Genomic DNA, 57,671 nt, shown 5'->3' on the forward strand with positions numbered 1-57,671 from the left:
AGTTTTTTAAACCTACCACGCGACCACGGCCTTTCAGCCTGTTTCCTGCCGAGCGCTATTTTGTGGGTAGCGACTCCAGAAATTCCTTCATGAGCGCGATGCGCTCGGGGTCGGTGAATTGCTTCCCGCCGTGGACGGCGCCGGGGATGATGACGAGCTTCACCGGAAGGCCGGCTTTCTCATAAGCGGCAGCGAGTTCCTTGGACTGCTCAGGCGGCATCTGGGGATCGGCATCGCCATGGAGAAGCAGTAACGGCGGATCGTGAGCGTCGATGTGATTGACCGGGCTGGCGAGCCTGGCGAGCTCGGGTTTTTCGGTGGGGAGCCCGCCGAGGAGTAATTGCAATGCGGGGATACGGACGCTGCGGCCATGGTCGGTGCTTTGCTCGAGGATGGTCATGAAATTCGAGGCACCGAAGAGGCTGATGATGCCTTGCACATCGCTCGATTGGTCGAGATTGCCGCCGACGGTTCCTTCGAGTTCCTTGTCGCCATTGGTGACTCCGACGAGCGCCGCGAGATGGCCACCGGCAGACGCGCCGGCGATGACGATGCGATGCGCGTCGATGCCGAGCTGGGATTGTTGCGCGCGCAGAAAGCGGATGGCCGCTTTGATATCGTGAGCCTGCGCGGGGAAGGGGGCTTGCGTGGAGAGACGGTAATCGATGCTGGCCAGCGCGAAGCCCTGATCAACGAGGGGGCGGAGCGGATTTTCCTTTTTCGATCCGCCGCGCCACGCTCCACCGTGCACATAGACAATCAGCGGCGGGTGGGCCTTTTCCGGAAGGTAAAGGTCGAGCTTCAGCGACAGATCGCCGACACGGGCGTACTCGATGTCGCGCTTGATATCGATGGCCGAGGCCAGTGACGGAAAGACCAGTGCGAGGAAGAGGACGAACGCGAGACGGCGCGCGGGGGACATGAAGAAAAGGATGAAGGCGGAAGGATGAAGGATGAAGAAAAAAGCGACGCGCTCTTTGGCGACCGAACGTCCGCACTCCCCATCCCGCGCAGCGCGCTTTACTTCATCCTTCCGCCTTCATCCCTCATCCTTTTCACACCCCGCTGACCAGGAACACGATCTCGCCCTTCACCGACTTGGCGGAATAGTGCGCGAGCAGTTCGGGGGCGAGGCCGATGCGGAACTCTTCGAATTGCTTGGTCAACTCGCGGGCGACACAGAGCCGGCGCTCGGGAAAACGCTGAGCGCAGACTTCGAGCGTCTTGAGCAGGCGATGCGGGGACTCGAAGAAGACGGTGGTCACTTCGCGCGCCGAGGCGGCGAGAAGATCGCGCTCACGTCCGCCGCTCTTCACCGGGAGAAAGCCGCCGTAGAAAAACGCCTCCGCGGGAAAACCGCTGCCGATGAGAGCGGTGAGCACCGCGCTGGGGCCGGGCAGAATGGTGTAAGGTAGTCCGCGCTCGATGCAGGCGCGCAGGAGACGATGGCCAGGATCGCTGATGCCCGGCAGCCCCGCGTCGGTGATGACGGCGATGTGTTTGCCGGCGGCCAGCTCCTCGATCAATTCCGCGGTGCGGCGCGCTTCGTTGTGCTCGTGGTAACTGACGAGCGGCTTGTGGATCTCGTAATGGCGCAGGAGATTGCCCGAGTGCCGCGTGTCTTCGCAGGCAATGAGATCGGCGCTTTTCAGCGTCTCCAGCGCACGCAGGGTGATGTCCCCGAGATTGCCGATGGGGGTGGCGACGAGCGAGAGCACGGGGCAGGGCTTCCCGCGCCTTACCAGCCTTCGGCGTACTGGCTCACGAGCTGCACCGCCATGTCGGCGGCGGCCAGCGGCACGGCCTGGCGTTCGTCCTGGTTCACGTCCTGAGAGACGGAATCCGAACCGGTGGCGTAGAAGCTGGTGGTGCCGGTGACGACGCGCTGGTCGACGATCACCCCGGTGCTCTTCTTGGTGAGCTTGAAGCGGCAGCGTACGTTGAGCGTGTATTCCTTGGTGAGGAGGACGTTGCCCCGGACCGAGCGCGCGGGATTGCGCTGAAGGACGTCGAGCGTGCCTTCGAGGATCGCGTCAGCATCCTTCTCGTCGACGATCTGGTAAGTGCCATCCTGCTGGAATTGATTGATGACGGTGGTGGCGAGGATTGTCTCGACGCGGGGTTCGAGCGTGTCATTCCGGAAGGTTGGAATGGCGATCTTGTGAATGCCTTCCATGAACTTCGGCTGGACCGGTCCGATGTGATATCCTGCACAACCGGTGAAAACGAACGCTGCCAGGGACAGCAAAAAGGCGAATCTCATTGGTTCAGCTTGGGCGGCTCGGACTCGGGCGGAGCAGGGGTGAGAGGCAGGGTGCCCGCGGGCTTCGTCTCTCCGCCGGGCAGCGGAGGCTCCACCGCCGGGACGGGGCCGAGGTTATCCGGTGAGGTGCGCAGCTTTGGCTTCGCCGGCGCGGTCTCGACTTTCTGCTTTAGCTCCGCCACGGGCGGGCCGACGTAGTCCGGTCGCGAGACGGTATCCACCTTGGCCTGCAGTTTCCGGCGCTCGAGCGCGCGGTTGCCGGTCTCGGTGCGTTCCGGTCCGGCGCGCAGGGCGTCCTCGCCGTATTCGTTCTTCAGCGCCTCGATGCGGCCTTTCGCATATTCGGCCTCGGGCGAACCGGGCTGCGCCTTGATCACATCATTGTAGTAAATGACCGCCGACTTGAACTTCCGCGTCTTGTCGTAAAATTTCGCGATATCGAGGATGTTCTTGTTGGTGCCACCTTCGAGGTTGCGGATGTTCTCGTTGGCCTGCGCCACTTTTTCGCTATTCGGATAACGGGCGGTGAAGTCTTCGAACGCTTCGCGGGCCTTGCGATTCGTCGCGGGATCGTAGGAGCCCTCACGAGCGTCCTTCGCCCGAACGTAACCGACTTGATAAAGCGCGTCTGCTGCCACCGGGTCATTCGGATATTTCGTGTAGACCGCCTGATACGCCTCGATGGCTTTCGGATAATCGTTCTGCTTCTCCAGCGCCTGGCCGACATTGAACTGCGAGAGCGGCGCCAGTTTGCTGAACGGCGCGTTCTTCACGATGCTCTCGAACATGGCCTGCGCGCGCTGCATCGAGGGCCCCACCGGCACGCCGAAAACCTTGCGCTTCTGGCCTTCGAGGAAAAGCTTGGCGATCTTGAACATCGAATCCACGACCGCATCGAAATCCTCACCCTGCGGATACTTCGTCAGGTAGGAATTGTATGCATCGAAAGCCTTGTCGTAGTCGTGGTGCTTTTCGAGCAACATGCCGACTTTGCGCTGCGCCTTGGGCGCGAGAAACGATTGGCCGAAGCGTTTGACCAGCGCCTTGTACGATTTGTAAGCCCCAGAGTCGTTGCCGCTTGCCTCGAGTTTCTCCGCCTTTTTCATTTGCTCGGCGGCGCTGCCGGCCACCGCGGTGTCGTCACCTTCCACGGTCCAACCCTCGTCGGAGCGATAGACGACGGCTGCGTTCACCTGGCTCAGAGGCATCAGGAGGGACAGCAGCGTCAGGGCAACAAGAGGCGCGGTTTTCGACATGAGGCGCGCACGCTAAGCAAGCAAGGCGGGTGCGTCAAGCGATCAGCCGAGGGGGAGGCGGGGCCTCCAGAGTAGCGGCGCTGAGCTATTTCTCCAGAGTGAAGCGGTCCCGGCGGCTTCCGTGGTTTCACCGGGCTGGCGATTCCCGGGCCGCGGCCGCGGTCAGAAATGAGACGGAGGTGCCGCTGACGTGTGACATGTTCGCCAGACTCCCCTTGCTTTCCCAATGCGACCGGTTCGCGTTCACACTGGGCCGGAGAAGAGCGCGGTGAGCCGGCCCAGGAACGGGCGCAGGGCCTGCGGGCTGTAATTCTGCCACTCGGTGAAATGCTGGCTGAGCGACTTGCCCGGCTGATGGGCGCCGATATTGAGATAAGCCATCGCCGCCCAGCCGGCCGGTTCGGCTTCGAAGAGCGGGAGCATCTGGCGCGCGATGATCACTTCCTTTTCGCGCAGTACGGGATTCTCCCGCAGGGAGGCTTCATTCTGTCGGAACCACGCGAGGAAGCTGGTATCGGCGGGCAGTTGGTGCTCCGGCTTGGCCAGACGATCGCTGGCGTATTTGGCCATCGCCGGCGCGTAGGAGCGCCACGTTTCATAAGGAGCATTCTGCGCCCACGTGACACCGAGTCGGCGCAGGACGAACAACGAACTGGTCTCGCACAGGCTTTCCTCGAACCAGAGATTCGAATGGCGGCCCGGGTGCCAGCCGTGCAGGGCGATGGCGCTGTGCTGGGCGAGCGCGTGGCAGAATTCGTGGCCAAATTGAAACGCCATCTGCGCCCAACGCGCGTCCTCGCTGTTCAGGCCGATGCGGATGCGCCCGCGCCAGTCGTGCCCGAAATCGGTCTGCGGAAAATCGGTGCGGTGATAGATGTGGACCGGCTTGATGCGCTGGCCCGGGCAATTCTGCCAGACCTCATTTGCCGCGGAGAGAGTCACCGCGCGCACATCGGCCGAAGAAGCGCTGCCCCAGCCGCGGTTGTCGATGATGATTTCGAGGGTGTCGCTGTCGGCCACGGCCTGGGCGAGGCGCGGCGTGCCAAGGCCCGCGGCAGCGAGCGCGGTGAGAAAACGGCGGCGATGCATGGATGAAAGGAGCGCGCCGCTTCTCGCACCGTTCGCGGGCAAAGACGAGCACGGAATCCGCGGAAAGAGGTTTGAAGGCGAGGCAGGTAATCGGGAAAGTGGCCGCCGCATCCCCGACTGGAACTATGATTCGCAAAGCTTTTGTTATGTCCGTCCATGCCAGCAGCGAGGAAGAATACGCGCGGCGGCACTCCCCGATCTGGCCTGAGCTGGAACAAGTCCTCAAAGACCATGGCGCGCACAATTACTCCATCTTCCTGCATCCCGGGACGCGGCAGCTTTTCGGCTATGTGGAGATCGAGGACGAGGCGCGGTGGAACGCGATTGCGCAAACGCCCATCTGCCAAAAGTGGTGGACGCGCATGGCCGATGTGATGCCGGCCAATCCGGACCACAGTCCGGTCGCGCAGGAGTTGAAGGAAGTCTTTCACCTCGTGTAGTGCCTGAGTTGATAGTGGAGAGTGGATATTTGAGGCTTGGCGAGAAGTCCATGGTGCCGTGGGGACAATTGATAGCCGCCTTTCGGCCTGCCACATCGCCGGCCGAATCGCTGTTGAGCGCGCCAGGAACGCTTGCGTTTTGGAGTGCGCGCGCTGCTGCGCCGCTTTGAGAACCAGTCCTCGAAAAGCAGCCGCGCATCGCATCATCGAAACGCCGCTCGCCCGTGCATCGCCAAATGCGGAGCGTAATCATCGCCAGCGTTTCCATCGGGGAATCCGCTGCCTGAAAGTAGCGCCCTCGGCTGCCGATTTGCCTTTACCCGAAACGTTTTCGAGACCTTCCTTTCCGGCCATGTCGATTACGGACCCGAATCTCTGGATTAGCCTGGTGACGCTGACCGCGCTCGAGATCGTCCTGGGGATTGATAACATCATCTTCATCACGATCCTCGCCGGGAAGTTGGCCGAGGCGTTGCAGGGACGGGCCCGGACGATCGGTCTGGCGCTGGCGCTGATCACACGCGTGCTCCTCCTGTGTTCGATCTTCTGGCTCACGCGGCTCACCGCACCGCTCTTCCATGTTTTCGGCCATGGCTTCTCCGGACGCGATCTCGTGATGATCGCGGGCGGCTTGTTCCTCCTGTGGAAAAGTGTGCACGAAATTCACGGCACCGTGGAAGGCGAGGAAAGCGGTCAGCCCGAAAAGAAGAGTACGGGCTTTTGGGGGGTGATCGCGCAGATCGTGGTCATCGATATCGTCTTCTCGCTCGATTCCGTCATCACCGCGGTCGGCCTCGCGCAGCATATTGAAGTGATGATTGCCGCGGTGGTGCTGGCCATGGGGGTGATGCTGCTCGCCGCCAAACCGATCGGAGACTTCGTCAATCGTCACCCGACAATCAAGATGCTCGCGCTTTCCTTCCTCCTACTTGTCGGCATGGTGCTCATCGCGGATGGTTGCGGGCAGCACGTCGACAAGGGCTACATCTATTTCGCCATGGCTTTCTCGTTCGCGGTCGAAATGCTGAACATCCGCATGCGCAAAAAGCAGGCGAAGGGGTGATCTTTTAAAACGCAGAGACGCGGCGCGGCAAAGCCGCAACCAAAAGGGGAGCCACGAACATGCGAAAAGACAGGGAAGGGAAAGTGACCCGCGAATCACCCGAATGACGCGAATGATCTGCCCTCATTCGTGTTATTTGCGTGATTCGCGGGCCAAAAATTCTACGCGTCGTGCGGACATTTTCATGGTTAGCACTGCAGAGACGCAGAGGCGTGGAAGAGACATTTGTGGCCGGCATTGGTCCACGACGTGGCAGGCCGAAAACCGGCTATCAACTATCAACTGTCAACTATCAACTCCCCTACAGTTTGATCGTCTCGCCCGGTTTCCCCTTGGAGCCAGGGCCGAGACGTTTGACCAATTCGTCGAGTCGTTTTTGCAAATCGGGTTGCTTGCGAAGTTGAGGGGAGGCCTGGATTTTTTTCACCAGTTCCGCCGCCTGGGTGGTCATGCCTACCTGGTTCATCAGCTCCGCGGCCGAAAGTTGAAGCTCGAGGTTGTAGAGATCGGAGGCCTTGATCTTGAGCAAGATCGCGACAGCTTCCGAATTCATACCCATCCGGTTGATTGTTTCCGCGACCGAGAGTTGGACGGCGCCGCGGTGAAATTCCTCGGAGTCTTTGATTGTCTGCAACAGAGCGGCGACGTCCGCGGCCAAACCCGCACGATTCAACACCTCCATGGCCATCAATCGCTGCTTTGTATCACGAAAGTCGGCGGTGATCTGGAGTCTTCGTATAATCTTTTTGGCTTCTGTGGGCAGGCCGGCCTGAGTCATCAAATCCGCCGCTGTCAGATTCTGTTCGACGTCCGGAGTGGACGCGACTCGCAAGGCGCTCCCATCCCACGAGATCCACTCCTGGAGAGCGCGGTTGGCGGCTTCCTTTTGGGAAATGGACAGCGCCAGTTTTGCCCGGTCCAAGTAGGGCCGGCCGTCATAGAGGTCCGGGAGTTTCTCATCGATGTGGAGAGCCAGTTCACGACCTTCGGGCCATTCGGCCAGGACGTCGGCCAATGAGCGCAATGTCACGCGGGTCTGGGGAGCCCACGGCGCGAGCACGCCAATGTCCCCGAGCAGTCCCGTCGCTACCAGTCGATCCGGCATCCCCGGTCTGCCCGTCGACTGTAACTCGTCCAGGATTTCATCGAATTCCTTTTTCATGGAAGCGAGCCGCGCGGGGTTGTGTTTGAGGATATCAATCCACAAGACGAGCAACTGCTCTGGGCTGTGGGGGTGAGCCGCCGCGACTGCGGCCGCTTTGGCCCTGAGCGCGTCCAGCACATTCGCGTCGCTGGCCAGCTGCATCACCTTCGTGCCCTGGAGACTGGACTTGTGATCCTGGAAAATGGTCTGGCTCCACTTTCTCTCGGGAGACACGATTTTATAGCCCCACGGCTGACGCGCGACGGGAGGGAGGAAATAGCTCTCGAATTCCTGGATTGCCTCATCCTTGCGACCGGCTTTGAGTAACGCCGGAATCAGCGACTGCAGGAGGTTGGTTTCCTGAAATGAGGAAGTGGTTCCCCGCCTTGCGCGCGCCAGTGCGGCCTGCCACAGCTGGATCGCTTCCGCGGGCTTTCCATCCTGATTCATTGCCTCCGCGACCTGCTGGTAATAAAAGGTCGTATCCCGAGAGAAGAAAGCGAGAGCCGCCAGAAGATTGCCCGGCGGTGTTTTGAGCAAAATGGTACTGAATTGGTCGAGCTGCCCGGCGGCTTTGAAAGTGGCGAGATACCCGTTGAAACCTTCGCTGAAGATCGCCTGTGGATCTTTGGCAAAGACTGCCTCCCAAACGCGCACGGCGTCGGCCGGCTGACGATTCGCCGCGAGCGCGCCGCCCAGCCGGAGTTGGAGCGAAAGATCGTTCGGGCGCAACTCTACGGCACGACGAGCGTAGGTGACGGCCTGCGCGGCGTCGTTTTCGAAAGCATCGGCCAGCCGCAACACGGTTTCGAGCGATTGGGGATTGGCTGCCAATTGCCTTTTGAGTTCATCGGTATACTCGGTCAGGACGCTTCCTCGCCGCAGCGCGTCGAGTGCCGCCCTCCGATAGTACCGCTCCATCGCCGTCGTACCCAAAGGTGAAACCCGGGCGAGAATCCCGTGAGCCAGTCCAGTCGCCGTGCGCAAATTGCGGGCCGCCGATTCCCGCTCCAGTTCCTTCACCGCCCCGGCCATGCCGGTGTAGAACTTCACTTCGCTCTTCGCCCGCTTGCTGCTTTGGAAATTCAAGGCCTGTTCCTGGAGGCCGAGATCCTTCATCACTCTCTCCAGCGTGTCGTCCGAATCGATCGACGGGAAGCCGGCCAGTTGCACGGCCAGCGTTTTGGCGCGTTCGTTGTCTTTCTGCGCCCGGGCCAGGACCAGGAGTCGCGCCACTTGGTCGCTGGCAATGTCGGGATCGGTGGTGGACACCTTTTCCAATTCGCCTCGCGCTTCATCATAGCGTTCCATCTCGGTGAGCATCGAGCCCGCGAGGAGATGCACTTCATCGTTGCCGGTGGCGGTTGCGAGATCGAGGGCTTCGTGGATCGCCCGGTCGCGATCTTTCATCCACCACGAAAGACAAATGACCGCCAGGCGGGCATGCAGATTCCGGGGCGACGGGAGCTCCTTTGCTTTTTGGCTGATCGCCGTGCGCAGCGCGGCGCCCTTTCCGTACTGGTTGGGAATCTCGAAAATCTCAAACCAGCTCCACGAAAAGCGGTAAATGAGCCGCCCGTCGTAGGGAAATTTTTGCACCGCATGCAAAATCGAACGCCCCTGCCACAAGCTGCTGCGGAGATTGGTGCGGTCAAAAGTGTCCTGCATCCCCGAGACGAGCCATTTCATCAGGCGGGGATCGTCCGGATTTTGTTCGGCGATGACTCGGGCGAGCTGTGTCTTGCGAGTTTCTTGTCCGGTGTAGGGGCTGCCGGGGTTTTCCGCTTTCTCCTTCTCCTCCTGTGTGGTGAGCATCGCCTCGGCGTGTTCCACATCCCCCGTGGCCATGGCGAGATCCATGGCCATGTACTGACGATCGGCGGGAACTGCCTTCCACCCTTCCAGCGCCGTGCGGGCCGCCTCCACGGCTTCTTTGCCCTGTCCCGCCAGCTTCAGGACTTTGCTCAATTCCACCTGACCGAGGACCAAGGTGTCCGGATGTTTCTCCCGCGCCAGAAACGCTTTTAGGAGAGAAGACAACACGGAGGGATCGACGTCCACCCGGCCGGTGCCCGGCAGGATATTGGCGCCGAGCTCGAGCAGAACTTCGAGGCCGATCGCCTGGGTCAGCTCGTCGCCGGATGGGGCGGTGGCTTCGGCGGTCAGTTCCTGCAAAAGAGGATCGAGCGCCTGCACCAGGGCCAGGCGGGCGATTCGCTCGGCACGAGGCAGCTTGGCCAGCGTCGGTTGCAGTTCCGCCATCCATTCCGCGCTGTGGCCTTCCTGCCGCTCGAGGACCGAGTGGATGACCAGCGCCGCATCGGCGGCCTCAGCCGCTGTTTGCGGCAGGTGGCGCCTCGACGGGAATTGATTGTACGCCGAAAAATGGGGAAGCTCTTCCAGGGAAAAGGCGGGGTTGTTGAGTCCACTTCCGATCTTATCGAGTAAATCGCGCATTCCCGCACCGTGGACGTTGCGCCGGGCAAAATCGGCCGCCGCGCCATGGCCGATACCGGAATCATAAGTCACGGCGCCCGTAGTGTAGCCACGGAGTTCGTCCTTGTTGTTTTCCCCCGGGGCTTGCACCGGCGGTGCGGCGGCTTCGAGTTCACGCAGGTATTTTTTCGCGCCGACGAAATCACCGGCCTGCATTCGCGCCTCCGCCAAAAGAAAGCGTCCGCGCCAGTCTCCGGGCTTTTTGGCGAGAAACGATTCGAGCAGGCGGCTGGTGATTTCTCCCTGGCTGACGGCGCCGGCCAGGAGCAGCACATCGTGCCAGGGCATGGGGTCGGCGAAAATAGCGTCTTCATTCGCCTGCAAGCCCTTCAGCGCGTCGGTGGACTCGTGAGAATAGAACAGGGCGGAGATGAGTTCGATTTGGTGCGCCGTGCTCGGGGAAACTTCCGCGAGCAACCGCCCCAGGCGGACACGATCGCCAAGATCCTGCTGCTCGATGCTCAAACGCCACGCTTCGGTGAGAAAGAGTGGGTCGCGCGAGCGCGGACCCAATGCCCGCATCAACTCGGCGTGGGCTGCCGAAGCATTTTGAATCGAGCGCTGAATTTCCGCGAGATACACGAAGTAGCGCCAGCCCTCCTTTTCCGTGCGGCTCCTGGTGCGGAAGGTCGCGACGAGTTCATTGAGGCGGCCCATGCGGTTCGCTGCCTCGCCCAGGGCGGCGGTAAGGTCGAAACGCGCCAGCGGATCGCTCTCGGTATCGAACGCGGTGGTGAGAATTTTGTATTCTTCATCGAACTTCGGCCCGCGCAGAGCGGCGAATGCGGCATCCTTCGCGGTCGCCACGCGCTGTTCCCCCGCCGGCTGCGAGGCAGGAGGAAGGGGCGGCTTCGGCCAGGTCGCGGTTTCGATCGGTTGACGGAGTTCATCGAGCACCTGGGCGAGCAGCAAACTCGCGTCCGCGTCGTCGCCATGCGAGGCGACATAGTTTTTCCACATGTCCGCCAGCCCGGAGAGATCGTCCGCACGGCGATAAGTATCTTCGAGGCGCAGGCGGATTTCGTGGGCGATGCCGCTCTTCGGCGGGAGCAGCGTGAGCGCTTTTTGATATGCTTCCCGAGCCGTGGCGATTTCGAACTGCGCTTCGGAAAGCTGCGCGAGTTTGATCGTGGCCAGTGCCTTCTGCTCGGAAGTGGCGCCCGGAAGTTCGAGGCAGGATTGGTAGCGCGCAGCCGCGTCCTTGAGGTCGCCGGTGTCGGCGAGTCGATCGCCCTCGGCGTCGAGATCCGTGGCCGCCTTCGGCCATTGGCGGGTGAGTTGCTGCCAACTTTCCGATGCGCTTGGAGAGGCCGCCGGGGAAGAGGATTGCGCGGCGCTGATACCAGCAGCCGCGAGCCAGCCGGCGAGGCAAAGAATGCGTGTGTTCACAGGGAGGAGGGAAGGGGTTGGAACGATCGGTGACGTGTCGCCCCCGAAAGTACGCCATCAAACCCAGCACGCCCGGAACCGACAAGGGGCAGCGTGGGCCGTCTTCGCATCCAACGCAAGCGCCCGGTGGACGGCCGGGCAGTTCCCAGCGGTCGTGGAAATCGTGTCAGCGGGGAGGCGGTGTCGGAGGGACGCGCTCCTGCGCGTTCCCGCTATTCCTTCGGTCAGAGCCCGCAAGATTGGGGAACGCGCAGGAGCGCATCCCTCCAGCACCTTTCTCTAAAACGCGAAGCCGAAGCTGAAGTTAATCGCCCCGATGGATTCATTCGGGCGGCGGTCGGGATTGAGGCCGAAGTCGAGACGGATGGGACCGATGGGCAGTTTGTAACGGATGCCCAGGCCGACGCCGTAACGCATGTCGCCGGATTCCGGCAGGTGATCGTTGGTCACGCTGCCGGCATCCACAAAGACGGCTCCGCTCAGTGCGGTGGTAATCGGCACGGTGTATTCGATATTGAAGACCGTATAGACATTGCCGCCCACAGGATGACCGTGATTCGTCGGGCCGAGTTGGCGCTCGGCGAAACTGCGCACGGTATTGCTGCCGCCGTTGAAAAAGCGTGAGTCGATCGGGACGTTCTCCGCATTGGTCGAGATGTAACCACCGCGGGCGCCAAAGGCCAGCATGGTCTTGCCGATCGGCAGGTAGTAGGAGAAGCGGCCGAGGCCGCGCATGAAACTTTCTCCACCCTGGACGGTCGAGACGTCGAGGGAGGTATTGAAGACGAAGCCGCGGCCGGGATTGATCGGGTCGTTGCGGAAATCGGAATTCTGGGTGAGGCCGACGACGGCGATGGTGTATTGGAGCGGCCCGAGCAGATCCTCGCTGATGCCATTCGCCGTCACCTTGCGATTGGCGATTTCGCCGAAAACGCCGAGCTCCAGGTGGGGCATCAACTTGCGGGTGAGATCGGTGCGAGCACCGATGGCGTTCTTGGAATAGCCATCTTCATCCCGCGCCTCCGAGTAGATGCGGGTGCGGAGCGCAAAGCGGGAGTCGAGGAACCAGGGATCGACGTAGAGCAATTCGCCCTTGAGACCGCGCTGCGAATAGTCGGCGGAAAACGTGAGGGGACGGCCATGGCCGAAGAGATCACGATCGGCGAGGCGGATACCCGCGGAGGCGCCTTCGTAGCTTCCGTAACCGAGGGTAAAGCCGACTTCCTTGGCCTTGGCCTCAGTGGCGGTGAGGTCGATGTCGAGATCGTTGTTTGGCTGAGGCTCGAGCGAGATGCGGAGGCTATCGAAAAGACCGGTGCTCAGCATCTCCCGATAAGTCTCGTCGAGCTTGGCCGGATCGTAGACCTGCCCGCGCAACGGAGCGAAACGCTTGGGGAGGAAGTTGGCGTGCAATCGGGGCTTGACCGGCGTTTCGTTGCGGACCGTCACTTTGCCAAAGCGGAAGAGTCCCTTTGGCGCGACGTGAAAGGCAATGGGCACGCGCCCGCCATGCGGAGACGGTGTCGCGTCACCAGTCGCAATGACCTCCGCCTGATAGTAGCCGTGCGCCTTGTAGAAAGACTGCAGGTTCCGCTGCATGGTGGTGGCAATGCCGGGCGCGAAGGGGCCGTTCGTCGCTTCGCCCAGCGCCCCCACGAGTTTCTCGCGCGGGAAGATCGTTTCGCCGGTGAAGGTGATCTCCCCCACCGTGTAAGCGGGACCCTCGGTGATGGCGACCGTGACCTCGGCCTGGGCGCCGTCGCGGGAAAGCCGCACTTTCGAAGCGTCGATGGTGACGTTGAGATAGCCCTTGGAAAGGTACAGGCCGCGCACGCGATCGACACCGGCGGAAATCTCCGCGGTGGTGTAGGGAAATTTCGCCGGTTCGCGCGCGAGGCGCTCCGGCGTGGCGCCGATCATGTAGTCGTAGAGCGTCTTGTCATCGACCACGTGGTTCCCGGTGAAGTTAAGCTTGTGCAGGGTGGAGCGCGGCCCCTCCTTGATCTTGATGACGACCTTGCCGCCGCGAATTTCGTAACTCACGTCGACTTGGGCAAAGCCCTTCTTGCGATAGTACGAACCGATGTAAAAAGCGAGATCGTCAGCCCGCGCGGTGGTGACGCCTTTCTCGATGATGTCGCGGATTTCTTCGGCCTCCGCCGAGCGCAATTCCGGCTCGGGAATATTCTGTGCGCCAGTGATCTCGATCTTATTGCGCCCCACGTCCTGCGCCGTTTCCACGAGCAAATTCGCGCCCAGCGCCGTGCCCGCGGCGTTCGTGTCCTGGGCGGAAGCAGCGGTCGCCCCGCACGTGACAAGGAGAGCAGTGAGGATACGGGTGCGAAATTTCACGCGGGTTACCGGAAACGAATGAGATATTTCAGCCGTCCTGTGAAGCCTTCATCCGTGACGAGGTCGCCGATGAGGTAAAATGCATTCGTGATCCGGATCCGGCTGGTGATCTGCTGGCCGCCGGTTTTGTTATCGACTGCGCCCATTTCCAGTTTGAAGCGATCCATGAAATTCCCGTTGTCCTGTTTGTTCCGGTCGATGGCCGGTGCCTTGTTGGGGCAGGAAAATTTTGCGATACAGCTCCTGAACGGCGAGCATGGCCGCTTTGCTGGCCAGCACGTCGGCATTGTTGGAAAGTTGATCGCGGGTGACGCCCGGTCGCGAGCAGGGAGATGATGTCGGAATAGGGGAGCGGCGGCTCGCTGCTCAGCGTGACCTGCGGGTCGGAGGCCTTGCCATAGAAGTAGGCGTGAACGAGATAGTTGCTCGTCTGGGAATCGGCCTGCAAATCGAGCGACGGCTGGAAGGGGGCGTCCTTGGTGAAATAGACGAAGCCGCGCGAAATCTTGAGCGTGCTGAAGGGCAGGGAGGCCTTGAATTCCTCGACGTGGATCGAGCCCTCGAGATACGGGGCCAGGCCGGTGCCGCTGAGTTTCAGGTCGATGGCCGCCGCGCCATTGGCGAGGTTGCCGCGGACGAGAAAGGAGTCGTCCGGCTTGGTCTTGATGGCGAGGTCGAATTTCCAGTCACGCAAGGGCGGCTGGGGAAAGGAGACGCCGGTGTCCATGCTGCGCGCGGTCTTGGGCGCGGGCTTGGCCCTGCCTGGCAGGGCGATGGGCAGGATGTCGATTTCCTTGAAGAAGCGCGAATGGGTGGCGTAGACCGTTCCGCTCACGCTGGCCGCGGCGAGCGGGCCGGTGAGCTTGACGTCGGCATCGGAGCGAACGGTGATGGAATCGTTGCGCATCACGAGCACTTCGTCCGCCTGCAGGTGCAGGTCGAAATTGGGCTCAGTAAGTTTGGTCAGCTTGATCGCGCCGCCGAGCTTCAGTTTGCCGCCGCCGAGTTCGCCCTCGAAGGTGTTGAAGCGCAGCGTGTCTTCGTTGAAACCGAGTTGGGCCTTGAAGGCGCCGAGCGCGGGAATGCTCTCGTTTTCAAAGCGCGCGCTCTTGACGTCGATATTCGCGGAACCGCTCAGCGCCGGCTTCTCCACGGTGCCGGCCACGCGCACATCGAGGCCCACCGTGCCGTCGATGCGATGCACTTGCGTGGTGAGCTTCGGCACGATCGCGAGCGAGGAGGGCGGCAGATTGACCTGCACGTCGAGCGGCAGCGCCGGGTCGAGCTTCTTGCTCTTAATCGTGGCCTGGAGATCGAGCGGGACGTGGCCCTTGATGGTGAGCGGCTGGATCTGCGGCTGTTTCGCCGTGGCGGCGAGGGTGAGCTCGTTGTTCGAAAAGTGTAGGTCGAGATCGAGATCGGCGGGATCCAATGCGGCGACGGCCTTGGCCTTGAGTTTGCGGCCCTGGAATTTCAAATGCGCCAGCGGTTGCGACAGCGTGCCTCCGGCCACGACATTGGTGCTGATCGTGCCACTGGCCGGCGAGGTCTGGCCGAAGTTGGCGAGCAGCTTTTCCAGATCGAGGTCCTTGGCATTGATATTAGCCGCGATGCGCTCGTCGAGCGGGATGAGTTGCTGCGGATGATCGAGGTCGATGGGGAGGAAGAGGTAGCCGGTGAGCACGGTAAGCGTGCCTTGCGCGAGATTGATGTCCTTGAGCCGCACCTTGCCTTCCTTCATCTCGAGGCTGCCGGTGAAACTGGTCGGACCGGTGACGAATTTTAAGTCCGTGGTTTGCGCGAAGCCGGGGCCGTAGAGGCCGCCGAGCTTGATCTCGCTGAGGTCGATCTTGTCGAAGCGCCCCTTGGTGAGCGCGAAGTTGAGCTGGCCGGTGTGATCGAGCTTTGGCGCATACGGCGGCTTGATCGTTGCGGGTTCGCCCTTGCCGGACCAATCGAGATGCAGGTTGCCGGTGAGCGGTTGCTGCATTTTGAAAACGGCGAGCAACGAGTGCAGCGCGGTGAGGTCCTTGATGTCCAGGAGGACCGCGCCTTCATACGGAAAGGGCGCGCGCGCCTCGCCCTGGCCGGTGATGGCGATTTGGTCGGTGGCGTTGAGCTGCAAGGTCAGTTGCTCGACCTTGGCGATGCTGTCCTGGATCTGGATGCTGCCGGCCAGCGCGCCGGTCTTGAAATCGCCGAGTCGGAAATCGCCGCCGTCGATTTGGACATGGCCGTTCAGCCGGTTGTTTTCCATTTTCACCAAGCCATCGCTCTGCACATGGCCGGAGAGCGCCTGGTCGCTCACCTTGATGCCGAAGTCCTCGAGCTTCGGGACGTGAATGGCGAACTTGGCATCGATCGGCGCGGTTGCTGCCGTGGCCAAATCTTTCGGAATGCGATAGGTGCCCTGCGCCGTCACGGAGTTTTCCGCGCGATGCACTTCGAGGCCGTGCAGGGTGATCTGGTCGTTGTGCGCCTCGACATCGAGCTTCATGGAATCGATGCTGAAATCCTGCACGCGCACGCCGTTCACCGCGGCGACGAGATGGGCGGAAAGATCGTCGAAGGGCGTGGCCGGGGCGGGCATCAGGCGCTTATTCGCCGTGAGGCGCAGGGTGGTGTTGTCGAGATTCAGCTTCTGGTTCGACACCAGCTTTGCATCGAGAGTGAGATCGGTATTCACCCAGCCCTTGCTCATCTTGATCGGGCCGCCGCCGCTGATCGTCCCCTGGAGCGGTTCGGGCATCATGGCCGTGAGCGCCGCCAGATCGGGGGCATTGATCTTGAGCGAAGCGTTCACCTCGCTCATCGGAAAATCGTTCACCGACTCCGGCAGGACCACGGTCGCGGTCAAGGCAACGGAGTTCTTTCCGGCGGCGATGTTCACCCCGCTGACTTCCGCCTTGCCGTTGAGGAATTGCGCGTTGAGCTCCACGCTATCGACTTTCATCGGACCCGCCGCGAGCGCCTCGACGCGGAGTTTTGCGTGCCCTTTCCAAGTCTGCGGCATTTCCGGCTCACCGGTGTGGAGCACATCCAGGAGGGCCAGCTTGGCGACCGGTGGCTTCGGCGCGCCGAAATAACTGGCCGCCGCTTCGAGCCCGACATTCGCGGCTTCAATCTGCAGCGTGGTGTTGTAACTCTTATCGAGGTTTTTGCCCTTCTTGTTGAGCTGATTGCCGGCCAGCGAGACGTGCAGCGTGCCGCCAAAGAGATCGGCTTTTAAATCCACGCTGCCCTTGTTTTGCGCACGCTGGGAGGCGTCGAAATTGACCTCCTCGAGCACCAGATCCGGGGCGAGGACGAGATGACGAATGAAGAAATTGCGCTTCGCGTAGCTGGTCTCCGCGGAAAGATTCTCCCACAACGGCACGCCTGGGATATTGAGCTTCGCGATCTTCAGGTAACCCACCGCTTCGGGATCGAGGAAGAGCGAGAAGCCTTTCACCTCGGTGATGTTCTTCTCCGCGCGCACGGTGATGTTGAAATTCTGGATGCGCACCTTGTCGGCATACGCCGCCGGCTGGCCGAGGACGTTGTTCAAATCCTGGGCGAGTTCCATTTTCTGCTCGTGCTCGGGCTGGCTCTTGCTCGGCGAGGCGATGAAATCCAGGTCGGCATTGGTGACCTCGTAGCTCCGCAGGAATTCGCCGATGCCATGTTTGATCAGGCTCGGGATGCTGTAATCCAGCCGGACCCGCTCGATATCGATCTTCCGCACCGGGCTGGGACCCTTGCCGGTGGGAACGGCATGGACGCCCTCGACGATCAGGTTCGTAAAAACGCTGCCCGAAAAATGGACATCGAGCGTCAGATTCTGCTTGGCCGCCAGTTTGATGAGAAAAAGCCGCATTCCCACGTGGAACAGCGGCCGATGGAAAATGATCACCACCAGCAGCAGAATACCGGTCCACCGGAGGACACGCCGGAACCACCCGCGCTTGGGTGCTTTCGGGGCAGACGGCTTCTTCTCGGGTTCCGGCATCGGTGGCAAGGCTACCAGTCCATTCGTATGCTGCAAGACGCCCGGAGGTTGGCAGATGGAAATATTTCCGCCTACATTCCGCGGCGATGAGTGCTTTCCGACGATTTTTCCGCAATGCCGGTCCCCCCTTTCGGCTCTGGATCGTGCAGCGAATTCACATTCTCTGGCGGGCGGTCGTCAAATACGACGAGACCGACGGCGAGCAGCGGGCGGCCTCTTTTGCCTACTACGCCTTCTTCGCCATGTTCCCGCTCATCGTCCTGCTGGTCACAATCAGCACCAATTTCTTCGGCAACCGGGCCGTGGCCACGGACCGGATCATGAGCTACATCGCCCCCTACATGCCGCTGGATACCAAGGACTCGAAGATGATCGTCACCACCATCGACGGCGTCGTGCAGTCCCGCAAAAGCGCGGGCATCATCGCCTTCGGTATCCTGGCCTGGAGCGCCCTGAAGTTCTTCCAGGCCCTGGTCCACGGGGTGAACCGCGCCTGGGGCACGAAGCAATACTCCTGGTGGCGCATGCCGATCAAGAATCTCGCCATGACCGCGATCCTGGCCAGCGCACTCCTCCTCGGCACCATCATCCCGGCGATATTTAAATACGTGGAATACTTCTATTGGACGCACTCGTGGGAGGTGCATCTGGATTTCTGGTTCGTAAAACCGCTCTTCGACAATGTGCTCTATCCGCTCGTGCCGCTGGTTGTGCTCTTCTATGGCTTTGTGATGTTTTATAAATTCGCGCCCCGGCGCCGTACCCTGTTGCGGGAAGTCTGGCCAGCGGCGCTCTTTGTCACCCTCGCGCTCGAGATCCTCCAGCGACTCTTCATTCTCTACACGCGAAATATCGGGCACTTCAACGCGCTCTACGGCACCTTCGGAACGGTCGTCGCCTTGTTGCTCTGGATCTATCTCAGTGGTTCGATCATCATCATGGGCGGATGCCTCTGCGCGGCGAAATACGAGATCGAGATGAGTCTCACCGACCAGTCCGAATCCAATCACGCCCGCGACTAATTCTGTGGCCAATCATTCCTCTTCCGCGGAGCCGCGGCGCAAGCTGAGCTTCCACGAAATCACCGGGCTTTTGCATTACGTGCGCCCGTGGCGCGGGCGCTTCGCGCTGGCCATGGTGGCGCTGCTCGTCTCGATGAGCTTCGGGCTCTGCTTCCCGCTGCTCATTGGGCGCTTGATCGATTCCGCCATGCCGACGGAAGCCGCGCTGCGGGTCACCAGTTGGCATCCCTCCATCAATACTGTGGCGCTGCTGCTCGCCGGGACGCTGGCCATCCAGGCGGTGCTCACCTTTTTTTACTCCTACACCTTCAATTTCGTGGGTGAGAATGCCGTGGTGCGCCTGCGGCAGCAGCTTTACGACACGCTGCTTTCGCTGCCGATGAAGTTCTTCGGCGAGCATCGCGTGGGCGAACTCACCAGCCGGCTCTCGAACGATCTCACGCTGCTCACCGACACGCTGGCCGGCACGGTGCCGCAGGCCCTGCGGCAGATGATGATGCTCTTCGGCGGCGTGGTGGCGATCGTGGCGATCTCGCCGCGCTTGTCACTGGTCATGGTGTCGACCTTTCCCGTGCTGATGCTGGTCGCGGTTTTCCTCGGACGCAAAGTGCGGCGGGTCTCGCGCGAGGCGCAGGATCGGCTGGCCGAAAGCGCGACGATCATCGAAGAAACATTCCAAGGCATCGCGAATGTGAAGGCTTTCACCAACGAGCGCTACGAAGTGCAGCGCTACGGCGTGGGGTTGCACGCCTATCTGAATGCGACGCTGCGCGGCGTGCGGCGGCGGGCGAGTCTCGTGTCCTTCATCATTCTCGGGATCTTCGGGTCGATCACCTTTGTCATGTGGTATGGCGCCACGCTCATGCAGGCGGGGCGCTTGTCGCACGGGCAACTCACCACCTTCACGCTCTACACCTTGTTTGTCGGCGGCGCGGTGTCGTCGTTTGCCGAGGTCTTCAGCCAGCTCCAGCGGGTGCTCGGGGCGCAGGAGCGGGTCCAGGAGCTATTGGGCGAGACGGGAGAGCCGGCCGCGGAGGCTGGGGCTCTGGAACGTTTTCGTGGCGATGTGGAATTTGCCGGCGTCGGTTTTTCGTATCCCTCGCGGCCGGATTTGCCGGTGCTGCGCGACTTGTCGCTCGCCGCGCGGGCGGGCGAAAAAATCGCCCTCGTCGGGCCGAGTGGCGCGGGAAAATCGACCATCGTTTCGCTGCTGCTGCGTTTTTATGAACCGGACATCGGCCGCATTTTGATCGACGGCGCGGAAGCGCACACGCTGGCCCTCGGGTCGGTGCGGGGCAACATGGCCATCGTGCCCCAGGAAGTGCTGCTCTTCGGCGGCAGCATCCGTGACAATATTGCCTACGGCCGCCCGCAGGCGACGGAAGAGGAAATATTCGAAGCTTCCCGCCGGGCGCATTGCCATGAATTCATCAGCCGCTTTCCCGAGGGCTACGGGACGCTGGTCGGCGAACGTGGCGTGAAGCTCAGCGGCGGCCAGCGCCAGCGCATCGCCATCGCGCGGGCGTTGCTCAAGGATCCCGCAATCCTCATTCTCGACGAGGCGACGAGCTCGCTCGATAGCGAGAGTGAAGCCCTCATTCAGGAAGCGCTGGCCGAGCTGCTCATCGGGCGCACGTCCTTCATCATCGCGCATCGACTCAGCACCGTGCGGCAATGCGATCGCATTTTGCGTGATCGAGCAGGGGACCATGATCGAAAAGCGGCACGCACGCGGAGTTGATGGAATTCACCGACGGCACGTACCGGCGTCTGGCCGAGCGGCAATTCGCGACCGCGCATTAAGGCGCGAGGCGTTCCAAAAAAGACGTCATCCTGAGCGGAGCGGGGAAGCACGGGCGGAGCCGAAGGACCTCTGACTTCCGTGGGTTTTTGTGCGGAGCTGCACCGCTGCACGGGCACCCGCGCGCTTTCATTTAACCGTGGCGTAATATCCCTGCTAATTCAGATAAAAGAAGGATTGCGAATCCTGGGTTCCTTCCGCCGCTCAGCTCCGCGCAAAAACCCACGGAAGTCAGAGGTCCTTCGACTCCGCCCATGCTTCCCCGCTTCGCTCAGGATGACATTGTTTTTTTCGCTCGCTCCGCGCGAAGCATGACACGTCCCATCCATTCCGCTATCACCTTGGCGATGCGTCTCCCCCTGCTGGCCTTCTTCCTCCTGCCACTCCTCGTCCGCGCCGATCCACTGCCGGTCAAACCTCAGGACCTCGGCTATCACCTCACCTGGTCTGATGAATTCGATGGGACCAAGCTGGACACCACGAAATGGCAGACGAACTACGCGCCCAAGGTCCATCCCCTCGGCTGCAACGGCGAGCTCCAAGCCTACGCGCCGGAAAATGTCACGCTACGCGACGGCAAGCTCTTCCTCCGCGCCGATCGCACCCCACGCGAAGGCCTGCCCTACAGCTCCGGCATGGTCGCGTCGCACGACAAGTTTTCCCTGCGCTACGGCTGGTTTGAAACGCGCGTGAAGCTGCCGCGCGGAAAGGGTTTCTGGCCGGCGTTCTGGCTGCTGCCGCAGAGCCGCCAATGGCCGCCGGAGATCGACATCATGGAGCACAAGGGCAGCCTCTTGAATCACGTGTGGCTCACCGTGCATCGTCCGCAGCCGGGCACCTGGCGCCCGAAATCCGACGGCACGGAATGGACCGGCCCGGATTTCACCGGCGACTTCCACACCTTCGCCGTCGACTGGCGGCCGGATCGCGTAGTCTGGTTCGTCGACGGCATCGAGCGTCACCACTGGCGCGGCGACGCCGATTTCGGGCCGATGTACATCATCCTCAACCTTGCCGTCGGCGGCCAGTGGGACGGAAATCCCGACGCCGAGGCCCCATTTCCGTCCGCCATGGAAGTCGATTACGTGCGCGTCTATCGGTTGCCGGAGGCCACACCTGTCCACTGAGAAGACAGTAAAAAGGGCCCGCGAATCACACCAATGACGCGAATTAAAGAATCTCTATTTGTGTTATTTGTGTGATTCGCGGGCCAATGAATCCTTCCGCCGGTTTACCACGCAGCCTCTGAAATGCCCGCCGAATTTTCCGCTGGCAGCGCAACGTCACCTCATGGAAAGTGCGCGACTCTATGCCGCTGATTACCCCTCGAAAGTCCGCCATTAACTATGATGTCATCGTCGTTGGTTCGGGGGCGGGCGGCGGCATGGCGGCGTATAATCTGACCAAGGCTGGCTTGAAGGTGCTGATGCTCGAGGCCGGGCGAAATTACGACCCGCTCACCGAGACGCCGATGTTCGAAAATGCCGCGCAAGCCCCGCTGCGCGGCGCGCCCACTCCGGACAAGCACTTCGGCTTTTTCGACGCCACGGTGAACGGCGGTTGGACGGTGCCGGGCGAGCCTTACGTGATCAAGCGCGAGGGCCAGGACAAATGGCAGGAAGCCAGCGACTGGCAGGCCAAGGAGAAGAAAGGGGATCGACAGAATTTCATGTGGTGGCGTCCGCGCATGCTCGGCGGCCGCACCAACCACTGGGGCCGCATCGCCTTGCGCATGGGTCCGTACGATTTCAAGCCGCGCAGTCGCGACGGCCTTGGCCTCGACTGGCCGTTCACTTACGAGGAATTCGAACCGTGGTACGACAAGGCGGAGGCGTTGATCGGCGTCTTCGGTTCCAATGAAGGATTGGAGAACACCCCGAATTCGCGCAACGGCACGTTGATGCCGCCGCCCAAACCGCGCGGCTACGAACTGCTCACGAAGAAGGCCTGCAAGCAGCTCGGTATCCCGGTCATTCCCTCGCACCTCGCGATTCTCACCAAGCCGCTGAATAATCGCGCGGCCTGCTTCTATGCGACCGAATGCGGTCGCGGTTGCGCGATCAAGGCGAACTTCCAGTCGACCACCGTGCTCCTCCCGCCGGCGGTCGAAACGGGCAATCTCGACATCATCACCGACGCCATGGTGCGCGAGGTGATCGTGGGCAAGGACGGCAAGGCGACCGGCGTGCTCTACATCGACAAGGAGACGGGCAAGGAAGCGCGGGCCACGGCGCGCGTGGTCATCCTCGCCGCGGGCGGCTGCGAAAGCGCGCGCATCCTGCTCAATTCCAAATCGAACCTCTTCCCGAACGGCCTGGCCAACAGCTCCGGCAAAGTGGGCCGCTATCTCATGGACACGGTCGGCAGCAGCCTCAGCGGCCACATCCCCGCGCTGGAAAATTGCCCGCCGCATAACGAAGACGGGGCCAGTGGCATGCACATGTATATGCCATGGTGGCTCTACCAGGAGCAGAAGGCCAGCAAGATGGACTTCGCGCGCGGCTATCACATCGAGTTCGGCGGCGGCCGCCGCATGCCGGGCCTGACCACCGTTCCGAACCCGAAGGTCTACGGCAAGCAGCTCAAGGAAGACGCCCGCCGCTACTACGGCGCGAGCGTCGGCTTCAGCGGCCGTGGCGAAATGATTCCCAACGAGGATTCCTATTGCGAGGTCGACCCGGAGAAAAAGGATAAGTACGGCATCCCCGTCCTGCGCTTCCATTGGAAATTCAGTGACCACGAGAAGAAGCAGGCCGTGCACATGCAACAGACCTTCGCGAATATCATCGAAGCCCTCGGCGGCAAGATCAATGGCAAGCCGGAACTCGATCCGGAGAAAGCTTTCCTGCCCGGCGGCTCGATCATCCACGAAGTCGGCACCACTTGTCTCGGCGACGACCCGAAGAAGTCGGTGCTCAACCAATGGTGTCAGACCTGGGACGTGCCGAATCTTTTCGTGACCGATGGCGGTCCCTTCGTGAGCAACGCCGACAAGAATCCCACCCTCACCATCCTCGCCCTCTGCATGCGCACCACGACCTGGCTCGCCGAGGAAATGCGGAAGGGGAATATCGGTTAATTTCGCAAATCACCTTCTTAATCTTAATCTTAATCTTAATCTTAATCCCCGCGCCCACCCCTCTTCATCTCACTTCCCTGATCGAATCCCCTTAAGAGTAAGATTAGGATCAAGATTACGATTAAGAGCCGGAACCTCGCAGACCTACCCCTATGACCCCACAACCTCTCTCCCGCCGCGAGGCGCTCAAGCGCGTGATCGGCGTCTCGATCGCCCTCTCTTCGCTGAACATTTCGTCCTATGGTGCGGTGCAAGGCATCGGCACCGACCCGAATTTGCACAAAAAGGAAATCCCCTGGCCGCGCGTGCTCACCGATGAGGAGAAGCGCACCGCGACCGCCCTGGGCGACATCATTGTGCCGGCAGATGAATTCGGCCCCGCGGCCAGTGCGGTCGGCGTGCTCGACTTCATCGATGAATGGGTGAGCGCCCCGTACGAAGCGCAGCAGAAGGACCAGAAGGTCATTCGCCCCGGGCTCGAGTGATCAATGACGAAGCGAAGAAGCGCTTCAAAAGCCTTCGCGGAATGCGCCCTGGCCGACCAGACGGCGATCGTCGATGACATCGTCAAGGACGGCACGGACGCGCACAAAAAAGCCTTCAGCTTCTTCAAGAACTTCCGCGACCGCGTGACCGGTGGCTACTACTCTACGCCGGAAGGCTGGAAAGCGATCGGCTATGTGGGCAACACCCCGATGATCGAATTCCCCGGCCCGCCGCCCGAAGTGCTGAAGCACCTCGGCCTCGAATAACCTTTCGCCCATTCCTACGGTGCAAAAGCCAACCGACATAGTCGTTCGCGAAACGGAGCTTTTTTTCCTGCCCACGCATCTGCGCGTCCCGCTGAAATTCGGCGCGCAGGTCGTGACGCGTGCCCTCTGCGCGCGCGTGCGGGTGCGGGTGGAAGATCGGGAGGGCCGCAGCGCCGAAGGCTGGGGCGAAACGCCCCTGAGCGTCGGCTGGGTATGGCCATCGACCCTCACTTGGGACGAGCGCGAAAACCGGATGCGCGATTTCACCATCCGCATCGCGCAGGAACTGCCAAAAGTTGGCCAGTTCGGGCACCCGATGGAATTGGGGCATGGCTTTCAGGAACATCATCTCGAGAAACTGCGCAGCGAGCTGAACCAGGGGCAGAGCGAAGAGATGCCGCATCTCGCCGCGCTGGTCTGCCATTCGCTCTTCGACCTGGCGATTTTCGACGCCTACGGCAATCTCCATCAGCGGCCGGTGTTCGATACGCTTTCCGCGGAATGGCTGAGCGGCGATCTCGCGCGGTTCCTCGAGCCGTCGGCGAAATTTGCCGGTAAATGGCCCGTGGATTTCCTCACGCCGCGACGGGAGCGGTTGCCGGTCTGGCATCTCATCGGTGGCCTCGATCCGGTGGAGCGCGAGGAACTCACGGGCTCGGAGCCGAACGATGGCTACCCGGTGTTGCTGCGCGACTGGATTCGGGCGGATGGGCTGCAGTGTCTCAAGATCAAGCTGCGGGGCAATGACGCGGCGTGGGATTACGCGCGCATCGTGAAGATCGGGAAGATTTCGATCGAGGAAGGCGTGACGTGGTTGACTGCTGATTTCAACTGCACGGTGACCGATCCGGCGTACGTCACGGAGATTCTCGACCGGTTGCTGATCGAAGAGCCGCGCATCTACGGCATGCTGCTCTACATCGAGCAGCCGTTCCCGTATGATCTCGAGGCGAATCGCATCGATGTGCATGCGGTCAGCGCGCGCAAACCCCTGTTCCTCGACGAGAGCGCGCATGACTGGCATTTCGTGCGGTTGGGGCGCGAGCTCGGCTGGACCGGTGTGGCGCTCAAGACTTGCAAGACCCTCACCGGTGCGCTGCTCAGCCTGTGCTGGGCGCGTGCACATGGCATGACGCTGATGGTGCAGGACCTCACGAATGTGATGTTCGCGCAGATTCCACACGTCACGCTGGCCGCGTATGCCGGGACGATCATGGGCGTGGAGAGCAACGGGATGCAGTTCTGCCCCGAGGCATCGCTCATCGAAGCGAAAGTGCATCCGGGGCTGTATCGGCGTCGGGATGGGGTGCTCGATCTGAGCACGCTGACCGGGCCGGGCTTCGGCTATCACGTCGCGGAGATCGGCCGGCAACTGCCGTCGGCTGCCGCGCATTTCGGGTCGTGAGTTTTGCACGGGAAGCAAAACATCGGAGGGATGCGCTCCTGCGCGTTCCCCATCTTTTGTGGGCACCGGCGGTGAATGAAATCAGGGATCGCGCAGGAGCGCGTCCCTCCGTTTGGGGCATGCTTAGCGCATGAAAATCGCCGTCCGCGAATTTGGGTTCTTCATCCGCAATCTCTCGCTGCGGGTGCCGTTTCGCTATGGCATCGCGACGATGACTCGGACACCGCATTTCGTGGTGCGGTTGCTCGTGGAGATCGATGGCGTCCGCCAGCACGGATTCGCGGCGGATAACCTGCCGCCGAAGTGGTTCACCAAGAATCCGGAGGCGGAATATCGCGATGAGATCGCCGACATGATCGCGGTCACACGGCATGCCGCTGAGACGGCGTGCGCCCTGCCGCCGGCGGACAGCGTCTTCACCCTTTGGCGGCGAGTGAGCGAGGCGCAGGACGCGTGGGCCCACGTGAAGCAAATCCCGCCGCTGCTTTCCAACTTCGGCGTTTCGCTCATCGAACGGGCGGTGATCGATGCCTTCTGCCGCGCCACGCACACGCCATTTGCCCGGGCGGTGCGAGAGAACGCACTTGCCATCGATCTCTCCGCCATCCATCCGGAATTGAACGGGTTGGCGCCGGCGGACCTGCTGCCATCCACGCCGGAGCGCTCGGTGATCCTGCGCCACACCGTGGGCATGGCCGATCCACTCGTCGATGGCGAAGAGCACGATCATCCCAACGACGGCCTGCCGCTCTCGCTGGAGGCATTTATCCGCGAGCACGGGCTCACGCATTTCAAAATCAAACTCGGTGGGGACATCGAACGCGACCGCGAGCGATTGCTCCGTCTCGCGAAGGTGATCGAGAAACACACGGCGGATTATCGTTTTACGCTCGATGGGAATGAGAACTACCGCGCGGTCGAACCGTTCCGAGAACTGTGGGAAGGCTTCCGCACGGATCCGGCGATTGCCCACTTTTTGCAGCACCTCATCTTCGTGGAGCAGCCGTTTCACCGGGCTGTCGCGCTCGAGGAATCGACCACTGCCGAGTTGCTCAAATGGACGGATCGTCCGCCGATCATTATCGACGAATCGGATGCGGATTGCGGGGCATTGCCCAAGGCGCTGGCGGGAGGATACGCCGGAACGAGCCACAAAAACTGCAAGGGTGTCATCCACGGGATCGCGAATGCCTGCCTCATTGCGCACCGACGCAGCACGCAGCCATCCGCTTCGTTGCACATCAGCGGCGAGGATTTGACCAACCTCGGCCCCGTGGCGTTGTTGCAGGATCTGGCGGTGGCGGCAACCCTCGGCATCTCGCACGTCGAGCGCAACGGGCATCATTACTTTGCCGGACTCAGCCAGTTTCCGGAGAGTGTGCAGCGCGAGACACTCGCGAAGCATGGCGACCTCTACACATCTCATACTCGCGGCTATCCCATCGTCGCGGTGCGCAGCGGTAAGGTCGATATCGGCAGCCTGCTGGACGCGCCTTTCGGCGTCGCTTTCGAGCCGGACCTGAGCGAATTCACCCCGGTCGCAGACTGGCGATACGAGTCTCTGGAATCGTTTGGGTGAGCCGTATGGAATGGAGCGCGAGCGGCCCCAAAAAAAGCGGTCATTCTGAGCGGAGCGGGGAAGCATGGGCGGAGTCGAAGAACCTCTGACTTCTGCGGGTTTTTGCGCGGAGCGTAGGCCCGCTCTGCTATAGAAAGCGCCTTAATGGGCGGGTGGCCACGCGCAAGGTGGGGAAGCTCCGCACGAAAACCCGTAGAGATCAGAGGTCCTTCACTCCGCCCATGCTTCCCCGCTCCACTCAGGATGACAGGCCTTTTTTGGGGGCGCTTCGCGCCTTCCCTCCCGCCGCTCTATCCCCGGGTTGAATATTTGCAGACGTAGGTTAATAAAATGCCGGATGCCGCACCACCGAGCCAATGCCGATGCCCAGTTGGAAGCCGCGCTGGATTTGCTGCGCGCAAATCATCAGCGCGTCACCGAGCCGCGCAAGGCGATCCTCGGCATTCTCTCCCGCGAGCACGGTCCCTTCACCGCGGAGGAATTGCACAAGCGCATGAAGAAGGACACGTGTGACCTGGTGACCATTTACCGCAGCCTGGCGGTGATGGAGGAGAGTGGCGCGGTGCGTCGATGCGACTTCGGCGATGCCGCCTATCGCTACGAGATCAATACTGGCGATCACCATCACCATCACATCGTGTGCCGTTCCTGCCACGAAGCGAAGACGCTGGACATGTGCGTGGCAGATGGACTGGAGCGCATGGCGCGCCAGCTCGGCTACACGAAAGTGACGCATCTGCTCGAAGTCTTCGGGGTCTGCCCGCAGTGCCAGGAAAACGCCAATAAACAACCACGACCGCACAAAAATTGACCCCATGAAAATCCCTTCGCCCTCGAAAGCAACGCCGCTCCTTTCCCGTCGCGCTGTGTTGAGGGCCGGTGGATTGGCGGCGATCGGAACGCTGCTGGGATACCCGCGTTCGTTGCAGGCGGCGGCTGGTGTCGATCTCGATGGCTTGAAAGCCGCGGCCCAGTATTCGGCGGCGCATGCGGGGCTGTCGTTCCTGGTGATGAAGGCGGGGCGCGTGATCTACGAGAACTATCCGAATGGCCATGGCGCGAACGAGGCGCACAAGATTTATAGCGGCACGAAAGGGTTCTGGATTTTGGCCGCGCTGAGAGCGGAGGAAGAGGGGATCATCGATCTCGACGATCACGTGGCGAACACGCTCCCGGAGTGGAACGTTGACGGGGGCAAATCGCGGGTGACACTGCGGCAATTGCTGAGCTTCTCCAGTGGGCTCGATGCGGCGAACAACCTGCACGGCGAAGGATTCGAAAATCGCGATGCGATCGCGATTCACACGCCGCTGGTCGCGCAGCCAGGTTCGGCTTTCATTTACGGTCCCGCGCCGCTGCAGGTTTTTCACGAAGTCTTGAAGCGCAAGCTGGCCGGCCGCGGCGAGACCCCCACCCAGTATCTGGAGCACAAGGTCTTGCGTCCGCTCGGGCTTGGACCGCAGCGCTATCTCGCGGACCGGGAGGGAAACCCACTGCTGGCCACGGGATTCATGCTGAGCGCGCGGCAATGGGCGCGGATGGGGCAGCTCATTCTCAATGGCGGCAGCCCAATCGTGTCGCCGCATTCGCTGGCCCTCTGCTTCCGCGGCTCTGCGGCCAATTGCGCCTTCGGCATGGGATTCTGGAACAATGTCGAAGCCGGCGATTCCGCCGGGCGCGAGCTCGATGTCGAGGACATGCTCGAGCCGAAGTGGTATCGGCAGAACTGGCGCAATGTCTGCATCTGCCACGCCGCGCCTTCCGATATGGTGGCGGCGATCGGCTCGGGATATCAGCGCCTGTTTGTGTTTCCGTCGATGCAGTTGATCATCGTGCGCCAGGGACAGTTTGGGCACTTCTCCGACGGGGAGTTTCTGCGGCTGGCGTTGGGGCGGAGCTGAGGAAGAGAAGGATGAAGGATGAAGTAGCCGCCAGCGGCCGCGCATTCCTATCGTCCAACAAATCGCGTAGCGCAGTTTACTTCATCCTTCTCTTCATTTCGGCGTCGCTTCGATCAGCACGCCTTTGGGAATCTGCCAGGCGTAGCCGAAGGCAAAACCAAGCTCGCCGGTCCGGGAATGCTGGAAGGCGGCGGCGAGGTCGGGCTGAAAGTATTTCGCGAAGAGAGGAATCGTGTCGGTATAGGCGCCGTAGAGCCGCACGTTCCAGCGGCGCTGCTCGAAGTCGCGGAACGGAATGCCGGAGTCGTCCTGGATAATGAGCGTGCTATTGGCGAAGAGGAAATTGCGGATGGTGGAGAAGCCATCGCTGTGCATGAGATAGCTCGCCGACTTGAGCAGACTGACGCCGGGGCCGCGCCGCTTGCAGAAGGCGAGGAAGGCGCCGTTGCCGCCGCCGTTGGAGAGGTCGGTCTTGAAGTAATAGAGGGACTGCTTCCTGCCCGACGGGCTGCGAAAATCGATCTCCACGCTCGGTCCGCTGAAGTTGACGGCATTGATCGAGCAGCCGGCTTTTTCGAGGAAGACGAAGAGCAGGGGAAGCGTGCCGCCAATGGAGCCGCGAGTGAGGTCCACGCGCATATCCTTGGTGATGAAATAGTGCGTCGTCAGCATGGTATCGAGGGCCTGACGCAAGTTGTTGAGATCGCCGGCGACGTTGCCCGGATCCATCTTCGTGATGTCGGGCACGGAGCCGACCGGTTCGGTGCCGCAGAGAATGTAGGTCGACGCGTTTGGGAAGAAGGTGCGGGCGTAGAGGGAGTCCGGTCCGCTGAACATGTAGTAGACCGTGCCCGAGGCGCCGGCGATTTCCGGATGCCCGCTCGCCCAAGCCCGCACGTGCTCGAGTTGTCGCTGATCCATCTTCGCCCATTTCCGGTCGAGCTCGCCGGAGTAGGTCATCCACCACGATTGCTTCTCCAATGCTGCCAGTGTCGGGTCTCCTGCCGGCAGGCCGGCGATGAATTTTGCGAGGTCGTCGACGGAGGGCTGGCTGTGGGCCGAAAGCGTGCCGACGAGGAGTGCCAGAACAGTGAGCAGCAGGACCGGTTTCATTGGGAAGGCGTGGTGGCGGGCTTGGTGTTGCCTGAAGAATCGCCGCTCTGCCCCCGGGCGGTTGCGAGAATCAGAGAGGATTGGCTGGCGTGCCAAGTGTAGCCGAAACCAAAGGGCAGGGCCGGCGGATGGCTGGCCCTGTAGACGGCCGCGAGGTCCGGCTGGGGATATTGTTTGAAGAGCGGAATCGGCGCGCTGTAGCTGCCGAAGTAGCGCAGCACCCATTTCTCCTTGTTGAAATCCTTGAGCGGAATGCCCGAGTCGTCCTGCACGATGGTGCTGCAGTGATTGAGCAGGAAATCGCGCGCGGTAGTGAAATTTCCCGAATGCGGAAGATACGACGCGGCCTTGAGGAGCGCATGCCCCGTCCCCAGGCTCTCGCAGAATTTGACGTAACCCGGCTGGGACTTGATGCCTTCATTCGAAAGGTCGGTCTCGAAATAATAGGCGGTCTGCTGCGCGCCGCCCGGTCCGAAGAAGGTGATCTTCACGCCGGGGGTATTGGCCTTGCTGGTCGAGACGTTGCCAGCTTTGTCGAGCCACACGAGTTCCACCGTGTCGAGCTTGCACCCGGCGCGCTCGAGGAAGACGTAGAGGATCGGCAAGGTGCCGCTGAGTTGCGTCTGCCGCAGGTCGGTCTTCATGTCCTTGGTGATGAAGAAGGAGAAGCTGAGGACGGAGTTGAGCGACTTGCGCATGTTGGCCAGTCCCGACGCGAGGGCGCCGGGCGGCAAATGCTGGACATCGGGGATGGTGCCGACGGGCTCGAGGCCGGCGAGGACGTAGGTCGAGGCGTTGGGGAAAAAGGCGTGGGCGTAGAGGATGTCCGGCCCGCTGAACATGTAGAAGACCGGCGCTTTGTCGGCCGTGGCGTCGGCGAGGAATTCGGCACTCCACGCCTGAATCCTGGCGAGTTGGCGCGTCTCGAGGGCCTTCCACGCTTTGTCGAATTCGGTGGCATGATCCATCCACGCCTGGCTGTGGCTGACCCCTTCCAGAGGGGTATCGCGCACGGGCAGGCCGGCGAGAAAGCGCGCGGTGACATCGGGCGGAATGGCGTCCTCCGCGAAGACGGAAGCGGCGAGAGCAGCGGAAAGAAAGAGGGCCAGATAGGGCTTCATGAAGCGGGAGGGGCTGGAGACGGAGTGGGGTTCTTCGGAGAAAGATAATACACGACAAGGCCGAGAGCGATGGTGACCAGGCCGAGGAGAGAAGGATCGCGGGTGTCCTTGTCGGCCAGCATGTGCCAGAGCATCCATGCGCTGATGGCGAGAAAGACAATGGGGGTAAGGGGGTAGCCCCACGTGCGATAGGGCCGGGGCAAATCGGGCTGGCGAATGCGCAGGACGATGACCCCGGCGACGGCGAGGGCCGAGCTCAGGGTAAGGGCGAATTGCACGTACTTGATGACGTCATCAAACGTGGCCGTGACGATGAGCACGATGGCGATCGCCGCTTGGGTGAGGATGGCGTTGATCGGGAGATTGCGGGCGCTCTTGCGGCCCAGCCAGCGGAAGGCGCGCAAATCTTCGCCCATGGCCATGGTCACGCGCGGGCCGATCCACATCATCGAACTCACCGTGGAGACGAGTCCGATGCAGATGAACAGCGCCATGAGATAGCCGCCGGTGTGGCCGAAGATATGCGAACCGGCGATGAGCGCGACTTGCGGTTGGCCTTTCATTTCGTCGAGCGGAGTCGTGCGGAGGAAGGCGGCATTCACCGGGAGATACAGCGCCATGACGATGATTGTGCCGAGGCCGACCGAGAGCGGGATGGTGCGTGCAGGGTTGCGCACTTCGCCGACGATGTAGGTCGAAGCATTCCAGCCCGAATAGGCGTACATGACCCAGAAGAGATTGACGGCGAAAGCAGGGCTGAGGATCAGTGCGGTGTCGCCCGTGGCGGGCAGAAAGGAGATCGGCTGGGTTTTTTCCACCCAGAATCCAGCGGCGATGATGACGACGACGAGGCCGACTTTGAGGAGCGTCGACGCATTTTGAAAGACGCTGCCCAGGCGGACGTCGCGCAAGAGGAAGAGCGTGACCAGGACGACGATCAGGAGCGCGAGGTAAGTCGCCGGCGACAAGGTGTGGCCGTGGAGCAGGGAGATTGCCGGCAGATGGCCAGCGGGGCCGGATTGCGGGTCCGCGAGATAACGGCCAAAGGCGATGGCCGCCGCGGCAACCGGTGCGGCGAAGCCCACCGTGGCCGAGACCCAGCCGGCGAGAAAGCCGACCGCAGGGTGGTAGATCGTACCGAGGAAATGGTATTCGCCCCCGGAGCGCGGCAGCGCGGCACCGAGCTCGGCGTAGGCGACCGCGCCACACAGCGCGCAAATGCCGCCGACCAACCACAGGGCCATAAGGGAGAACCCGGTCGGCAGGCTGCCCACCTGAAAGCCGAGGCTCGTGAAGATGGCGGTGCCCACCATGTTGGCAATGACGATGCAGGTGGCGGTGAGGAGCGAAATGGATTTCACCGCTGAAGGAGAGGCGCCCGAATTCACAGAAAGTGCGGAAGGACTAGGGAAAGGACAAGCAGAAGTCAAATAGTGTAAATGACCAAACGCGAGCCGGAGGAAAGTCCTTACATTTTTATAGGATATTTTAACGAGGAAAGGGTTTCCGCGGATTTACTGAGAGGCCGGCAACTTTCCCAGCGGGTGCTTGTTTTCCCATTGGCCAGCGACATAGTGGCCCGCCCCCCAAAATGCTCTGCCGATTGCTCGTCATCTCCGCCCTTTTGCTCGGCGCCGCCGTCGTTTCGGCGAAAGATCCGACGTTTGATCAGCCGCCGCACAACTACTGGCAACGGCCGCTGCAGGATCGGTTTACGCATTTGAAGGAGGATGTGGAGGCGGGCCGTGTGGTGCTGGATGGGGGCGGAGAGAAATCGTTCCTGCTCAGCTTGTTGCATGCATTGGATGTGCCGGCGACTTCACAGATGCTGGTCTTCTCCACGACCAGCCTGCAATTGCGGCTCATCACTCCGGCCAATCCACGCGCCTTGTTTTTCAATGAGGACGTGTATGTCGGCTACATCCCGGGCGGGCGGATCGAGATCGTGTCGATCGACCCGGCGCTGGGTGGGATCTACTACATCTTCGATATTCCGCGAGGGACGCAGCCGATTCACGCCGAGCGGTCGAATCGCTGCATGAATTGCCATGCGGCCGAGGATACCGGCTTCGTGCCGGGACTGGTCATCAAGTCGGTCATCCCCGGTATTCGCGGAGGCAGTCTCGATTCATTCCGACACGAAGAGACCGGGCACGGGGTGCCGTTCAAGGAGCGCTTTGGCGGCTGGTATCTCACCGGTGCGAAAAATTTTGAGCCGAACCTGGGAAATACCGTTGGCCAGTTTTCCGGGGAAGAGTTGACGCGGTATCCGATCGAGCCGGGGACGCGATTTGATTACGCCCGCTATCCCATGGCGAACAGCGATGTGCTGCCGCAGTTGTTGCACGAGCATCAGATCGGCTTTGTGAACCGTGCGGTGGCGGCGACCTATCATACGCGGACGCAGCTGGCCAAAGGGGCGCTCGATGACGTCGCGGTTACCGAACTCGATACGCGGGCGCGGGAATTCACCCGCTATCTGCTCTTCGCGGATGAGGTGCCGCTACCGGCTGGCGGCGTGGTGGGTGAGCCGTCCTACAAGGCGGATTTCCTGCGGACCCGGCGGGCCGATGCGCAAGGCGCCTCGCTCAAGGATTTCGACCTGCAGACCCGGCTGTTCCGCAACCGTTGCAGCTACATGATCTACAGCGTGGCCTTTTCCGGGTTGCCGCCGGAGTTCAAGCAGCGCGTGTATCGGCGGATCGGTCAGGCGCTGGATGTGCAGCATCCCGACCCGGAGTACGCGTATCTACCGACAGCGGAAAAGCAGACCATCCACCGAATCCTCCGCGCGACGCTCACCGATCTGCCGGCGAGTTGGTAGGCGCGGTGCTTGGAGGGTAGGCGCTCCGTCGCCGCCCAAATTTTCAGTGAGAGTGGGCGCTGACAGAGAAGCGCCCCCCAGTGAGCAATGCCCGCACAAAAAAAGCGCCTCCCGCTCATCGCGGGAGGCGCTCGGAATTGGCAGGATCGAGGATTACTTCTCGAGCGGAGCGTGCGCGTCCTTCCAGCCGGAGATGCCGGCGGAGAGGTGCTTGACGTTCGTGTAGCCGAGCTCGGAGGCCGCCTTGGCCGCCGCAGCATAGGCGCCGCAGGTCGGGCCGCCGCAGTAGGCGACGACGAGCGCGCTCTTGTCGGTCGGCAGCTTGGCCGCGAGTTCGCTCTTCACGGACTGGAAGTCGATGGCGCCGGGGATGTGGCCTTCCTTGTAGGAATCGGAGCCGTTGACATCAATGACGGTCACTTGCTTGTGGACGATGGCGGACTTGAGTTCATTGATGCTGATGTCGGGATACTCGCCGGCGTGGAGAGCGACGGCGCCGAAGACAACGGCGAGGAGGGTGAGGAATTTCTTCATTAGGTGGATGGGTTTGATTCAGGTTTGGCCCGCCTCCACCGCCAGATGACGGTGAAGCGCCTCATGAGAATCTTCACCGCCCGGATGCAAGGGCCCCGGAAGGCGAAGAAGCCCACGAAGTTTACGGACGTTGGAACGCTAAGGATGATCCAAAGTTTCGCAACTTCTTAGTGGGAGTAGGACAGGAATAGGGAGCGTTTCTCAGTTTCCAGACGATATTTCCTTGATGCGGATGTGCCGGTATTCCATCTGGTCCCGGTCGGCCTCCAGCCCGATGGGCCCGGTGGGCGGGAGCTTGAAGGCCTCTTCCAGCACCTCGCCATTGCAGGTGCAGCGGGCCACGTTGTCCTTCACCACCACTTCGATCTCGTTCCACTCCTGGGGCTTGTATTTCGTGAGGTTTTTGTAGGGGCCAGCCACGAGGTAATCGCGGCACTGGAGCTGCGGTTTGCGCAGGAAAATGCCGCTATCGGCATTCACCGCAGCTCTGAACTCGATCCGCAGGATGAAATCCTTCGGGAATTCCTGGACCGTCCAGAGCTGGCGCAGGCGCGGCCCTTTGGCCGGATCGTGCGGATGGACGATGAAGATACCGTCCTTCACCGAGTAACGTCCATCGGTCGCCTCTGTCTTCCCCTCGAGAATGTTTGCCGGCTCATCCTGGTAATGCCAGCCGGTGAGGTCCTTGCCATTGAAGAGGCTCACAAACCCAGCCTCGGGCTTCCAATCGTCGGCGAATAGGGCAAGAGGGAAGAGAAGGAGAGCGAGGAGAGGGGGGAGAAGTTTCATGGGTGGGGAGTGTTGGAAGTGGGAGGGCGAAAGGCAAGGTTTCTGGTTTAAGGTTTCTAGTTTTCCCCCACGGCCCTGTCGGCTCTGGTTTCTTTGCAGAACTGACCTGGCAGTGGAAAACCAGAAACCAGAAACCCAAGCCCGCTCGCAGTTCTTCCTTCCGCCCTCATCCTTCATCCTTCATCCTTTCCCTATGAGCGCCCCCCGCATCCGGACCACGACTGTTGGCTCATATCCCTTGCCCGAATGGCTCGCCGCGCTGCCCAGTGAACAAGCCCGCGTCGATGCCACCCGGGTGATCTTCGGCATCCAGCATCAGGCTGGCATCGACCTGCCGACCGATGGTGAGCTCTATCGCTTCGACATCAATCATCCCGACACCAATGGGATGATCGATTACTTCATCCGACCGCTGGATGGCATCTCCTCGTCCGTCGGCGTCACCGCCTGGCGGCGCTTTTCCGGGACAGCCAATATGGGCTTCCGCCGCAAACCCGCCGGGGTGGTGAAAGGCCCGCTGGGAGAGGGCTCGCTGAATCTCTTCGCCGATTGCGCGATGGCGGCTTCGGTCGCGCCCGGTCCATTCAAGTTCACCGTCACCAGCCCCTACATGCTCGCGCGCACGTTGCTCGATGAGCATTACCATCACTTCGAGCGGCTCACTCTCGCGCTGGCCGATCTTCTTGCCGAACAGGTGCGCGAGTTGCCTTGCGCCTGCGTGCAGGTCGACGAGGCCAATGTCACCGGCAATCCCGAGGACGCCGATCTCGCGGCGGAGGCGATCAATCGCGTGCTGGAGGCCGTCCCCGCCGAGCGCGCGGTGCATTTCTGCTTCGGAAACTACGGCGGCCAGACGATCCAAAAGGGCGAGTGGAAAAAGCTCGCGGGTTTTCTCTCCAAGCTCCAGACCCACCATCTCGTGCTCGAAGTCGCTCACCGCCCGCCGGACGATCTCGAGGCGTTGCGGGATGTCGATCCGCGGATCAGCCTCGGCATCGGCGTCATCGATGTGAAAGTGAATCACATCGAGACTGCCGACGAAGTCGCCCGCCGCCTCGAAGCCGCGGAGAAAGCTCTTGGTGCCGGGCGCGTTGGCTGGGCCCACCCGGACTGCGGTTTCTGGATGCTCAAGCGCAGTGTCGCCGATCGCAAAATGGAGGCGCTGGTCAAAGGCCGCGATCTCTATCTCGCGCGGTAGAAAATTCGTCCCGAGGATCTCACCGCCGGGCATCATTTCGTGAGCGCCGATTGCTTCGCCACCTCCGATCTCCGCCTGGCCACCGCGGAGGATTTTGAGTTCAGCCACGAGCTGACGCGGAGCAACATGGAGGCTTACGTCGTGCGCCATTTCGGACCGTGGAGCCGCGAAATTTACACGACGAATTTTCACAAGGGGCGCAACTACATCCTGTGGTCGGGTGAGACCCGCGTGGGCTATGTCCGGTTGCTGCTGGAGCCGCCGATCCTTTTCCTCGATGACTTCCAGATCGCCGTCTCCCATCAAGGTCGAGGCTTGGGCTCCTCGGTCCTGCAACATCTCCACCAGATGCTGCCGCGGTGCGCCTGCCATGTCATGCGCTTGCGAGTCTATCACGAGAATCCCGCGCGCCGGCTTTACTTGCGCATGGGTTTTCGGGAAATTGAGCATCAGGAAGGGACCAGCATCCTGCAGCGTGATGGATAGCGTCGGGCGGTTGCCCGGTGCGTGATGAAAACCATTGCCCGATCACGTCTTCAAGGTGCCGCGAAGGAGCGCGCCTGACGTGAGAATGCCAGCGTGAAAGTAGATGGACTTTGCTCCGTTGAGTTGGAGACTCTCCGTCGATGCCGCGCGAAATCGAACGTAAGTTTCTGCTCAAGTCAGATGCGTGGCGTGGGCGTGTCACCGGCGTGACTTATCGCCAGGGCTATCTTTCCACGGTTCCGGAGCGAACCGTGCGAGTGCGCATTGCCGGGGACCATGCTTATCTCACCGTGAAGGGAATCACCACCCGTCATAGCCGCTCGGAGTTTGAATATCCCGTGCCGGTGGCCGACGCCGAACAAATGCTCGCGTTGTGCGAAGGCCCGCTCGTCGAGAAAGCCCGCTACGAAATCCCACACGCCGGAAAGACGTGGCAGGTCGACGAATACCACGGCGACAACCGCGGACTGATCCTCGCCGAAATCGAACTGACTTCCGAAGACGAAAAGTTCGAGCTCCCCGAATGGATCGGCGACGAGGTGTCCGGCGATGCGCGCTACTATAACTCCAACCTCGCCAGGAACCCTTTTGCCGCATGGGCGCACTCGTGACTCGGCGAAACGGGTGTGGTCGACAGAGAAGGATGAACCACGGATTACACAGATTTCACGGATAGAAGGCATCCGGCTCCTGCATTCTTCAATCCGCGAAATTCGTGATGGCATCCGTGGTCAACAATTCCCGCGAAACTACGGTGAACTAGTTCTACCGCGAATGGACGCGAATGAACGCTAATAAAGGCAGGAGCCTGCCTCTGCCATGCGCGTTCATTAGCGTCCATTCGCGGTGTCCCTTTCGCTTTTTTTGCCAAAAGCCAAGTCTTCATTTGACGGGAGAGGGGTGAGCCGTTATAAGTCGCCGCGTTCAATGAATCTTCTTTTTACCAGCTCCAAACGACAGCACCCGGGCATGCGCTCGGCGGCCGTCGTTTGGGCCGTCTGCGCGATTCTCCAGCGCGGTGGAAAAAGAAACTGAAGCGATTCCGAAACAACTTTTTTCCAAACCCACCGCTGGCCAACGGCGGTGGGCTTTTTGTTTCACCGCCTTTGGCTCGCACCAAACCAAACCAACCGAGCCATATGATCACTGAAACTACCATCCGCCTGCCGGAACCGCCCTTGCGGCGCGAAATGCCCGTGCCCGGTCCGGGCAATCGCGTCGGCCTGCTGACCCGCGCCTACCGCGACGCCGGCCTGTCGATCGAAGCCGCCCGCCGTTGCGCGCTGGCCGATTTTCGGGCCTGCTTTCCGCAGTATCTGGCGGTCGTATGAGCACGATGACCCCGTGCCGCGAACGTCCCACCTCCGCTCCGGAGACGGCGCCCGTTCACGCAGCGTCGCCCAAGACGTGGATGGTCATCGGCGCTTTTGCGGCCGTGTATCTCATCTGGGGTTCCACCTACCTCGGCATCCGTCTGGCGATCGAAACCATCCCGCCCTTTCTCATGGCGGGCGCGCGTTTCGTCGTCGCCGGCAGCGTGCTCTATACGATCATGCGCCGCACCGGCACGCCGCGTCCGCAGGCCATCCAGTGGCGCGATGCCGTGATCCTCGGCGCACTGCTCCTCCTGGTGGGCAATGGCGGTGTGAGTTGGGCGGAAAAGCGTGTGCCGACGAATATCACCGCGCTGACCGTGGCCGGCACACCGCTCTGGATGCTGCTGCTCGATTGGCTGCGCCCCGGTGGGAAGCGTCCGCACGGGCTCGTCTTCGCCGGGCTAGGATTGGGCTTTGTCGGTGTTGCGCTCATTGTTTCCAGTCGTGATGCGCAGGGCCATGGCATCATGGACCCGGCCGGCGCGGTGATGCTGATCTCCGCGTCCATTTGCTGGGCGGCGGGTTCCATCTTTTCGCGTCACGCAAAGCAGCCGTCCTCCGCTTTGCTGGCCATCTCCATGCAAATGATCGCGGGTGGTTTGCTCATGCTGCTGGCGGGATGCGTGCTCGGGGAAGCGCAACGTTTTCATTGGCACGATATCTCCAGGACCTCGGCGGAAGCCTTTGTTTATCTCACGATCTTTGGCTCGCTCGTGGGATTTACCTGCTACGTCTGGTTGCTGCGCGTGAGCACTCCGGCTCGTGTCTCGACTTATGCCTATGTGAACCCGCTCATCGCGGTAGTGATGGGGCGTGTCGTTCTCGGTGAACCCCTACCCGGCGGAGCGCTGCTCGCTGGCCTGTTCATCCTCGCCGCGGTCATTCTGATCACGGTGAAAGGACGCGCGAAGTAAAGCTGTGGCCAGCAAAGAGATTAAACGCAGAGGCCGCAGAGACGCAGAGAAAGATAGTGGCGTCTGCCGCCTGAGGTGCGCCACGCCGACAATCCATCGCGTAGCGATGTCATGCCTGTAGCCGTGGACTTTAGTCCACGGAACGCAGCCCTCGCGGTGCCGTCGCGGAGCGACGTTTGCCTCCATGCTGACTTCGAAGCACCAGTCGCCATCCGTGACTTCCTTGTCTTCCTCGAGCGCGTAAAGCCTACGCAAACCGCCTATCTCTCTTCGTCACCCAACCTCAACACTTCTCTGCGCCTCTGCAGTGCTAACCATGAAAATGTCCGCACGACGCGTAGAATTTTGGGCCCGCGAATCACGCAGATAACACGAATGAGGGCAGATCATTCGCGTCATTCGGGTGATTCGCGGGTCACTTTCCCTTCCCTGTCTCTTCGAAGGTTCGTGGCTCCCCTTTTGGTTGCGGCTTTGCCGCGCTGCGGCCTCTGCGTTTAAAAATACTTTGGTAGCGGCCTCCGCGTTTAATCTGGTCGTGTTTGGCTTGGTCGCGCTCAATCCAAGGAGCTGTAAAATAGGGCGTTGAATTTGGAGAAGAGCCCGTGCTGGTCGAAGGGCAGATGTTGCGTCAGGACGAGGGTGACGGTGTGCTCGTGGGGGTCGATGTCGCAGTGGGTCGTGGCGATGCCGTACCAGCCGAATTGCCCTACCGAGCCGGGAAGGTCGCCTTTGCTCATCGTGGTGCGCATCTCCACACCGAGGCCGTAGCCGTAAGCTTCACGGAATTCGTTGCAGGGTTTTGCCAGGCCTGCCAACTGATTGACCTGCATGGCTTCGACCATCTTGCGGCTGAGGATGCGGCGTCCATCCAGTTGGCCACCATTGAGGAGCATCTGCGCGAACCGCGCGTAATCTCCCGCGGTGGAAAAAAGACCGCGCCCGCCACTGGGAAACGGCGCATCCGGTGAGCCGCCGAGAATAGGATCGGTGCGGTGCAATTTGCCATCGGTCCCGGTCGTATAGAGCAAAGCCAGTCGCGCACGTTTCTCCGGCGGCACACGAAAGCTGGTGTCTTCCATATCGAGCGGCGCGAGAATGTGCTGTTGCACATAGACATCGAAGGGTTGGCCGGAGACGACTTCCACGACATAGCCGAGAATGTCCGAGCTGATGCCGTAGGTGAATTCCGTCCCCGGTTGATGCTTGAGCGGCAACGCGGCGGCGCGTTGCACGAAATCAGTGAGCGAAGTGGCCTCCCATAGTTTCTGGTGCTGGTAGAGTTCCTGCAGCGTTCCCTGGCTCAGAATGGCATAAGTATATCCAGAGGTATGGGAGAGCAGATGCCGGATCGTCACGGGTTGCTTCACTGGAACGAGCTCCGGTGCGTCGGCGGTTCCACCGGCCAGGACTTTCACCTGTTTCAGTTGAGGAAGGTAATTGCCGATTGGATCGTCGAGGCCGAGACGGCCATCCTCGATGAGCTGCAATACCGCTACCGCGGTGACCAGCTTCGTCATTGAATAGACGGCGAAGATGGAGTCTTTCTCCATCGGTAACTTTTTCTCGAGGTCACGGTAGCCATACGCCCGCCAATCCACTATCCGGCCATCGCGCGCGATGAGCGTCACCAAGCCGGCGTGTTTGCCTTCGTCCGTGAACGACTGCATCACGGCGTGCAACTGTTCGAGCCGCGCGGAAGAAAAGCCCGCTTCTTCCGGTTTTGCGACGGGAAGAGGTTCCGCGCCAAGGCGCAGCCCTTCGCAAAAGAGGATGACGAAAAGCAGGAGGCTCTTCATTTCGCAGAGGCGGACAGGGAACGAATCCATTCCTCGAGCACCGGGAGAATGCGCGCGGGTTCGTCGTTCACCGAAACGGGAGGCATGCGGAAGAAATCGGTGCGCTTGAGGCGCTGGAACAGCACGGATTTTTCCGGATGGCCCGGCACGATGACGCGTGCGCCGTGCAGGCCGAGGTCGCCTGCGGCCAATTCTCCATCAAGGAGTCTTTGCTCGGGAAGCGGAGTTACGAAGCGGGCGTCGAAATTGCCGCGCGATGGTCCGCCGGGGTGATGACAGGCGGCGCAATTGACGTCGAGATAAGAGCGGACGCGTATTTCCGGTGATGCGTGAGTATCGGCACTTGCCGAAAGACGGGGTGCAGCGGCGATTTCCGCCGGTCGGAGGCGCGGTGCGAACCAGCCATGATCGTTCCAGCTTTCGAGTTGGCCGTCGCGATTGATTTGCCGTTCGTTGACCGGCAGGAGGAATCCCGTGACGACGAGGTCGAGGTGGAGGTTTTCTTCGGCGCCAGGGGAAAACCAATGACGTTTGTTATCACCGGGCAGGGCGATGATTTCGCCTTCCTCGGCGAGCTTGGGATCCTGGGTGGTGTCGTTGGTCCAGCGATAGGCCGCCGCACGACAGGCGCGTGAACCGGTGAACCAAAGGACCTGCGTTTCGAGCGGGGCGCCGGTCTTCTCGACACAGTAGTGCTGGATCAGGGTTGCCCCATTGGGAAACTCAAAATCACCATCGGGCGTGATGCCCAGGTGTCCACCTTCGGGCAGGCGAATCCAACGTCGCGTGACGATCCCCGGCTGATCGGGCGGCACGTTGATGGTGAATTCCGTGAAACCCTCGCGAGGGGTGATGGTGGGAAGCGACGTGAAGACGTCCGCTGCCGCCAGGGTCTTCGGCAGCGGGGGGCGCGCCGCGACTTCGGGTGAGAGGCCGGTGTAGCGGATGCGCACGAGCGAGCCGGAATCGGGCTGCCAGCTTTTGTTGTCCCGCCAGATGGTGCCGCGATTGAGGACGAGAAGGGAACCGTCCGGCGCGATGTCCACGGCAACCGGTGCATTGAAACCGCGCGCGAAGGTCATCACATTCGCCGGCGCATCAGGGTCGAGGGCCTTCACCCAATGCGCCGCCCAGTCGGCGAAGAAAAATTTGCCGCGCCATTTCTCCGGGAAGAAATGGCTCTTGGCATCCGGCTTGGGAGCGCGCGGGTAAAATGCGGCGCCGACGATGCTGCGACCGATGACCGGTGGGTAGGTGTAGAGCGGATTCCGAAACGCCGGGTTGGCCGACATCCCTTCCGCCTGCGGCCAGCCGTAGTTGGCGCCCTTGAGGATTTCATCGACCTCTTCCCAGGAGGATTCGCCGACGTCGGTGACGAAGCACCGGCCGGTTTCCGGCTGAAACGCGAGACCGAACGGATTGCGAATGCCGTAGGCCCAGATGGCGCGGTACTTGCCGCTCGTCTGATTGTAAAAAGGATTATCCTCGGGGATCGAGCCATCGGGGTTCAGCCGGAGAATCTTGCCCTGCAAGGTGTCCAGCCGTTGTGACGGATCGCGCGCGGTCTGTTCGCCGAGTCCGATGTAGAGTTTTCCATCAGGCCCGAAGCGCACCGGCCCGCCTTGATGGCCGGCGGGTTGATGGCCGCCGAGTTTTGACTGGTCGTCGCCTTCGAACAGAACGACTTCGCTCGCCGGGTCGACCGCGTCGCCGTTCATGGTGAATCGCGAAAGCACGTGATGCACGAAGGGGCGATCGGTGACGTAGAGGACGAAGAGCTGCGGCGTGTGTGGAAAATCGGGATGCAGGGTGACGCCGATCAGTCCGCGCTCCCAGTAGTCCGTGACGTGCAAAGTGAGCGCCGGTTGATCGAGCACGTGCCCGTCTTTCCACAGGAGCAGTTTGCCCGTTTGATCGGCGATGAAGATGCGGCCGTCGGGCAGCGGCGTCATCGCGGTGGCTGCGTTGAGATGAGTCGCGAGGACTTCCTCGGTGAATCCCGCGGGTAATTCGGCGGCCTGCCCCAGCAATGGGAATCCACCGCAAATGGCCGCGATGAGAAATCGGAGTGTTCTCACTGCTTTTGGGCGGCGCCGATTAGCTTGACCATCGCGTCGATGGATTTCTCGGTCGTGTCCGGTAGGACGGCGACGGTGAGTTTCGCCGGCAGCCCGGTCAGCGCGGGAAAATGTTGTTTCGGATCCTGCCAGTCGCGCCGGCCGAAGCCGAAGACTGTCATTTGGTTGAGCGCGCCATCCTTGTCGGGCTTGTAGGGCCACGAGACATAACTATCCACCGGGCTGCCGGTTTGATGATTGAACATGAGCAGCCCATGGGGCGTTTCCTTGGCGCCGAAGACCACCCATGGCACGACTTCCTTCCACGGCTCGGTGAGCGGGGTCCGTCGTCCTCCAGGGCGGATGACGAAGTCCTCCGCCGCATCGAGCGCTCCGCCCGGTGTCCCTTCGTAGAGGAACCAATATTGATCGCCGGGAATTTTCAGCAGGGTGAAGGTCGCGTGATCGGGAAAGAAATCCCATTCACCGATCGCGTCGTGCTGCGCAGTCTCGCAGTGAATCCGAGCATGCGCTGGCTCGTACAGGGTCACCGCGGAGGTGAACCAGTTGTCATTCGTGTATTGGCCGAAGCCGTAGCCACAGTGAAAGTATTTCACCGGCTGCCCGCACTTCGGCAGCCCGCGATATTCGCCGAGGGCTTGTCCGCCGTGGTGGTGCGAGATCCAGTCGCATCCCTTGGGATCGAGAATGCCGGCGAAACCCGCGCCACGCTTGCCGAAGAGATAGGTCGCATTCGGCGTTTCGATTTTGAAGCACTCCATGTCGTCGAACAAGGTGGTGTCCGAGACCCGCACCGGCGCGGCATCCTCCGCGCGCAGAGCGCTGGCAAAAAAGAAGACGGAAAGCAGGAGCACACCGCGGCGCGCAGCGTGCCGGAAAGCCGGGGGGAGAAAGTTCATGAAGGCCGGAACCTTACACCTCCGACGAGATCTCAGCTACGCCGCCAATGCCGTGTTTTTATCCCTGCGTGCTTTGCGAGAGGGAGAGTTGGTGGATGCCGATCTCCGAGCGTCATGGAAAAGTCTGCACGCCGAAGGCGTCCATCCTTGGAAAGAGTGAGGCGCTGCGCGCGAGTGGGTACCCATCGCGCTCGGAGATCGCGATCCACCCGGGTACGCACTAGTCGACGACCTTCTTTGCCGCAGAAGGCCCCGTGGGGCCAGGGGGCCGCGGAAGGACGTGCGTGCGCTGCGCCCAGGCATCCCATTTCGCGGCCATGTCTTTGACGCGCTGCGGTTCGTTGCCCGCGAGGTCGTGCAACTCCACGCGGTCGACGTCCATGTTGTAGAGCTCCCATGGGGCTCCGGAGAGGGAGACGAGCTTCCACTTGCCCTCGCGAATGGCGCGATTTCCTTCGTGTTCCCAAGCGAGGTATTCGCGCTCCAGCGGCTGATTGGCAAAGGTCGGGGTGAGGCTGATGCCCTCCGGCGGGAGAATCTTGTGACCGTCGAACTCGGCAGGATATTTGGCGCCAGAGACATCGATGCACGTGGCCATGAGATCGATGAGATGCCCCATCTGGGAGCGGTATTCGTTTTTGGCTTTCACGCCGGCCGGCCAGTGGACAATGAAGGGCGAACTGATGCCGCCTTCGTGATCGTAGTGTTTGTAGAGACGCCAGGGAGTGTTGCAGGCATTGGCCCAACCGGAGCCGTAGCTGGGCCGGGTGCCGGCGCTGCCCATGCGCGCGAGTTCGTCTCCCTGGTAGAGTTTATTTGGCAGCGCCTGCGTGCCTTGGTTGATGCCCGTGCCCGGCTGCGGATTCGGCGTGTTGGCCATTTCGAAACCGAACGGTTCCCACTCCGCGCAGGCGCCGTTGTCGCTGAGAAAGAAGATGAGCGTATTGTCGAGTTGTCCGCTGGCGCGAAGGTCGGCGACGATGCGGCCGATATTGCGATCCATGCCGGTGATCATGCCTGCGTAGACGGACATGCGTTGGGCGAGATCCGCGCGTCGCTCGGCGGGCAGGGAATCCCAGGCGGGATTTTTCCCATCCTCGGTGAGCGAACCGATGCGCTTGGCCGCGGCGGGTTTGGGAATCCGGCTGCGCGGGGTGAGCGGTGTGCCGGTCGAAAGGAGTCCGATTTCCTTTTGTTTCGCCAAACGCTGCTCGCGGATTTTGTCCCAGCCCTGGGCGTAGATCTCCGGGTAGCCGGCCATGTCTTCCGGGCGCGAGCCGATGGGGAAGTGTGCCACCTGATAGGCGACATAGAGCATCCACGGCGCCTGGGTCTTGTGCATGTCCGCGATGAAATCGATGGCGTGATCGGTGATGGCGTCGGTGGCGAAGTATTCGCCGGGCGCGTAACTGCGCTGCGGCTTGCCCGCGGGCAGACGGATCATCATGCGCGGCTCCCACGAATCGACCGCGTAGCCGCGGATAAAGCCGTAGAAATCATCGAAGCCCCGGCTGGTCGGTGGCTCGCTGTCGCCGACGTGCCATTTGCCGACCGCGGCCGTGCGATAACCGGCGGTCTTGAGCACCTGCGCGATGGTAACACAGCTGGAGTTGAGCGAGCCGCGGTAGCCGGGAAAGGCTTCTCCCTGGTCGCCCGCACCGGGAAAGCTCGCGCCACGATCCGAGGTCATGAGGCCGACGCCCGCTTGATGTGGATACAACCCCGTGAGCAACGACGCCCGTGCCGGGCAGCACCGCGCGCAGTTGTAGAATTGTGTGAAGCGCAGGCCATCCGCCGCGAGGGCATCGAGATTGGGCGTGTGAATTTCGCCGCCGTAACAACCGATATCCGCATAGCCGACGTCATCCGCGAGGATGATCAGGATGTTCGGCCTGGCGGCCGGTGCGGAATTCGCGTGACCGGTGAAGGCCAGCAAGGCGATGCCGGCGAGAAGAAACGCGAGTGAACGATGGAGGGGTAAACGAAAGAAAGCGTCCATAGGGGACGCCTTCTTTAGCACGCTTGCGCGGACGGCGACCAGATCAGTCGTTGCCGGTTTCGACGTCGGGCAGCAGGATGGTCAGCAGACCGATCAGCGGCAGATAGGCGCAGAAATGGTAAACCGTTTCGATGCCCACGGAATCCGCGACCCGCCCGAGCACCGCCGAGCCGATGCCCGCGATGCCGAAGGCCAGACCGAAGAAAAGACCGGCAATTTGGCCGACTTTTCCCGGCACCAATTCCTGCGCGTAGACCAGAATGGCGGAGAACGCGGAAGCGAGAATGAGGCCGATGGCGATGGTCAGCAGCATGGTCGCGGTCAACCCGGCGTGCGGCAGCCACAAGGTGAACGGCGCCACGCCGAGGATGGAAACCCAGATCACTTTCTTGCGTCCGATGCGATCGCCGATCGGGCCACCGATGATGGTGCCCAGCGCGACGGCGAACAAAAAGACGAACAGGTAAATCTGCGAGGCCTGCACACTCACCCCGAAACGATGGATGAGGTAGAGCGTGTAATAACTCGTCATGCTCGTGAGATAGACATACTTCGAGAAAATGAGCGCGACGAGGACCAGCAGGGCGCGGATCACCGTGGCCTTGGGGAAGGGCAGCGCGACAGCGAAGTCGGCGTGTTTCGACTTGCGCTTGGTCTCGTGCAAGCGGCGGCTCATCCACCCGCCGATCTGCCACAGCACAAGCATGCCGACGCCTGCGAGCACGGAGAACCACGCGGTGGCGCCTTGACCGTGCGGCACGATGATCGCCGCGGCGAGCAGCGGGCCCAGTGATGACCCCGCATTCCCGCCGACTTGGAACAGCGACTGCGCAAACCCGCGCTTGCCGCCGGAAGCCATGTGGGCCACCCGGGAGGCCTCCGGGTGGAAGACCGCCGATCCCATGCCGACCATTCCCGCGGAGAGGACCACCATCGGGAAGGTGTGTGAAACCGAGAGCAGCAACAATCCCAGCAGCGTGATGCCCATGCCCACGGCCAACGAATAGGGCATCGGCCGACGATCGGTGTAGCGACCGACCAGCGGTTGCAGCAGCGAGGCGGTGCATTGGAACGTCAGCGTGATGAGACCGAGCTGCGAGTAGCTCAGGCTCATGTTCTGTTTGAACAGCGGATAGAGCGACGGGATCAGCGCCTGGATGGTATCGTTGAGGAGATGGGAAAAGCTGATCGCCATCAGCACCGAAAGCGCAGTCTGTTCGGCGACACGCGCGGCCGAGGGTGCAGGCGGTTCGGCAAGAGTCGAAGTCTTCATGAAAGGTGGTGAACACCCTCCAATCGAAGACCGTTCCGCTCAACTTCCGCTAACGGTGCTTACCGGCGAATCACTGGTATTTTTCTCGGAATCGCTCCAGGAAAACCGTCGGGCTTCGCCTTCGTAGCGGCGAAAAAAGCGGGCGAAATACGAAGGGTCTTCGAAGCCGAGGGCGTAGCCAATCTCGGAGACACTGAGCTGCGAATGTGAGAGCATGCGCTTGGGCGTCCAGCAGGCGCCGGGCGACGGATCAGTTCACCGGCCGGAGTGGCCGGTTTGCTTCGTGGACGACATCGTTCAAGTGATTTGCCGTGATGCCGAGGAGACGGGCATAGGCGTTGATCGAAGTCTCTTCGCGAAAGTGCTTTTCCAGTTCCCAATGGAATTGCCGGACGATCGTCATGCCACGCGTCGCTTTGCGCTCAGGAGAAGCGCGTATGTAAAGACGGGCGAGTCGTAAGAGCGTCAGCCGCAATGTGGCGCGCAGCATTTCCTCGGCATCGGGCAGCGCGGCATCGTATTCCTGGCACAGACTTCGGAACAGCGTCGTCGTCTCCGACGCATCCTCGCGCGGGATATGCAGAAAGGGCTGGGCGTCGTCGGGAAAGAAATACGGGAGTTCCAAAAGCCGGCTCGGTGGCGGAGCTTCGTCGTCGAAGAAGGCTTGCGTGAAGGAAATGGTATATCCCTGCAGACCTTCCGCCGGCCGGACGAAATGTACCTGCCCCGGGCTGACGAAGAACGCCGCGGCGTCACGGGTGCGGTATTCCTGGAAATCGAGCATGACCGTGGCGCGTCCCTGGATCAGACAGATTTGGAAGAACTCGTGCGAGTGCGGATTCAGGCGGCGCGGGTCATTGCGCAGCGAATCCATGAACTGCATGACCAGAATGCCGCGCTGGCGCAGATGGTCCGCGCCGGCCTCGTTCATGTCGTATTCGGGAATGGATCGGCGATTCACGTCTGCGGCTACCTTATCGCGCAAGCTGCGCGCGACGGCCAGTAACATCGCATCAGCCGCCGGCCATCGCGCCGACGATCATGAATGGCTCAGCACCGCTAGTGATCGCGTCGGGGAGTGGCGTGTCCGGCGGTTCGTGCGACAGATCTTCCTTGCAGGCGAAGAAACGAACGAAAGGGCGGCGTTTCAAAGTGTCGTGGTCGCGGATGGTGCCGCGCAGAGCGGGATACCGGGCCTCGAGAGCGTCGAGCACGGAACGCACGGTGGGCGTCCCTTCGATCGCCAACTCCACCTCGCCATCCATGCGCGCGAGGGTGCGGAGATGGTAGGGGAGTACGACACGGATCATGGCAGCGTTTGCACTTCGACGGAGAGCACCGCGGGAAGATCGCGCACGATGGCCGTCCAGGTGTCGCCGTTATCCGCCGAGGCATAGACCTGGCCACCGGTGGTGCCGAAATAGATGCCGCACGGGTCCAGCGAGTCGACCGCCATCGCATCGCGCAGGACATTCACATAGCAGTTCTCCTGCGGCAGGCCTTTGGTGAGTGCCTCCCAATCATTACCACCAGTGCGGCTGCGATAGACGCGCAGTTTGCCATCCGGTGGGAAATGCTCGGAGTCGCTCTTGATCGGCACGACGTAAATCGTTTCCGGTTCGTGCGCGTGGACGTCGATGGGGAAACCGAAATCGGAGGGGAGATTGTCGCTGACCTCGGTCCACGAATCCCCGGCGTTATCCGAACGCATCACGTCCCAGTGCTTTTGCATAAACAACACGCCAGGGCGCGAACGATGCATGGCGATGCGATGCACGCAGTGGCCAACTTCGGCATCGGGATCGGGAAGTTCATACGGCGATTTCAAGCCGCGGTTGGCCGGCTTCCACGTCTGCCCGGCATCATCGGTGCGAAAGACGCCGGCCGCGGAGATGGCGACGAAAATACGATTCGCATTCGAAGGATCGAGCAGGATGGTGTGCACCGCCATGCCACCGGCGCCGGGTTGCCAGAGGTTGCCCTTGGCACTGCGCAGACCAGCGATTTCCTGCCAGCTTTTGCCTCCATCCCGGCTCTTGAAAAGTGCGGCGTCCTCGGCGCCGGCATAGACGGTGTCCGGGTCGGTGAGCGAAGGCTCGAGATGCCAGATGCGCTTGAATTCCCAGGGGTGCTGCGTGCCGTCGTACCACTGGTGGGTGCCCGGTGTGCCCTCGTAGTGGAATTGGTTGTCGACTTGTTCCCAAGTCTTGCCGCCGTCATCGGATCTCTGCACCTGCTGACCAAACCATCCGCTGGTTTGCGAGGCGTAGATGCGCTCGGGCGCGCTGGGCGAACCCTTGAGGTGATACATTTCCCAGCCGGCGAAAAGCGGGCCAGTGACTTCCCATTGCTCACGCTTGCCATCGGCGGTGAGGATGAACGCGCCCTTGCGGGTGCCGACCAGAACTCGAATGCGGCTCATAGGCTGATAGTGGTAACAGATTTTGGGGTGGATGAGGAGCGCACAATCGCACGCGCTACGTAAAGATGACGAATGGCGACGCCGATTCAGGACAACGATTTGCAACCATGTGCAGTTTGGGGCCTACGGCGCAGTAGAAAAAGGCTGGCGCCCAGCGCGGTAGAACCGCAACCAAAGGGTTAAACGCAGAGGTCACAGCGCGGCAAAGCCGCAACCAAAGGGGGAGCCACGAACATGCGAAAAGACAGGGAAGGGAAAGTGACCCGCGAATCACCCGAATGACGCGAATGATCTGCCCTCATTCGTGTTATTTGCGTGATTCGCGGGCCAAAAATTCTACGCGTCGTGCGGACATTTTCATGGTTAGTACTGCGGAGGCGCAAAGAAGAAGTGTCGAGGGGTTGGTGGAGTAAAACCGCGAATGGACGCCAATGAACGCGAATTAAGGCCGGCAACGCAGCTTTTCCATTCGCGTTTATTGGCGTCCATTCGTGGTTAAAAAATTTCCGCAAGCTGCGTAGACTTTCAGGGCTAGCACTGCGAAGACGCGCGATATAAAGGAAAGCAAGTATGCAGACCAAACGACTACCGCGCGTCTTCATTGTCGGAGGTGGATTTGCCGGACTGGCCGCCGCCAAAACATTGGCCGAGGCCCCGGTCGAAATCATGCTGGTGGACCGGCGCAATCACCACGTCTTCCAGCCGCTGCTTTACCAGGTCGCCACGGCGGCGCTCTCGCCGGCCGAAATCAGCGCGCCCATTCGGACGGTGGTGCGCGATCAGAAAAACTGCCAGGTCGCGCTCAGCGAAGCGGTCGGCGTCGATCTCGCCAAACAGCGGCTGATCTTCAAGAGCGGCCATATCCACTACGACTATCTCATCCTGGCGGCGGGAGCGACGCACGCCTACTTCGGCCACGAGGAATGGGCGGCAGTGGCGCCGGGATTGAAGAGCGTGGAAGACGCGACGGCCATGCGCCGCCGCATCCTGCTCGCCTTTGAGACCGCCGAGTACGAGGGCAACGCGGAAGCGCGTCGAGCGGCGTTGACCTTTGGCATCGTCGGTGGCGGACCCACAGGCGTGGAATTGGCAGGAGCGATCAAGGAGATCGCCGGACAAGCCATTCCGAAGGACTTCCGACATATCGACACGTCGACGACCCGGGTCATTCTTTTCCAAGGTGGCGATCGCATCCTGCCTTCATTTCCCACGAAGCTGAGCGAGAAGGCACAGCAACACCTGGAGGACCTGGGCGTGGAAGTGCGCCTCAATGCGAGGGTGACCAACGTCACCAATCACGGCGTGCACATCGGCGACGAATTCATCCCGATTCGTACCGTCTTCTGGGCCGCAGGGGTGAAGGCGAACCCGATCGGGGCAACCCTCGGCGTGCCGCTGGATACATCGGGACGGGTGATCGTCCAGCCCGATCTGACCGTGCCGGGGCATCCAGAAGTGTTTGTCGTGGGCGACATGGCGGCGGCGAAATCGGCGAATAATGGAGAGCCGGTGCCCGGGGTGGCGCAAGGCGGCATCCAGATGGGGGAGTATGCGGGTTGTGCGATCCGAAACAGGGTGGCAGGAACGTCCTCGCCGCTCACCCGGCGGCCCTTTTCCTATCATGACAAAGGCTCGCTGGCCGTGATAGGCAAAGCCAAGGCGGTGGCGCAGATCGGGGCGCTGAAGGTGAGCGGTTTCCTGGCGTGGATCCTCTGGGGCCTCGTGCACATCGCGTTTCTCATCGGCTTCCGGAATCGCGTGCAGGTCATGATCAGTTGGGTCTGGAATTGGGTGGTCAATTCTCGCGACGCCCGTCTCATCACCGGTGACGCGCAAATCCAAGTGACTCTGCCGCGTTCTTCTGACTTCGTTCCCGATTTACCGGAAACGGCGGCTGCTCCCCACGGACAACCTGCCCCGGAGAAAGTTTCGACGTGAGGAACCGGTTTCGATCCACCTACAGCCGCGGCTCAATCGGTCAGTATCGACGGACGTCACCCCAGTGCGGGATTGCGTATAACACCAAACGCTAACCGAGCCATTGTGGATTCTTCGCCGTTGCATCGAAGGTCTGGCTCGTCTTGTAACCTTCGAATTTTCCCTCTTTGGCGGCCGGCGCGGTCCGCGCCAGCAACGCTTCGAGTTGCGATTGCTCCAAGGGCTTGAACGACCGCGCCGCCTCCAGTGCCTGGGTCAGGATATTCATCGCGTCGCACCCGGTGATGACCACACTCGTGGGCAAATTCATCGCGTAATGCAGGCATTCCACCGGGTCGACCGTCTTGCTTTTCAAGATCCATCCGCTGCCGATCGGCTTCATCCCGAGGATCCCGATTTCCTGCTCCACCAACACCGGCACCGCCTTCTGCGCGAAGCTCTCGAAATGGGCATCCATGACATTGAGCGGCATCTGCACAGTGTCGAAGCGGAAGTCATGCGCCTTGGCCACCTCCAGCATGTGCAAATGGATGTCCGGGTGTTTGTGCCCGGTGAAGCCGATGTAGCGCACCTTGCCGGCTTTTTGGGCCTCCAGCATCGCTTCGATCGCTCCGCCGGGCGCGAAGATGGCCTCAGGATCGTCGTGGCGGATGATCTCATGGAATTGCATCAGGTCCACGTGGTCGGTCTGGAGACGCGACAACGATTCATCGATCTGCTTGGCCGCCCCGGCCTTGGTGCGACCGTCGATCTTCGTCATCAGAAAAGCCTTCGCCCGATACCCATCCCGGAGAGCCTTGCCCATCCGGACTTCACTGCCGCCCCCGTTGTAGTCCCAGGAGTTATCCAGAAAGTTGACGCCATTGTCCAAAGCCGTTCGCACGATGCGGATCCCTTCTTCTTCGGTCGGCTTCAAGCCGATGTGGAAGCCGCCCACGCCGATGGCGGAAACCGGTTCCTTGGTGCGGCCCAGAGTGCGGTAAGGGATACCGGAGCGGGTCTCCGCCGTGGCGACTCGCGCGCTCATTTGAGCGAGAATCGCGGCGGCGACGCTGCTTTTCAGGAAGTTACGACGGCTCAGCGGAGAGTTCATACAATGCTCTTCGCGCCCCGCCGTCCGTGAGGTCTTTTCCCAATTTCCTTGGATCGAGGGGGTATGCGTTGGCGAAAACTGGCGCCGAGTGATTGCTCAGGGCGCAACCTGATTGGATGATTCCGTGTTGAGCAACCGGGCGCGATTGACTCCACGAAATACGGGCATGCGCGACCGTGTGAAACAGCTGGGAAAATTGCTCCTGCAGGGAGCGGTCAGCGGCGCGTTGATCTTCTGGTTGGTGAGTAATCGGGATCTCCGTCAGCAGCTCGAGCCGGCGCTGGCTCATGCCGATTGGGTCTGGCTGATCGCGGCTTTCCTGGTTTACGGAGCCGTCGAGTTTCTCGGCGCCATACGGTGGCAGTTATTCCTGCGAGCATTCGGCTTTCGCCTGTCCTGGTGGGATGCGACGCGTATCCTGCTCATCGGTATTTTCTTCAACACGTTGCTGCCAGGATTGATTGCCGGTGATGCCCTTCGCGCCATGTATCTGAGCAAGCGTTTTGCCGGGAAAGCCGCGGATGCCGTGCTGGTCGTCTTTGTCGAACGGCTCTTCGGATTGATCGGCCTGATTGTGGCCGGTGCTTCGATGATCCTGTGGCGCTACCGATGGCTGCATCTTTCCGCGATTACCGGTCATCTCACCGATCTCACATTAGTTGTCGTCGGCATCGGTCTGGTGGCCGCGGTCGTCTGTCTCCTGGCTCGACAGCGGTTGTCGCCGACTCGCGCGAGAAACTACCGCTTGGGCAGCGGCGTCCTTCTTGTCGCGTTGCTGACGACGGTCGCCGCACATCTTTGCTATGCCGGGAGTTTTTACTGCAGTGGGGAAGCCTTTGCTTCCTACGGTCCTACGGCGTCGTGTCTCGATATGCTGGCGATCACGCCGATCGTGAACACTTTCACTTCGCTGCCGATCAGCTTCTCGGGCATTGGCGTCCGCGAATCGCTGCTCCAGGTTTTTCTCAATGACTTATGCGGAGTTCCCATCGGAGTGGCGGTGCTGATTGGTTCGCTGGGGTTTGTCATTCGCGCCCTCTGGGCGGTGCTGGGCTGCGTCTTCCTCGCCAGCTGCCATCGTTTGCAGTGGCGTGAATGGACGGAACAACTCCTCGGTCACCGCGAAACGCATCCGGCGCAGGCGAGCGATCACGCGGCTTTCGGCGAACTTTGCCGGCAGCGGGGCTCCGCCCGTTCCATCCGCGAGTCAACGTGACTGAATGTGCTCCGGCCGGAACCCGACACCGATGAAGCGGGCGGGCAGGCGGCGCAGGAGCGGGAAGCGATTGGCCAGCCGGATCAGCCAAGGAGGATCCAGCGGGACATCACTGGAAAAGACCTTCTGGAGGAAATGTTCGTGGATGTAGACCTGCAAACGTTGGGTGAGATGAGCCGGCCGTTCGCGGCGCTCCTGCACGGTCTGTAGGTCGTGAACCGTGACCCGATCGGCCCGCAGTTTTTCCGCGAGGAGATTCGCCGTCGCCACGGCATCCTGGATGGCGAGATTAATACCGACTCCACCGACGGGTGACATGGCATGCGCGGAATCGCCAATGCACAGCAGACCCTCGCGATACCATTGTTTCAAGTGGTCGACCTTCACGGTGAGCAGCTTCACATCGTCCCATTCCTTGATCTCGCTGACGCGGTCCCCGAGGAAGGCCGCGCAGCGAACGACTTCCCCGCGAAAGGCTTCGAGGCCCTTCTCACGACGTTCGGCCAGCGAGCCTTTGCGGATGACATAGGCGCATTGCCAGTAATCGCCGCGGCCGATCAAAACCATGAACTGGCCGGCGCCGACATGGCCGAAGAATTGCTCCGGGTCGCCCTCGCGCTTGGAGAGACGGAACCACAGCACGTCAATGGGAGCACCCGAGTCGATCACTTCGAGATTCGCCCTCTGGCGCACGGTGGAGGAACGGCCATCCGCGCCGACCACGAGCGAAGCGCGGACTTCCAGTTCCCCTTTCGGCGTCCGCGCGCATGCCCCGACGATCCGGCCGCCCTCCGTGATCAAGTCCGTTACTTCACTTTCCACGCGCAGTTGAAATTGCGGATAGCGCTTTGCCTGTTCGGAGATGAAATTCAGAAAATCCCGCTGGGGCAGAAACGCGACGAACTGGCAGCGCGTGCGCAGATGCGAAAAATCCGCCAGCGTCAGGACACGATCGCCGAAGTGTGCGCGAATCTGCCGAAGTTCGTCATGGGGCAGTTTCAGCAAGCCTTCGAGCAAGCCGAGCTCGTGCATCAATTCCAAGGTCGAGGGGTGAATCGTGTCGCCGCGGAAGTCGCGGAAGAAGTCCTTGTGTTTCTCGAGGACCACCACGTCGACCCCGGCGCGCGCCAGCAGATAGCCAAGCATAATTCCCGCGGGGCCCCCACCGGCGACGCAGCAACGGGTGGTCACTTTTTCTAATGACGAATCGGTTGTGCTCATGGTCATTGGAATCGTTTGCGGCGTCCATGTTGGCGGCGATTCTTTTGAGTGCAATGCATGGGTTGTTGTCGTCGCTTCCGGGGCGCGGAGCGGCACGAGGGAAAAGGACAACCGGCATTGGGGGCGGCCACAGGCGAGTCCCGGGGTCTCCAGGGCTTTTTTGTGCCGCGCAAAGTATTTTCGAGAACAGCGCTAATTCCTAGGCCGGGCAACGACTTTCACCGCGGCGAAAACGTCTCAACCCCAGGAGCAGTCCGGAAGACGCGAAGAGGGCGGCGAGCACGCTGGGTTCCGGGATGGTCGGCACTGCTTGCAGAGTGACGTCATCGTGGTCGCTTCCGCCGACGTAGCTGATTTGGAAATCCTGACTGAGGCCGCCGGTGGTCACGTTGAAGGTCGTTCCTTCGTTGAGCGTCTGGCCATCGGCGAAGAACCGTCCACCAGAGCTGTAGCCGGTGACGGGACTGTTTCCATCGATCAGCGTAAATAGCGTGCCGTCGACTGGATCGGCAATGAGATTGAGCGCGAGGGTGATCGTGCCCGCCAGCGAGGCAGCCCCGGTGAGGCTGATCGTATTCGATGTCAGGGAACCGACTTCGAGACTCAGCGTGGAATTATCGTTCAGCGACAGTGTGGTGGCGCGGATCGCTCCCGCCCCGCCGAGTTGCAAGGTTGCGCCGCCGGCGACTGACACCGCCTGGGTTCCCGCAGTGGCAGGCGCAATCGTCCCGGTGACGTCCAGGGTGCCGGCGCTCACGGTGGTGTTGCCGCTGTAAGTATTCTGCCCGCCGAGGAGGAGTGTGCCGCTGCCCACCTTGGTCAGCGAGCCGATGTTCGCCGCTGTCACCGCGGTGCCGTCGGAGTTCACCGTGCGATCAGCCACCGTGCCGTTCACGGTGAAGGTCTGGCCCGCGGACACATCGATGCTCCCCGTATTCGCGCCGCCGGTGGTGGCGCCAATGCCGATGTTGCGGTTGCTATTCAAGGTGAAGCTGTTTGCGACTCGCAGTGTTCCCTGCTGGGCGATGATCACGGAATCCGTCATGGGAGTGCTGGGCGCCGCGCCCAGATTGGCATCCTGGTGGATGATCACGGTGCCTTGAGCGGTGATGGTGCGGCCGGTGTAAGTATTGAGGCCGGTCAGGTCGAGTGTCCCTGCGCCATTCAGGGTGATTCCCGCCAGCACGGTCTGTCCGGAGTCGTTGCCGGAAATGACCCCGCTGATGATCGTCGTCCCTGAACCGGCCAGGGTAAGCTGGCGCGAGACGGTCGTGACTCCGCTGGAAAGAAAAACGTTGTTGGCGAGAGTCAGCGCGTTTCCCGCAGCAAGGTTATTGCTCAACACGAAGTTGGTCGCATTGACGGTCGCCGAGCCATTGATCGTCAACCCGAAGCTACCGCTGACGAAGCTCGGGCTGGAGAGGCTGAAGCTATTGCTCAGGGCGCGAGACGCTCCGAGGGGTTGGAGGGTGCCACCGGCAAGCGTGACCAGGCCGGAACCCAAGGCACTATCGCTGCCGAGTTGGAGCGCGCCCGCCTGGAGGCTCGTCCCGCCGGTGAAATTATTCGTGCCGGAGAGAAGCAGTGTGCCAGTTCCCGCTTTCGTCAGGAGACCGCTGCCGGAGATATTGCCGGAGGCCGTCAAAATGGCGCCGGTGTTGACGTTGAACGTGCCGCCGCCCGCATCGAGCATGACATTGCGACGATTCGCGCCGGCGTTATCGAGAGCGAACGTGGCCGTCGCCAGCAGCGTGCCACCGTCCATATTCAGCGTCGCTCCGCTACCCGCGGCGCCTAGTGCGGCATTGCTGCCGACGCTGAGCGTTCCGCCGTTGAGATAAGTCTGGCCGGTGTAAGTATTCGTGCCGGTCAGTGTCACCAAGCCGCCGCCGGCGATAGTCAATCCCGTGGCCCCGCCGTTGTCGGCGATGGTGGAGGAGATCGTCAGACCATTGGCCGTGTTGTATTGCAGCAGCAACAGGTCACCGCTGGCGGAACCGGTCAATGTTCCCCCGGAGATCGCGGAGAGATTATTCCCCACGTTGCCGTTCACGAGGACCATGCCGCTGTCGATCGTCTGGGTGCCGGTGAGCGAAGCGGTGAATGCACCGGCGGCGCCGAAACGCAGGCTGTTGATGGCCGTGCCCGCGGTGGTCGCGACATTGCCGGTGACATCCATGTTTTTCCCCGCGCTCCAGGTGGAGGTGCCGGTGGCGACGTAATTCGCCGCCGTCAGCGCTCCCGCTTGCGCGGCGACAAAATCCGTCCCATTCAACGTCGCGCCGACGAGGAGCGCGTCCGAACCGGCGCCGGAAACACTGCTGCCGCCGGCCGCGGTGGGCGCATTCGCAAAGCCCGCCGT

General features: G+C 61.4%; 43 protein-coding genes and 1 pseudogene (1 of these 44 running past the window's edge). 19 read left to right on the plus strand and 25 right to left on the minus strand.

Features of this window, described 5'->3' with window-relative positions; translation table 11 throughout:
• Positions 1 to 55 precede the first annotated feature (55 nt).
• From CFE428DRAFT_RS18555 to CFE428DRAFT_RS18575, 5 genes are all read right to left on the minus strand, one after another.
• Positions 56 to 922 (minus strand): alpha/beta hydrolase, encoded by an 867-nt coding sequence (locus CFE428DRAFT_RS18555; RefSeq protein WP_006981154.1) that lies wholly within the window; start codon positions 920 to 922, stop codon positions 56 to 58.
• A 133-nt stretch (positions 923 to 1,055) separates the two neighbouring features.
• Positions 1,056 to 1,718, minus strand: coding sequence for a 16S rRNA (cytidine(1402)-2'-O)-methyltransferase (gene rsmI, locus CFE428DRAFT_RS18560; protein WP_006981155.1), 663 nt, complete (start codon positions 1,716 to 1,718; stop codon positions 1,056 to 1,058).
• 20 nt (positions 1,719 to 1,738) lie between these two features.
• Positions 1,739 to 2,263 carry an LPS assembly lipoprotein LptE gene (lptE, locus tag CFE428DRAFT_RS18565; RefSeq protein ID WP_006981156.1) on the minus strand — a complete coding sequence of 175 codons (525 nt, stop codon included), beginning with the start codon at positions 2,261 to 2,263 and terminating at the stop codon, positions 1,739 to 1,741.
• Positions 2,260 to 3,519 carry an outer membrane protein assembly factor BamD gene (bamD, locus tag CFE428DRAFT_RS18570; RefSeq protein WP_006981157.1) on the minus strand — a complete coding sequence of 420 codons (1,260 nt, stop codon included), beginning with the start codon at positions 3,517 to 3,519 and terminating at the stop codon, positions 2,260 to 2,262. Before bamD ends, lptE begins: the two co-directional genes overlap by 4 nt.
• Positions 3,520 to 3,762: 243 nt before the next feature.
• The gene (locus CFE428DRAFT_RS18575; RefSeq protein WP_006981158.1) at positions 3,763 to 4,608 is read right to left on the minus strand and encodes a hypothetical protein; all 846 of its coding nucleotides are present in this window, start codon (positions 4,606 to 4,608) and stop codon (positions 3,763 to 3,765) included.
• A 125-nt stretch (positions 4,609 to 4,733) separates the two neighbouring features.
• Here CFE428DRAFT_RS18575 and rhaM point away from each other — a divergent pair, with 125 nt between their 5' ends.
• Positions 4,734 to 5,048, plus strand: a complete 315-nt coding sequence (rhaM, locus tag CFE428DRAFT_RS18580) for an L-rhamnose mutarotase (protein WP_042725321.1) — start codon at positions 4,734 to 4,736, stop codon at positions 5,046 to 5,048.
• Between the two features lie 352 nt (positions 5,049 to 5,400).
• Positions 5,401 to 6,111 (plus strand): TerC family protein, encoded by a 711-nt coding sequence (locus tag CFE428DRAFT_RS18585; RefSeq protein WP_006981160.1) that lies wholly within the window; start codon positions 5,401 to 5,403, stop codon positions 6,109 to 6,111.
• A gap of 301 nt (positions 6,112 to 6,412) precedes the next feature.
• Here the strand turns inward: CFE428DRAFT_RS18585 and CFE428DRAFT_RS18590 are convergent, their stop codons facing one another.
• From CFE428DRAFT_RS18590 to CFE428DRAFT_RS18600, 3 genes are all read right to left on the minus strand, one after another.
• Positions 6,413 to 11,140 (minus strand): tetratricopeptide repeat protein, encoded by a 4,728-nt coding sequence (locus CFE428DRAFT_RS18590; protein ID WP_006981161.1) that lies wholly within the window; start codon positions 11,138 to 11,140, stop codon positions 6,413 to 6,415.
• 279 nt (positions 11,141 to 11,419) lie between these two features.
• Complete coding sequence (locus CFE428DRAFT_RS18595; RefSeq protein ID WP_006981162.1) at positions 11,420 to 13,492, minus strand: BamA/OMP85 family outer membrane protein; 2,073 nt, start codon at positions 13,490 to 13,492, stop codon at positions 11,420 to 11,422.
• Between the two features lie 28 nt (positions 13,493 to 13,520).
• Positions 13,521 to 17,480 (minus strand): translocation/assembly module TamB domain-containing protein, encoded by a 3,960-nt coding sequence (locus tag CFE428DRAFT_RS18600; protein ID WP_006981163.1) that lies wholly within the window; start codon positions 17,478 to 17,480, stop codon positions 13,521 to 13,523.
• 86 nt (positions 17,481 to 17,566) lie between these two features.
• Between CFE428DRAFT_RS18600 and CFE428DRAFT_RS18605 the strand changes: the two genes are divergently transcribed.
• The 9 genes and pseudogenes from CFE428DRAFT_RS18605 to CFE428DRAFT_RS18650 all read left to right on the plus strand — a co-directional run bounded on the left by CFE428DRAFT_RS18605 (position 17,567) and on the right by CFE428DRAFT_RS18650 (position 29,019).
• Positions 17,567 to 18,502, plus strand: coding sequence for a YihY/virulence factor BrkB family protein (locus CFE428DRAFT_RS18605; RefSeq protein ID WP_006981164.1), 936 nt, complete (start codon positions 17,567 to 17,569; stop codon positions 18,500 to 18,502).
• 4 nt (positions 18,503 to 18,506) lie between these two features.
• Positions 18,507 to 20,243 carry an ABC transporter ATP-binding protein gene (locus CFE428DRAFT_RS18610; protein ID WP_006981165.1) on the plus strand — a complete coding sequence of 579 codons (1,737 nt, stop codon included), beginning with the start codon at positions 18,507 to 18,509 and terminating at the stop codon, positions 20,241 to 20,243.
• Positions 20,244 to 20,650: 407 nt separating this feature from the next.
• The gene (locus CFE428DRAFT_RS18615) at positions 20,651 to 21,430 is read left to right on the plus strand and encodes a glycoside hydrolase family 16 protein (RefSeq protein ID WP_049975685.1); all 780 of its coding nucleotides are present in this window, start codon (positions 20,651 to 20,653) and stop codon (positions 21,428 to 21,430) included.
• 182 nt (positions 21,431 to 21,612) lie between these two features.
• Positions 21,613 to 23,382 (plus strand): GMC family oxidoreductase, encoded by a 1,770-nt coding sequence (locus tag CFE428DRAFT_RS18620; protein ID WP_006981167.1) that lies wholly within the window; start codon positions 21,613 to 21,615, stop codon positions 23,380 to 23,382.
• Positions 23,383 to 23,534: 152 nt separating this feature from the next.
• Positions 23,535 to 24,134: pseudogene (locus CFE428DRAFT_RS39930) on the plus strand (gluconate 2-dehydrogenase subunit 3 family protein).
• Between the two features lie 19 nt (positions 24,135 to 24,153).
• Positions 24,154 to 25,539, plus strand: coding sequence for an enolase C-terminal domain-like protein (locus tag CFE428DRAFT_RS18635; protein ID WP_006981170.1), 1,386 nt, complete (start codon positions 24,154 to 24,156; stop codon positions 25,537 to 25,539).
• 130 nt (positions 25,540 to 25,669) lie between these two features.
• Positions 25,670 to 27,118, plus strand: coding sequence for an enolase-like domain-containing protein (locus tag CFE428DRAFT_RS18640; protein ID WP_006981171.1), 1,449 nt, complete (start codon positions 25,670 to 25,672; stop codon positions 27,116 to 27,118).
• Between the two features lie 337 nt (positions 27,119 to 27,455).
• Positions 27,456 to 27,929, plus strand: coding sequence for a Fur family transcriptional regulator (locus CFE428DRAFT_RS18645; protein WP_006981172.1), 474 nt, complete (start codon positions 27,456 to 27,458; stop codon positions 27,927 to 27,929).
• A gap of 4 nt (positions 27,930 to 27,933) precedes the next feature.
• On the plus strand, positions 27,934 to 29,019 hold the full coding sequence (locus CFE428DRAFT_RS18650) for a serine hydrolase domain-containing protein (protein ID WP_006981173.1): 1,086 nt from the start codon (positions 27,934 to 27,936) through the stop codon (positions 29,017 to 29,019).
• Between the two features lie 93 nt (positions 29,020 to 29,112).
• Here the strand turns inward: CFE428DRAFT_RS18650 and CFE428DRAFT_RS18655 are convergent, their stop codons facing one another.
• From CFE428DRAFT_RS18655 to CFE428DRAFT_RS18665, 3 genes are read right to left on the minus strand one after another with little or no spacing between them, the layout of a single operon-like run.
• Positions 29,113 to 30,132, minus strand: coding sequence for a hypothetical protein (locus CFE428DRAFT_RS18655; protein ID WP_006981174.1), 1,020 nt, complete (start codon positions 30,130 to 30,132; stop codon positions 29,113 to 29,115).
• The gene (locus CFE428DRAFT_RS18660) at positions 30,129 to 31,253 is read right to left on the minus strand and encodes a hypothetical protein (protein ID WP_006981175.1); all 1,125 of its coding nucleotides are present in this window, start codon (positions 31,251 to 31,253) and stop codon (positions 30,129 to 30,131) included. The genes CFE428DRAFT_RS18655 and CFE428DRAFT_RS18660 overlap by 4 nt, the downstream gene beginning before the upstream one ends.
• Positions 31,250 to 32,614, minus strand: a complete 1,365-nt coding sequence (locus CFE428DRAFT_RS18665) for an APC family permease (protein ID WP_006981176.1) — start codon at positions 32,612 to 32,614, stop codon at positions 31,250 to 31,252. The genes CFE428DRAFT_RS18660 and CFE428DRAFT_RS18665 overlap by 4 nt, the downstream gene beginning before the upstream one ends.
• Positions 32,615 to 32,844: 230 nt before the next feature.
• Between CFE428DRAFT_RS18665 and CFE428DRAFT_RS18670 the strand changes: the two genes are divergently transcribed.
• Positions 32,845 to 34,077 carry a hypothetical protein gene (locus CFE428DRAFT_RS18670; protein WP_006981177.1) on the plus strand — a complete coding sequence of 411 codons (1,233 nt, stop codon included), beginning with the start codon at positions 32,845 to 32,847 and terminating at the stop codon, positions 34,075 to 34,077.
• Positions 34,078 to 34,230: 153 nt separating this feature from the next.
• Here CFE428DRAFT_RS18670 and CFE428DRAFT_RS18675 read toward each other — a convergent pair whose 3' ends face one another.
• Together CFE428DRAFT_RS18675 and CFE428DRAFT_RS18680 are read right to left on the minus strand one after the other, a co-directional pair.
• Positions 34,231 to 34,611, minus strand: coding sequence for a rhodanese-like domain-containing protein (locus CFE428DRAFT_RS18675; protein ID WP_006981178.1), 381 nt, complete (start codon positions 34,609 to 34,611; stop codon positions 34,231 to 34,233).
• A 201-nt stretch (positions 34,612 to 34,812) separates the two neighbouring features.
• Positions 34,813 to 35,400, minus strand: coding sequence for a 3-keto-disaccharide hydrolase (locus tag CFE428DRAFT_RS18680; protein WP_006981179.1), 588 nt, complete (start codon positions 35,398 to 35,400; stop codon positions 34,813 to 34,815).
• A 193-nt stretch (positions 35,401 to 35,593) separates the two neighbouring features.
• On the opposite strand from CFE428DRAFT_RS18680, the gene CFE428DRAFT_RS18685 reads away from it, so the two are divergent.
• The 5 genes from CFE428DRAFT_RS18685 (at position 35,594) to CFE428DRAFT_RS18705 (ending at position 39,374) form a co-directional block, all read left to right on the plus strand.
• Positions 35,594 to 36,598: a cobalamin-independent methionine synthase II family protein gene (locus CFE428DRAFT_RS18685; RefSeq protein WP_006981180.1), complete on the plus strand. Its 1,005-nt coding sequence runs from the start codon at positions 35,594 to 35,596 to the stop codon at positions 36,596 to 36,598.
• Positions 36,599 to 36,637: 39 nt separating this feature from the next.
• Complete coding sequence (locus CFE428DRAFT_RS18690; RefSeq protein ID WP_006981181.1) at positions 36,638 to 37,084, plus strand: GNAT family N-acetyltransferase; 447 nt, start codon at positions 36,638 to 36,640, stop codon at positions 37,082 to 37,084.
• 140 nt (positions 37,085 to 37,224) lie between these two features.
• Positions 37,225 to 37,695 (plus strand): CYTH domain-containing protein, encoded by a 471-nt coding sequence (locus tag CFE428DRAFT_RS18695; protein WP_006981182.1) that lies wholly within the window; start codon positions 37,225 to 37,227, stop codon positions 37,693 to 37,695.
• Positions 37,696 to 38,223: 528 nt separating this feature from the next.
• Positions 38,224 to 38,415, plus strand: a complete 192-nt coding sequence (locus CFE428DRAFT_RS18700) for a hypothetical protein (protein WP_006981183.1) — start codon at positions 38,224 to 38,226, stop codon at positions 38,413 to 38,415.
• Positions 38,412 to 39,374: an EamA family transporter gene (locus CFE428DRAFT_RS18705; protein WP_006981184.1), complete on the plus strand. Its 963-nt coding sequence runs from the start codon at positions 38,412 to 38,414 to the stop codon at positions 39,372 to 39,374. The genes CFE428DRAFT_RS18700 and CFE428DRAFT_RS18705 overlap by 4 nt, the downstream gene beginning before the upstream one ends.
• A gap of 554 nt (positions 39,375 to 39,928) precedes the next feature.
• On the opposite strand, the gene CFE428DRAFT_RS18710 is transcribed toward CFE428DRAFT_RS18705, so the two are convergent.
• From CFE428DRAFT_RS18710 to CFE428DRAFT_RS18745, 9 genes are all read right to left on the minus strand, one after another.
• Positions 39,929 to 41,170, minus strand: coding sequence for a serine hydrolase domain-containing protein (locus CFE428DRAFT_RS18710; protein ID WP_157447571.1), 1,242 nt, complete (start codon positions 41,168 to 41,170; stop codon positions 39,929 to 39,931).
• Complete coding sequence (locus CFE428DRAFT_RS33985) at positions 41,167 to 43,248, minus strand: PQQ-dependent sugar dehydrogenase (RefSeq protein WP_006981186.1); 2,082 nt, start codon at positions 43,246 to 43,248, stop codon at positions 41,167 to 41,169. The genes CFE428DRAFT_RS18710 and CFE428DRAFT_RS33985 overlap by 4 nt, the downstream gene beginning before the upstream one ends.
• On the minus strand, positions 43,245 to 44,147 hold the full coding sequence (locus tag CFE428DRAFT_RS18720; protein ID WP_006981187.1) for a hypothetical protein: 903 nt from the start codon (positions 44,145 to 44,147) through the stop codon (positions 43,245 to 43,247). The genes CFE428DRAFT_RS33985 and CFE428DRAFT_RS18720 overlap by 4 nt, the downstream gene beginning before the upstream one ends.
• Positions 44,148 to 44,367: 220 nt before the next feature.
• Positions 44,368 to 46,146 (minus strand): arylsulfatase, encoded by a 1,779-nt coding sequence (locus tag CFE428DRAFT_RS18725; RefSeq protein WP_006981188.1) that lies wholly within the window; start codon positions 46,144 to 46,146, stop codon positions 44,368 to 44,370.
• Between the two features lie 43 nt (positions 46,147 to 46,189).
• Entirely contained in the window at positions 46,190 to 47,419 is a 1,230-nt protein-coding gene (locus CFE428DRAFT_RS18730; protein ID WP_006981189.1) for an MFS transporter, read from the minus strand.
• 39 nt (positions 47,420 to 47,458) lie between these two features.
• A complete protein-coding gene (locus CFE428DRAFT_RS37540; protein ID WP_006981190.1) occupies positions 47,459 to 47,635 on the minus strand; it encodes a helix-turn-helix domain-containing protein in 177 nt (58 codons plus the stop codon).
• Between the two features lie 34 nt (positions 47,636 to 47,669).
• The gene (locus tag CFE428DRAFT_RS18735; protein WP_157447572.1) at positions 47,670 to 48,380 is read right to left on the minus strand and encodes an AraC family ligand binding domain-containing protein; all 711 of its coding nucleotides are present in this window, start codon (positions 48,378 to 48,380) and stop codon (positions 47,670 to 47,672) included.
• 52 nt (positions 48,381 to 48,432) lie between these two features.
• A complete protein-coding gene (locus CFE428DRAFT_RS18740; protein ID WP_006981192.1) occupies positions 48,433 to 48,729 on the minus strand; it encodes a MoaD/ThiS family protein in 297 nt (98 codons plus the stop codon).
• A complete protein-coding gene (locus tag CFE428DRAFT_RS18745; protein ID WP_006981193.1) occupies positions 48,726 to 49,841 on the minus strand; it encodes a WD40/YVTN/BNR-like repeat-containing protein in 1,116 nt (371 codons plus the stop codon). Before CFE428DRAFT_RS18745 ends, CFE428DRAFT_RS18740 begins: the two co-directional genes overlap by 4 nt.
• A 570-nt stretch (positions 49,842 to 50,411) precedes the next feature.
• Here CFE428DRAFT_RS18745 and CFE428DRAFT_RS18750 point away from each other — a divergent pair.
• Positions 50,412 to 51,779 (plus strand): NAD(P)/FAD-dependent oxidoreductase, encoded by a 1,368-nt coding sequence (locus CFE428DRAFT_RS18750; RefSeq protein ID WP_006981194.1) that lies wholly within the window; start codon positions 50,412 to 50,414, stop codon positions 51,777 to 51,779.
• Between the two features lie 91 nt (positions 51,780 to 51,870).
• On the opposite strand, the gene CFE428DRAFT_RS18755 is transcribed toward CFE428DRAFT_RS18750, so the two are convergent.
• On the minus strand, positions 51,871 to 52,872 hold the full coding sequence (locus CFE428DRAFT_RS18755) for an aldo/keto reductase (protein WP_006981195.1): 1,002 nt from the start codon (positions 52,870 to 52,872) through the stop codon (positions 51,871 to 51,873).
• A gap of 166 nt (positions 52,873 to 53,038) precedes the next feature.
• On the opposite strand from CFE428DRAFT_RS18755, the gene CFE428DRAFT_RS18760 reads away from it, so the two are divergent.
• Positions 53,039 to 54,088 carry a lysylphosphatidylglycerol synthase transmembrane domain-containing protein gene (locus CFE428DRAFT_RS18760; protein WP_006981196.1) on the plus strand — a complete coding sequence of 350 codons (1,050 nt, stop codon included), beginning with the start codon at positions 53,039 to 53,041 and terminating at the stop codon, positions 54,086 to 54,088.
• Here the strand turns inward: CFE428DRAFT_RS18760 and CFE428DRAFT_RS18765 are convergent.
• Both CFE428DRAFT_RS18765 and CFE428DRAFT_RS18770 read right to left on the minus strand, forming a co-directional pair.
• Entirely contained in the window at positions 54,080 to 55,315 is a 1,236-nt protein-coding gene (locus CFE428DRAFT_RS18765; protein ID WP_006981197.1) for an FAD-dependent oxidoreductase, read from the minus strand. The two genes, CFE428DRAFT_RS18760 and CFE428DRAFT_RS18765, sit on opposite strands and share 9 nt — an antisense overlap.
• A gap of 193 nt (positions 55,316 to 55,508) precedes the next feature.
• A protein-coding gene (locus tag CFE428DRAFT_RS18770; protein WP_006981198.1) for a beta strand repeat-containing protein crosses the window boundary here: on the minus strand, positions 55,509 to 57,671 show its 3' end. 2,349 nt of this gene lie beyond the right edge of the window; 2,163 of the gene's 4,512 nt are visible here — the last part of the coding sequence; the start codon falls outside the window, past its right edge — the gene reads right to left on this strand; its stop codon occupies positions 55,509 to 55,511.

Origin of the sequence: Chthoniobacter flavus Ellin428, from assembly GCF_000173075.1 — a bacterium.
Lineage (GTDB): Bacteria > Verrucomicrobiota > Verrucomicrobiia > Chthoniobacterales > Chthoniobacteraceae > Chthoniobacter > Chthoniobacter flavus.

Bases quoted from the DNA above. Each gene is read 5' to 3' on its own strand.
- CFE428DRAFT_RS18600 (WP_006981163.1), bottom strand. From the start codon at position 17,480: ATGCCGGAACCCGAGAAGAAGCCGTCTGCCCCGAAAGCACCCAAGCGC.
- bamD (WP_006981157.1), bottom strand. From the start codon at position 3,519: ATGTCGAAAACCGCGCCTCTTGTTGCCCTGACGCTGCTGTCCCTCCTG.
- CFE428DRAFT_RS18755 (WP_006981195.1), bottom strand. From the start codon at position 52,872: ATGAACTCTCCGCTGAGCCGTCGTAACTTCCTGAAAAGCAGCGTCGCC.
- CFE428DRAFT_RS18720 (WP_006981187.1), bottom strand. From the start codon at position 44,147: ATGAACTTTCTCCCCCCGGCTTTCCGGCACGCTGCGCGCCGCGGTGTG.
- CFE428DRAFT_RS18645 (WP_006981172.1), top strand. From the start codon at position 27,456: ATGCCGCACCACCGAGCCAATGCCGATGCCCAGTTGGAAGCCGCGCTG.
- CFE428DRAFT_RS18760 (WP_006981196.1), top strand. From the start codon at position 53,039: ATGCGCGACCGTGTGAAACAGCTGGGAAAATTGCTCCTGCAGGGAGCG.
- CFE428DRAFT_RS18685 (WP_006981180.1), top strand. From the start codon at position 35,594: ATGAGCGCCCCCCGCATCCGGACCACGACTGTTGGCTCATATCCCTTG.
- lptE (WP_006981156.1), bottom strand. From the start codon at position 2,263: ATGAGATTCGCCTTTTTGCTGTCCCTGGCAGCGTTCGTTTTCACCGGT.
- CFE428DRAFT_RS18585 (WP_006981160.1), top strand. From the start codon at position 5,401: ATGTCGATTACGGACCCGAATCTCTGGATTAGCCTGGTGACGCTGACC.
- CFE428DRAFT_RS18680 (WP_006981179.1), bottom strand. From the start codon at position 35,400: ATGAAACTTCTCCCCCCTCTCCTCGCTCTCCTTCTCTTCCCTCTTGCC.
- CFE428DRAFT_RS18615 (WP_049975685.1), top strand. From the start codon at position 20,651: ATGCGTCTCCCCCTGCTGGCCTTCTTCCTCCTGCCACTCCTCGTCCGC.
- CFE428DRAFT_RS18705 (WP_006981184.1), top strand. From the start codon at position 38,412: ATGAGCACGATGACCCCGTGCCGCGAACGTCCCACCTCCGCTCCGGAG.
- CFE428DRAFT_RS18620 (WP_006981167.1), top strand. From the start codon at position 21,613: ATGCCGCTGATTACCCCTCGAAAGTCCGCCATTAACTATGATGTCATC.
- CFE428DRAFT_RS18660 (WP_006981175.1), bottom strand. From the start codon at position 31,253: ATGAAGCCCTATCTGGCCCTCTTTCTTTCCGCTGCTCTCGCCGCTTCC.
- CFE428DRAFT_RS18725 (WP_006981188.1), bottom strand. From the start codon at position 46,146: ATGGACGCTTTCTTTCGTTTACCCCTCCATCGTTCACTCGCGTTTCTT.
- CFE428DRAFT_RS18700 (WP_006981183.1), top strand. From the start codon at position 38,224: ATGATCACTGAAACTACCATCCGCCTGCCGGAACCGCCCTTGCGGCGC.
- CFE428DRAFT_RS18670 (WP_006981177.1), top strand. From the start codon at position 32,845: ATGCTCTGCCGATTGCTCGTCATCTCCGCCCTTTTGCTCGGCGCCGCC.
- CFE428DRAFT_RS18765 (WP_006981197.1), bottom strand. From the start codon at position 55,315: ATGACCATGAGCACAACCGATTCGTCATTAGAAAAAGTGACCACCCGT.
- CFE428DRAFT_RS18750 (WP_006981194.1), top strand. From the start codon at position 50,412: ATGCAGACCAAACGACTACCGCGCGTCTTCATTGTCGGAGGTGGATTT.
- CFE428DRAFT_RS18730 (WP_006981189.1), bottom strand. From the start codon at position 47,419: ATGAAGACTTCGACTCTTGCCGAACCGCCTGCACCCTCGGCCGCGCGT.
- CFE428DRAFT_RS18695 (WP_006981182.1), top strand. From the start codon at position 37,225: ATGCCGCGCGAAATCGAACGTAAGTTTCTGCTCAAGTCAGATGCGTGG.
- CFE428DRAFT_RS18575 (WP_006981158.1), bottom strand. From the start codon at position 4,608: ATGCATCGCCGCCGTTTTCTCACCGCGCTCGCTGCCGCGGGCCTTGGC.
- rhaM (WP_042725321.1), top strand. From the start codon at position 4,734: ATGATTCGCAAAGCTTTTGTTATGTCCGTCCATGCCAGCAGCGAGGAA.
- CFE428DRAFT_RS18710 (WP_157447571.1), bottom strand. From the start codon at position 41,170: ATGAAGAGCCTCCTGCTTTTCGTCATCCTCTTTTGCGAAGGGCTGCGC.
- CFE428DRAFT_RS18740 (WP_006981192.1), bottom strand. From the start codon at position 48,729: ATGATCCGTGTCGTACTCCCCTACCATCTCCGCACCCTCGCGCGCATG.
- CFE428DRAFT_RS18605 (WP_006981164.1), top strand. From the start codon at position 17,567: ATGAGTGCTTTCCGACGATTTTTCCGCAATGCCGGTCCCCCCTTTCGG.
- CFE428DRAFT_RS18555 (WP_006981154.1), bottom strand. From the start codon at position 922: ATGTCCCCCGCGCGCCGTCTCGCGTTCGTCCTCTTCCTCGCACTGGTC.
- CFE428DRAFT_RS37540 (WP_006981190.1), bottom strand. From the start codon at position 47,635: ATGCTCTCACATTCGCAGCTCAGTGTCTCCGAGATTGGCTACGCCCTC.
- CFE428DRAFT_RS18640 (WP_006981171.1), top strand. From the start codon at position 25,670: ATGAAAATCGCCGTCCGCGAATTTGGGTTCTTCATCCGCAATCTCTCG.
- CFE428DRAFT_RS18650 (WP_006981173.1), top strand. From the start codon at position 27,934: ATGAAAATCCCTTCGCCCTCGAAAGCAACGCCGCTCCTTTCCCGTCGC.
- CFE428DRAFT_RS18655 (WP_006981174.1), bottom strand. From the start codon at position 30,132: ATGAAACCGGTCCTGCTGCTCACTGTTCTGGCACTCCTCGTCGGCACG.
- CFE428DRAFT_RS18675 (WP_006981178.1), bottom strand. From the start codon at position 34,611: ATGAAGAAATTCCTCACCCTCCTCGCCGTTGTCTTCGGCGCCGTCGCT.
- CFE428DRAFT_RS18745 (WP_006981193.1), bottom strand. From the start codon at position 49,841: ATGAGCCGCATTCGAGTTCTGGTCGGCACCCGCAAGGGCGCGTTCATC.